Genomic DNA, 56512 nt, shown 5'->3' with positions numbered 1-56512 from the left:
ACTTGCCACGACCGAAGCGCCTGTGCAGATTCGCCTTGGCCGCACCGGCCTGGGCGCTGGCGCACGGCCCGAGCAAGGCCGCGCTGCGGCCGAAACTGCTCGTGAAGAAATTCGCGCAGCACTGACGGGCGCGCACATGGTGTTCATCACCGCGGGCATGGGGGGTGGCACGGGTACGGGCGCCGGTCCGGTGGTGGCGGAAGTTGCCAAGGAACTGGGCATTCTGACGGTTGGCGTGGTCACCAAGCCTTTTGGCTTTGAAGGCAACAAGCGCCTGAAGATGGCGGAAGAGGGCATTACCGAGCTGTCCAAGCACGTGCACTCGCTCATCGTCGTGCTGAACGAAAACCTCTACGATCTGATGGATGACGATGCCACACAGGAAGACTGCTTCAAGTCGGCCGACGACGTGTTGCATAACGCTTGCGCAGGCATTGCCGAGATCATCAACGTAGAAGGCAACGTCAACGTCGACTTCGAAGACGTCAAGACCATCATGGGCGAGCAGGGCCAGGCCATGATGGGCACCTCCATCGCAGCCGGGGCCGATCGCGCCCGTGTCGCGGCGGAACGCGCCATTGCTTGCCCGCTGCTCGAAGGCGTCGATTTGCACGGTGCGCGCGGCATGTTGGTCAACATCACCGCAAGCCGTACGCTCAAGATGCGCGAAACCCGCGAAATCATGGACACCATCCGCAGCTATGCCGCAGACGATGCCACGATCGTGTTCGGCACGGCCTACGACGAGTCCATGGGTGAAAACCTGCGTGTTACCGTTGTTGCCACCGGCCTGGGCCGTCCGAACGCTTCGCGTCCACAACTGGTATCCAACAACCAGGAAGCGCTGCGCACTGGCACGGACGACTACGCGGCTGCAGGTTACGATTTCAGCAACTCGGATGTGCCTGCCGTAATCCGCAATCCACGTGGCCAGGCTTCGGCCCAGGTGCGTGCATTGGAAACGGCTGGCATGGATCATTTCGATATCCCTGCCTTCCTGCGCAAGCAGGCTGACTGATCCAGGCTGTTTTGTAACGACGCAGACTCTCGCATGCCTGCCGGCTTGTCCGGCAGGATTCCTGGCTGCGCGCCTTGCCTACTCCCCCGGGGGCGAGGTGCGCTGCCGCGACTGAAGCGCGCTGAAACACTTGAGTCGCTGTCTGAAACAACAAAATTTAATGGTAAACCCTCAATTCGGCTACAATGACTGATCTATAAAGAGGCTAAAAACAAGGGCGTAAGCTCCTGATATCCCACACATGTTACGTCAACGCACCATACAAAGACCCATCAGCACCAAAGGTGTTGGCCTGCACTCAGGCCGACGGGTAGAGCTCACCCTACGTCCGGCGGCCCCCAATACCGGCATCGTCTTTCACCGCGTTGATCTGCCCGAAATCGTCGACCTCCCTGCCCAGGCGCACCAGGTCGGCAACACGCGCATGGCCTCAGTCTTGCAAAAAGGCGATGTACGCGTTTCCACGGTCGAGCACCTGATGTCTGCCCTGGCTGGGCTGGGCATCGACAACCTGCACGTCGATCTAACCGCTGAAGAAGTCCCCATCATGGATGGCAGCGCCGGTACCTTTGTGTATCTGTTGCGCTCGGCTGGCCTCGAAGAGCAGGCGGCCGCCAAGCAGTTTCTGCGCGTGCTTGAGCCCATCGAAGTGCGTGAAGGCGAGGGCGACGACCTCAAGTGGGCGCGCCTGGAGCCTTACGATGGCTTTGCGCTGTCTTTTGCAATCGATTTTCATCATCCCGCCATCGACTCCACGGCCAACTTTGCCGAAGTCGATTTCGCCAAAGATTCCTACGTCAAGACCATTGCCCGTGCGCGCACGTTTGGCTTTGTCAACGAGGTCGAAGCCTTGCGCGCCGCAGGGCTGGCGCGGGGCGGCAGTCTTGATAATGCCATCGTCATGGACGAATACCGCGTGCTCAACGCCGACGGCCTGCGCTATGACGATGAATTCGTAAAACACAAGATACTGGACGCCATTGGCGATCTTTATCTTATTGGCAAGCCTCTTGTTGCGCGCTATGTGGCGTGCAAGTCGGGGCACGGTCTGAACAACCAGCTTGCGCGGGCGCTGCTGGCCCGCCAGGAAAGCTGGGAAATCATCACCTACGCGTCCACCGCGACGGCGCCCAAGGCGTTTACGCACGAATGGAAGCTGGCCTAGGCCAGCATGATTCGCGGCGTACGGGCTCGGTAACGCGGCGCAACCGCACCCAGCGCGGCGCGCGCAAGCCTTTGCTATTGGCTTGCGCGCGCCGTGCGCATTATTGCCGGTGGTGTTTCAGCAGACGGGTGATTGCATCGGCCAGAGGCCCTGGTCTCAGACCGCTGCGAAGCTCATCGAAGGCCTGTAGGGCGCCGCTGTCCAGTGGCGTTACAGTACGCTCCACTGTTTTGGTGGGTGCTCTGAGCAGTCCAGCCTGCACCTTCACGCTGACCTCCTGTACGTCCCATCCGCGGCTGGCCAGCAGGTGTACGATGCGTGGCGCAAGCTGCCGAAGCTTGGAGGCATAGGCTGCGCTGGGAACTGCCAGTGTTATGCGCTGTCTCTCTATACGGGCCACCTGGCAGGCATCGGCCAGCGCCGCGGGCAAAGCCTGACGCGCGGCTTCCTGCACGGCAAGCATATTGCGCGCGGCCGCCAGCACGCTGGCGCCATGTTGGTCATTGCCCAGCCAGTTAACGGCCAGGGTTGCCGGTTGCGCCTTGTCGTGAGGGCGAGTTGTAGAAGATCGGTGCGTACGCGCCATGGCTAGCCAAAGTTAAGGAAACGAGAAGTAAGTTTATGCAGTCTATCCATAGTCATCATGTTGATTCTAACCGCAAGGGCCTCAGGGTCGTTGCGATCGTGCTTCTCTGCGTGGCCGCCCTGGGCGCGTCGGCTGCCGCAGGCGCCTGGATGCAGTCGCGTCTGACCCCACGCCCGGTGCTCAGCGCCGATCAGGAACGGATCATTGCAGACCAGTTGTCGCGCGATTCCGCGTATGTCCGCGAGAACGTGGGGCAATTGGCCGCGCGTGTGGGCGACATGCAGGCCCGGCTGATCGCCATGGGGGGCCTGAGCAAGCGTGTGGCCGAGGCGGCTGGCGTGTCGTATACAAATCCCGAAGTTCCAGCCAGCCTGGCGCAACCCGCTTATGCGATCATGGACGATATTCATGCAGGAGCTACCGGTATTTCCGATACGGCGTCGCCCCGAAGCGATGCGCAATGGACGGCCGAGGGCGTTGGCCGCCAGCTGGACTTGCTGGCGCGGCAGCTCTCAGAACAAAAAGACTGGCTTGGCATGCTGGATCTGGTCATGACCAAGCGGGCAGGAGCCGAGACCGGCCTGCCGTCTTTCCAGCCAGTCGATTACCCGTATCTCAGTTCCTCCTTCGGATGGCGTCGCCACCCCATCACAGGCCGGCATGTCATGCACGAAGGGCTGGACTTTGCGGCGCCCAAGGGTACGCCCATCCACGCGGCATCGGGCGGCGTTGTCACCGAAGCCCGTTACGTGACAGGATATGGCAAGCTGGTCGAGGTCAACCACGGCAATGGCATTATTACGCGGTACGCTCATGCGTCGTCCATCAACGTCAAGCTGGGCGATCTCGTCGAAAAAGGTCAGATGATCGCCCGGGTAGGGACCACCGGCCGATCCACCGGGCCTCATCTGCACTTCGAGGTACGCATGGCTGGCCATCCTCTGGATCCTACTTTATTCCTGCCGCACCAGCAGCCTTCCGACAAGCTGGTCGCAGACGCGTCGCAGGATACTGGCGTCCTCATTCCCAGCCTGCGCTAAGCCATAGTTCCCTGGCTGCGTTAAACTGTAGCGTTTTCTGCGGAGATTTTCCGCCAACCCAAACAACAGGCATGCGGGTTCGCGCCGGTACAGGGCGTATCCCACCGACGACACACGAATGGTTTCCTTGCTAAAAAAGCTGATTGGCAGTCGTAACGACCGCATACTTAAACAGTACCGAAAGCAGGTTGCGCAGATTAACGCGCTCGAACCCGCTCTCGCCGCACTTTCCGACGAGGAGCTGACTGCAAAAACCGCTGTTTTCCGTCAAAGGTTGGCAGAAGGCGCCACACTGGACGACCTGCTGCCCGAGGCATTTGCTGTGGTGCGAGAGGGCAGCAAGCGGGTTTTTGGCATGCGTCACTTCGATGTGCAACTGCTTGGCGCGATTGCCCTGCATAACGGCAAGATCGCCGAAATGCGTACGGGCGAAGGTAAAACGCTCATGGCAACGCTGGCGGTGTACCTGAACGCGCTGGCGGGGCGTGGCGTGCACGTGGTCACGGTCAACGACTACCTGGCCCGGCGCGATGCAGAATGGATGGGCCGCCTGTACAACTTTTTGGGAATGACGGTGGGCGTTGTTGTTCCGCAGCAAGACAACGAAGAAAAGCGCGCCGCCTACATTGCCGACATTACATACGGCACCAACAACGAATACGGCTTCGATTACCTGCGCGACAACATGGAATACCGCGCCGAGGATCGTCGCCAGAGGCCCCTGTACTACGCCATCGTCGACGAAGTCGACTCCATTCTGATCGACGAGGCCCGCACGCCGCTCATTATCTCCGGCCAGGCCGAAGACAATACCGAACTCTATATCCGCCTCAATGTAGTGCCGCCTATGCTGGTGCGTATGAAAGAGGAACCCAAGCCGCACGAGCCTGAGCCCGAGGGCGATTACTGGGTGGATGAAAAGGCGCAACAGGTGTACCTGTCCGAAGCCGGGCAGATCCGGGTTGAGGAAATCCTGACCGAGATCGGCATCCTGCCCGAGGGCGAATCGCTTTACGATCCTCGCCATATCTCGCTGGTGCACCATCTCATGGTTGCCCTGCGCGCGCACAATCTGTTTTTCCGCGATCAGCAGTATGTGGTGCAAGATGGCGAAATCGTTATCGTCGACGAGTTTACCGGGCGATTGATGGCCGGCCGGCGCTGGTCCGACGGCTTGCACCAGGCTGTCGAGGCCAAGGAAGGCGTCAAGATCCAGAACGAAAACCAGACGCTGGCTTCCATTACGTTCCAGAACTACTTCCGGATGTACGAGAAGCTGGCCGGTATGACAGGCACGGCCGATACCGAAGCATACGAATTCCAGGAGATATATTCCCTGGAAACCGTCATCATCCCCACCAATCGTCCGATGGCCCGGCAGGACCAGAACGACCAGGTCTTCAAGACCGATGTCGAAAAATACAACGCCATTCTGGCCGATATCAAAGACTGCCACGAACGCGGCCAGCCAGTACTGGTGGGCACGACCAGCATCGAAAACTCCGAGTTGCTGGCGGGCCTGCTCAACAAGGCCAAACTGCCGCACGAAGTCCTGAATGCCAAGCAACATGCCCGCGAAGCCGAGATCGTTGCCGAAGCCGGTAAGCCCGGCCATATCACTATTGCGACCAATATGGCAGGTCGAGGCACAGACATCGTGCTGGGCGGCAGCGTCGAGAAACAGGTCGACCTGATCCGGGCCGATGAATCCCTTGCCCCGGAAGAAAAAGAAGCCCGGATCGCCAAGATCAAGGCCGAATGGCAGCCGGCCAACGAGGCGGTCAAGGCGGCGGGAGGCTTGCGCATTATCGGCACCGAGCGCCACGAATCGCGCCGTATCGATAATCAGCTGCGTGGCCGTGCCGGCCGCCAGGGCGATCCCGGTTCTTCCCGTTTTTATCTCTCGCTCGAAGATTCGCTGATGCGTATTTTTGCAGGCGACCGCGTCCGCGCCATCATGGAGCGGCTGCGACTGCCAGAGGGCGAGCCCATCGAAGCCAAGATGGTGTCGCGGTCGATTGAATCCGCGCAGCGCAAGGTCGAGGGACGCAACTTCGACATTCGCAAGCAGTTGCTGCAGTACGACGATGTCGCCAACGATCAGCGCAAGGTGCTTTATTCGCAGCGCAATGAAGTACTCGAATCCGAGGACGTGTCCGAGACCATTGCCAACCTGCGTCATGCCGCCATTTCCGAGCAGTTCCGTGCCTTCGTTCCTGAAGAATCCATGGAAGAGCAATGGGATACAACCGGCCTGCAGAACGTGCTTGAATCCGAATGGCAGATCTCCCTGCCCTTGGTCGAGATGCTCGAGAAGGAACCCAACCTGACCGACGACGACCTGCTTGAGCGTGTACTGGCTGAGGCAGACCGTCTGTACGAGGAGAAGGTCGAATTGGTGAGCAAGGCGGGCTGGGCGCCTTTCGAGCGCTCGATGCTGCTGCAGTCGATCGATACCAATTGGCGCAGCCATTTGTCGGCGCTCGATCACTTGCGCCAGGGGATTCATCTACGGGGCTATGCCCAGAAAGATCCCAAGCAGGAATACAAGCGCGAAGCCTTTGAACTGTTCTCAGCCATGCTTGACCGCATCCGCAATGAAGTCGTCCGTACGCTGATGACGGTGCGTGTGCAGTCCCGCGAACAGGTCGAGGTCGATGAGCCCGAACCCACGCTCGAGAACGTTACTTATCACCACTCCGATTACGACGCTGCGCTCAGCGGCGAAGATCCTGGCCTGGGTGAAACCTCGCCGGTCGCTCCGCAGTCTGGGGCGCGCGCAGCAGGTTTGGCGGGTGGGCAGAAGATAGGCCGCAACGATCCTTGCCCGTGCGGCAGCGGCAAGAAGTACAAACACTGTCACGGTCGTCTGGCCTGATCCTGCCGGCCATGGCTGGCGCGCACCAGCCAGCCATGCGCTGCGGGCCTGCTTGTACACCACATGTTGGCGAGCTCTGCTGTACCTGAAGCAGAAGCCTGAAGCCTACAGCAGAAGCCTGAAGCAGAAGCCTGAAGCAGAAGCCTAAAGCAGAAAGATTGTCGCCAGGCCCAGAAAAATAAAAAATCCCAATGAATCCGTGGCAAAGGTGAGCAGCACGGACGAGCCCACCGCGGGATCCTTGCCAAAGCGTTCACGCAGCATGGGGATCATCACCCCCAGCCCTGCGCCGATCAGCATATTGAAGATCATGGCGGCCATCATCACGCCTGCAATGGCGGGCGAGCCTGAGATCGCCCATGCAAAGCCCGCTGCCACGAAGCTGCCGCACAAGCCCACAAAAAACGTTACAGTCAGCTCGCGCCGCACGAGTTGCCACGCATTCGATTCCGTAACACGCCCAACCGCCAGCGCGCGGATAATCATTGTCATGGTCTGATTGCCCGAGTTGCCGCCTATCCCCGCCACGATGGACATCAGAAACGCCAGAATCACGATGTGACTGACGGTATTCTCAAAGCGCGATGCCACCAATGATGCCGTGGATGCTGTGCAAAGATTCACAAACAACCAAGGCGCACGGTTGCGCAAGGCATCCATGACAGGCGCAAAGATGTCTTCTTCCTGCAGACCGGCCCGCGACAATGCCTGCTCTTGAGAGTCTTCCTGGATCACATCCACGACATCGGCAATGGTGACGCGGCCGATCAATCGCCCCTGATCGTCGACGACTGGCGCGGACACAAGATCGTATCGTTCGAAAGCGCCTGCCGCGTCTGCATCGGAATCCAGGGGGTTGAGCGTGAGGTAGTCGGTGGACATGGCCTCAGACACCAGCACCTCGGGTTCGCGCACCAGTAATTTGGACAGACTGAGGATACCTTGTAGTTTGTCCTGACGGTCTACAACGAAGATCTGGTCGGTATGGTCGGGCAGCTCCTGCAGGCGGCGCAAATAGCGCAGTACGACTTCCAGCGAGATGTCCTCGCGCACCCGCACCATTTCGAAGTCCATAATGGCGCCCACCGTGTCTTCGGGGTAGCCCATGGCTTCGATCAGTTGGGCGCGCTCGGCGTCGGTCAGGCCCTTCTGAACTTCGGCAATGACATCCGGTGGCAGATCGGCGGCAAGGTCGGCGATCTCGTCCGCGTCCATGGTGCCAGTGGCGTTGACCAGATCCTGGTGGTCCATGGACTTGATGAGGGATTCGCGTGCCCAGTCATCCACTTCGAGCAGCACGTCGGCGTCATGTTCCGCCGACACCAGCTGCCACACGGCCTGTCGCTCCTGCACCGGGAGGGACTCCAGGATAAAGGCAATATCCGCCGGGTGCAGCTTGTTGACAATCGCCTGGATCTCGGCCTCGTGCTGGCGCTGCAACAGGCCCTCAAGCAGGTGAGAGCGGTCGTCTGCCTCGTATTGACGCTGTGCCAAACCCTCCACGACCTCCTGACGCCGGAGTATGGATTGAAGCTCTTGCAAGGCGAGCTGGGCATCTTCCGGGTCGAGGCGACGCGGGATGTTGATCGGCACGCTTTCTTCCTGCGCGTGGAGATCCGTCATAGGCAAACCTTGGTGTTATACGGGTGGCAGGGGGCGACGCTGGCGCTTATCGTCGGTGGCGACGTAGGTGAGTATAGCCTCGGTAACCTTGACGACCTCGACTTCCAGGCGCTGGCGTTCAGCGTAGACCTCGACCGAGATGGTAATTGACGTGGTGCCAACCTTGATGATCTCGGCATAAAAGCTGAGCAAATCCCCGACAAACACCGGTTGCTTGAAGGTAAAAGAATTGACGGCGACCGTTGCCACGCGGCCTGCCGCGCGGCGCGTGGCGGGGATGGAACCGGCGATGTCGACCTGCGCCATGATCCAGCCGCCGAACACATCGCCATGGATGTTGGCATCTGAGGGCTGGGGCATCACGCGCAGGACGGCGTGCCGTTCAGGTGGAGGCAGGATGTTGCTGGAAGTTTGGTTAGCCAAAATTGTGGTTCCGGATGTTGCCAAGGGAGTCAGGCCGCCTGCGCGGCCAGCCATTGTCGGGCGAGCTCCACCCAATAGGTGGCGCCCAGCGGGATGAGCTCATCGTTGAAATCGTAACTGCCGTTGTGCAGCATGCAAGGGCCTGCGCCATGCCCCAGGCTGCGATGGTCGCCGTCGCCGTTGCCTATCCAGACGTAGGCGCCTGGGAGCGCTTTGACCATGAAAGCGAAGTCTTCGGCGCCCATGGACGGCCGCACATTGTCCTGGACTTTTTCGCTCCCGACGATGCTTTTCATGACCTGGGCGCAAAAGGCGGCCTCGGCCTCATGATTGATGGTCGGCGGATACTTGCGCTCGAAATGGAACTCGGCCTTGCAGTTCAGGGCCTGGGCTGTATGCTCGGTGGCCTCGGCCATGCGTTGCTCGATCAGATCAAGAATTTCTTCTGTCAGCGTGCGTACGGTGCCCCGCAATACGGCGTCGTTGGGAATCACGTTGTCGGCAGAGCCGGTATGGATCTGGGTGACGCTGAGCACAGCTGGATCCAGCGGGTTGATATTGCGCGACACGATGGTTTGCAGGGTTTGCGCAAGTTGCACGGCCGCCATGACCGGATCTGTGCCCAAGTGTGGCATGCCGCCATGTGCGCCTTTGCCTTCGAGGCGAATTTCGAAGGTATTGCTGGATGCCATCATGGGGCCGGCTCTCACGCCAAAACTGCCGACAGGCATGCCAGGCCAATTGTGCATCCCGAACACAGCCTGCATGGGAAAGCGTTCGAACAGGCCGTCGTCTATCATGGCCTTTGCGCCCTTGAACCCTTCTTCGGCAGGCTGGAAGATGACATAGACTGTGCCGTTGAAGTCCCGGTGCTCGGCCAGGTAGCGGGCCGCCGCCAGAAGCATGGCGGTATGGCCGTCGTGGCCACAGGCGTGCATCTTGCCCGGGTTGCGGCTGGCGTGTTCAAAGGTGTTCAGTTCCTGCATGGGCAGCGCATCCATGTCGGCGCGCAGGCCAAGCGCGGGTCCGTTCTGCGTGGTGCCGTGTATGGTGCCCACTACGCCGGTCTTGCCCAGCCCCTTTTGCACGGGAATCCCCCAGGACTCCAGTTTTTGCGCGACCAGATCGGACGTGCGGTTCTCTTCGTAAGCGAGCTCGGGGTGGGCGTGTATATCCCGGCGTATGTCGGCGATTTCCGAGTGCCATCCGACGATTGCATCTGTGAGTTTCATATCCGGGTGTCCTGTAAGAGGTTCAGGAAATATCGCGTGCGAATGCTTCTCCGTATTCTAGTCTTTCTTCAGGTGCGGCTGAATCATTGCGTCGAGGGCCGGGGCGGTTTGTGGGTTGCCGGCATAGACATACCCCTTGATGGGCCAGGGATCGCGATGATGGATATCTTCGCAGATGCCGCCAGCCTCGCGGACAATGACCGTGCCTGCCGCTACGTCCCAGGGGGCCAGGCCCATTTCCCAGTAGCCGTCGTAGCGGCCACAGGCAACCCAGGCCAGATCGAGCGCAGCCGCGCCCAGCCGGCGCACGCCCCGCGTATTGCTGATGGCATGATTCAGGGTTGGCATGTACTGATCCGCAAAGGAAAAATCGCGGAAGGGGAAGCCGGTGCCGATTACCGATTCGGCCAGGTTCGGGGCGGATGATACATTGATACGGCGCTCGTTGAGCCACGCCCCGACGCCGTACATGGCGGTGAACAGTTCTTCGCGGCACGGGTCGTACACAACGCCGATCACGGGCGTGTCGCGCTCTAGCGGCGTGTCGCCATCGACGATGCTGCCGGCATGGGCAATAAGCGCGATGGAAACCGCATACTGGGGTATGCCATGCAGAAAGTTGGTGGTGCCGTCGAGCGGGTCGATATACCAGGAAGCCGCCCCCGACGTTTGGCCGCCGCTTTCTTCGGCGACAATGCCGTAGTCTGGCGTGCGTTCACGCAGGATGTTGATGACGGCTTCTTCGGATTCGCGATCCGCCTGCGAGACCAAGTCGTTGCGGGTCTTGGTGTCTATGACCAGCTCGGCCCGGTTACGGGAGTAGGCTTGTAAAATAGCGGCAGCGGCGTGGGCAGCGGTGACGGCTGCGTCCAGGCAGTCGCTGAGTGGAAGACGGGTTGATTGCATAACTGGTAAAGGCCCCTCCATGAGCTTGCGGGCTCTGAGCATTGCGCTCGTTCACGTGCATTGTACGTGATGGTTTTTCAATTTGCGTTACCGAGCCATGTCTTGCAATTACGAACCTCTTGTCCCCGCAGAACCCGCCCTGGATGCGCATGGCATTCCAATGAGCCGTCATTATGGGGATATCTATCATCCGCAGGCGGGTGCAATACAGCAGGCGCGCAATATCTTCATCGGCGGCAACCGTCTGCACGAACGCTGGCGTGGCCTTGCGTCGTTTACTGTTTGCGAGACGGGGTTTGGCCTGGGCAACAATTTTCTGGCGCTGTGGCAGGCATGGCGCAGCGACGCCAACCGGCCCGCCCGGCTCCACATGGTGTCGATCGAGGCGCACCCTTTCGAGCGCGAGGACCTGCACCGGTTGTTGTTGCGGCAGCACGACGGCGCGATGCGGCAACTCGCGCTGGCGTTGGTGGATGCCTGGCCACCGCTGTTGCCGGGCATGCACAGGCTGGAGTTTGAGGGTGGGGCGCTCACGCTGACACTGGCTTTCGGGCCGGTTTCCCGCGTGCTGCGCCAGGTGCAGGCACAGGTTGACGCCTTTTTTCTCGACGGCTTTGCCCCGCGGGTCAACCCGGACATGTGGACGCCTGCGGTGTTTGGGCAATTGACGCGCTTGGCCGCGAAAGACGCGACCGTCGCAACATGGTGCTGTGTCGGGCAGATGCGTCGCGATTTGCGTGACGCCGGCTTTCTGGTTCAAAAGGCGCCGGGCTTTAACGGAAAACGCGAAATCACCATCGCGCGGCTCAGGCCCGAGCTGGGGCGGCGGCGTGAGCCGCCGGGGGTGGCCGCGCCGCAACCGGTATTGATTGTTGGGGGAGGGCTTGCCGGGGCAGGCGTGGCCCATTCGCTGGCCTTGCGGGGGCACGAGGCCCATGTCTTCGATCCCGTCTTTGAACTTGGATTGGCGGCCAGCCATCGTGGTCATCATGCCGCCGCGCTGTCGCCGGTCATCAGCCGGGACGACGACATACGGGCCCGTTTGAGTCGTGCGGGCGTGCTGCGCGCCCTGCAGCGCTGGGGGAGCCTGCCCGGTCAGCCACTGCTGTCCTGCGGTACCCTGGACTTGGCCCTGGATGAGGATGATGCGCGAGCTCGGCGTGAAGCGCTGGCGTTTTTGCGGTTTCCTGAAACCTGGGTGCGCTGGCTCGACGCCGACCAGGCGTCACGGCAGGCAGGTTTGCCGCTGCGCAAGGGGGGCTTGTTTTTTCCTCACGGCCAATGTGTGCGACTGGCCCCGTTGCTCGAGGCGTTGCTGGGACGACCGGGGGTGCAGTGCCATGCGGCGACCATCGCAGCCTTGCGGCGTGATGAACATGGTCAGTGGGCCGCCATGGACGAAAATGGGTGTGTGCTGGGTCAGGCGCCGCAGGTCGTGCTGGCCAACGCTCGTCATGCAGCCCAACTGATGGGTTCGGTTTCGGGCATGCCAGCCATGCCGGACCTGCCGGGTCTGCGCGGTATATACGGCATGGCTGGCCAGGTTAGCTATTATTGCGAGGGCGATGTGCCGAATTCCCGCACTATTCTGGCCGGCGCAGGTTACATCTTGCCCGCTCTGGAAGGCCGCCAGCTTGCAGGAAGCACTTATGTGCTGGATGATAAGGGGGCCGATGTAACAGAATCGGGCCGTCGCCAAATATGCGATAAGCTGGAGGCCTTGCTGGGCATGCCGGTGGGTGCGCTGGCCGATGTGCCGACCCAGGGAGGTTGGGCAGGTTGGCGTGCGGCAGTGAACGACAGGCTGCCGCTGATCGGCCCCGTTGGCGGGCGTACCGGGCTGTGGCTGGCCTGTGCTTACGGTTCCCGAGGGCTGAGCTGGTCTGGCCTGGCGGGTGATGTGATTGGTGCCACGCTGAATCGCGAACCTCTTCCCCTGGAACGGGAATTGCTAGCAAAAATCGCTGCCCGTTGATCGCTTTTTCACTTTCTGAAAAAGCCGAAAAACTAGCGCGATTTTATTTTGTGGCTCAAATCCGTCAAAATAATGACTTTTGAACGTTTTTGGGCGTTAGCCCCTAAGGATTGCGCTGTGCCGCCCAAGTCTGATCTTGCTCACGTGACGCAACTTGTTTCGCTGGACTTTGTAACGTCCAAATCGACGCGCGCCGAGTTCTCCCTGTCTGAAATGGGGCTGCAACTTGAGGTTGAAACTCATGCTCCCGGTGTCTACCGCCTGCGTTGCGGTCGACCAGGTGCCTTGCATCCCGAAAAACCCAGCCAACGGGCACGTGCTCAGGCAGAGATGCTGCTGGCCCGCCAGGAGGCGGTCGGCGAGCTCTCCCTCAGCTCCGACCCTGGCGCGCCGGGCCAGGGGTGGCGGCTGGAGCAGGGTGATGTACTGCTCGAAATCTTTTGCGACCCCTTCCGATTCTCTGTATCGCGCGGGGATGAACTGCTTTTTTCGACCAGCGACGACGCTACCCTGGCGTGTGCCCTGGACGGCGACGCGCCGGTTTGGCACTTCTGTGCAGAACTGGACGGCGATGACGCCCTGCACGGCGCCGGGGAATCCGGCGGCGACCTCGACCGACGCGGCGTACGCCTGGTCTCAGACGACCCTGCATGCCGCGTGCTGCCACTGGTCTGGAGCACCAAGGGCTGGGGGCTGTACTTCAACACCCTGGCTCGCGTTGAACATGATCTGGGCCACGCAGATGCCGATCTCTATCAGGTCACGCTGCACGATGCCGTGCTGGATATGTTTCTTTTCGTGGGCGAGCCGGCCGAGATCCTCAATCAGTACACCGCGCTCACCGGCCGCGCGGGCCAGCCGGGTCTGGCGCCCATGGGGGTGTGGCTGGATCAGGCGCCGGGGCAGTCTACCCAGGACATCCTGCAGGTGGCCCAGTCCTTCCGTGAACAGCAGTGGGGCCTGGATGTTGTCAATCTGGCGCCGCCTGCGCCATTTGGGTTTCTGGCAGACAAGCCCGCGTTCGAGTGGGAGCCATCCCGGGTGCCAGACGTGCGCGACCTTGTCAGCCGATGCGAGGCCAGCAATCTGCAGCTGGCCGTGTCAACCTATCCGGGCGTGCCTGCCGATACCGAGCTGTTCTCAGAATGGGAGGACAGGGGCTGGCTGCTGATCAACGACAATGGTGATGCCCACATATTTGACGGCAACGAAGTTACAGGCGGGCGGCGCTTCGGCCTGCTGGATCTCACCAACAAGGACGTCTACAAATTATGGGCAGAGCGTCAACGCCAGTGCGTGGATGAAGGGCTGACAGCGCCCGTGTGCAATGCGCAGTTTGATATACCCGACGGGATTACCGCGCGTGGCGGGGAAAGCGGCGCGGTGCTGCGCACCATCTATCCGCTGCTGGCCCGCCGCGCACTGTTCGAGGCGGTCGCTGGCCACAAGACGCCCCAAGAGGGTGTGATCTGCAGCCGGGATCTTTTCCCGTCGGCGCAACGTTTTGCCTGGCAAAGTGGCCCCCGTACCGGCAACAACTGGGAAGCGCTCGAACATACGCTGCGCACCTCGCTCTCGCTGGGTGACAGCGGCATTTCTGTGCAAACGCATACCTTGGGCTCGGCCCTGCACCCCGTGGGGGACATGACGCCAGAGCTTTATATCCGCTGGCTGGCCATGTGCGTATTCTCGGCCAATTTCAGCTTCCAGGCTTCACCGCAATTGCTGCCCTCGGCCTTCGATGCAAGCACTCAGGAGCTCGTCCGCCACTGGCTGCAGTGGCGCTACCGCCTGGTGCCTTATGTTCTGGGGATCATCGAAGATGCGGTGCGCTCTGGGCTGCCTGTCCAGCGCTCCATGGCGCTGGCCTTCCCCGGAGATCCCGTCGCTCAGGCCTGGGACACCCAGTATCTGCTGGGCCCTGCCTTGCTCGTGGCGCCCGTTCTGCAGCCAGGCAAGCAGGTCAAGGTCTATCTGCCCAAGGGCGATGCCTGGTGGGATCTGAACACCGGTTGGCGCTACGAAGGCGGAACAACCTGGACCGTCGAAGCTGGCCTGGACACGCTGCCGCTCTTTGGCCGCGAGGGGCATATGCTTTGCCTGGGGCCTAACGCGCAGCATGCTGGCGAGTTCAATTCGGCCCGCATCCTCGACGAGGTCTGGATGTTCGGTATGCCCGAGAACAGCCCGGTGGTGATGCGTAACAAGATTCGTGTCATGCAAATGCAGGGCTCCAGCTACATTAAGGGCCTTGAAGGGCTGCGGATCCTGCCCTCCGAAGGCCTGGAGGTCAAGCGCCGCGGGGCAGAAGTCCGGATTTCACGCGCACGCTAGCCCGTTGTCGCTGGCCGTTGACCGCCCTGCGATGGGCGGCCGCTGAATATTGGCCATGCGTCAGGCGATGGATATTTTTGTCTGACGGATGGCCACCCTTGGGGCGACAGTCATCCGCGGTCGCCAGGCCGTTCATTTCGCTGGCGCCGCATAGCGGCTTCGGGCGCCGGGTTGCGATGCGCCGGTGCGGCGACATCTACCGTCAAGACGGGGTTGAACCGGGCATTTTCCAGCACGCCATCACGTATGTAGCCCCTGGGATTGCAGATCACGCGGGTTCCTTTTACGTTGTAATCGAAACTGTCGTGTGTGTGCCCGTGTATCCACAGGGCCGCGCGTTCACTGCCCATCAGGGGTTCGCAGTCTGACACAAAACAGGCATTGATCGGCGATCCTGCAAAGCGCGGGTGAATACTGCGCTTAGAGGGGGCGTGATGGGTAATGACGACCGTGGGCATGTCGTTCGCTGAGGGGCCTTCTTCGAGCTGTTGGCTGAGCCAGGCCAGGTTGCGGGCGAAGAGCGCTTCCATATCGGCAGGCGAGAATGGTGTGCCAGGCGTGACATCGGACTCGATGCGGCTGAAATCGCGGATCAGCGCCTGGGCCTGATGGATGGCCAGCTCGCGTTCCGTCGGGCCCTGCAGGTCAAAATTGCTCCATAGGGTGCTGCCCAGGAACCGCACACCATGCAGCGTGATCTCGTTGTTATCCAGCAGATGGACATGCGTGCCTTCGGTGAGGCGCCGCAGCGCATCCAGCGTGCGGCCGATCGCATTGCCGTAGAACTCGTGATTGCCGGGCACATAGAGCACCGGTATGTCGAAGGATGAAAGCGCCCAGTCGACCGCCGCTTGTGGGCGGCTGATGTCCCCGGCCAGCACCACAACGTCTGCCTGTGCCGGGGGCAGCGCCAGCCCGGCCTGGCCTAAATGCAGGTCAGACAATATGCGTAGCCGCACGACGTTTGGGTTGCGGATATCTGCAACGGACTGTGCTGGTTTGACAGGGTTTTTCAAACACGTCATAATCTCGCCCTTCGGTTGGGTCGTTAGCTCAGTTGGTAGAGCACCGGACTTTTAATCCGTTGGTCGCGCGTTCGAGCCGCGCACGACCCACCACTGATACCGGAGGGCTGCATATCATGCAGCCCTTTTTTTTGTATCTTGGTTTGCTCATGCAAAGCCTGCCTGGCGCCAGCGGGTGGGGTATCCAATTTGGATCGGTTGTCATGCCTGCCGGCTATAAGCAAGTTCCAGAATACAACAAGTGCTTATGTTAAATTAAGCGGCTTCACAGTGCGGTTGCTGTGCCAAATTGCCACCGCCACTGGACTTCCCGATTTTTCACCGTCTTCCATCTTGATCCGTCTAGAAAATATTCACAAGACCTATGCATCGCCGGGCCGTGTTTCCCACGCGCTTGCTGGGGTGGACCTGCATATAGCCCAAGGCGAGGTGTTTGGCATTATTGGTCGCTCGGGGGCCGGCAAGAGCACGCTCATACGCATGCTGAATCTGCTGGAACGCCCTTCCGAAGGGCGAGTACTGGTGCGCGGCCAGGACATTACCCAGTATAGCGACGCGCAATTGAGGGAATACCGGCAGCGCGTTGGCATGGTGTTCCAGCATTTCAACTTGCTGCGATCACGCACGGTGCTCGATAACGTGCGCTTCCCCTTGCGGCTGGCGGGGCTGGACCGTGCCGCGCAAACCGCCCGCGCCAACGAAGTCCTGGACCTCGTGGGGCTTTCCGAGCATACGACCAAGTATCCCCGGCAGTTGTCGGGTGGCCAGCAACAGCGGGTAGGCATTGCCCGTGCATTGGCCAATCGTCCCGAACTGCTGTTATGCGATGAGGCCACCTCTGCGCTGGATCCCGAAACCACGCAGTCCATTCTGCGCCTGCTGCTGGACATCAACAAGCGTCTGGGGCTCACGATTGTGCTGATCACTCACGGTATGGATGTGATCCGCACGGTGTGCGACAAGGTGGCAGTGATCGAGGCCGGCCGTATTGTCGAAGAGGGCGACGTGCTGGATGTTTTTCTGCATCCTCAACATGCCGTGACCCAGTCCTTGCTGTCCGAAAGCGGCATGGACGCCGATGGCTGGCGCGATATGGCGCAAGGAATTGGTGGCCGATTGTTCAGACTGAGTTTTCGTGGCGACGCCACCATACAGCCTATGATGAGCCGTGTCAGCAGGGAGCTGGGTGTAGACCTCAGTATTCTCCAGGGCTCGGTAGGCAGCATCAAGGGTACGCCCTATGGACAACTGGTCGTCTCCGCACAGGGAAGGGCGGAGGGGCTGCAGCGCCTCGCCGCGATGCTGGCGGCAGAGGGCATAGAGTGCGAGGTGCTTCGGCCATGATGCTTGCAAACATAGACTGGCCGCTCATGCTCGAGGCCACAGTAGATACGCTATTGATGACAGGGTTCTCGCTGCTGTTCACGGTTGTGATTGGCCTTCCGCTGGGCGTGCTGCTATTCTTGACCAGCAAAGGCCAGATGATAGAGAATGCGCCCATCTACCACGTGATGTCCTTCGTGGTCAACGTGCTGCGTTCCGTCCCCTTTCTGATCTTGCTGATTGTCATGATTCCCATGACGCGGATTCTGGCAGGCACCTCGCTGGGCGTGCAGGGGGCCGTGCCCCCGCTGGTGGTCAGTGCGGCGCCGTTCTTTGCGCGCCTGGTGGAAAACGTATTGCGGGAACTGGATCCGGGTGTCTCGGAAGCTTGTCGCGCGATGGGCGCCAATTCCCGTCAGACCGTCCTGATGGCGCTTGTACCCGAAGCCACCACCGGCATCGTTGCGGCCATCATCGTCACGGCGATCGCGCTGGTCGGCTATTCGGCCATGTCGGGCGTGATCGGGGGCGGGGGGCTGGGTGACTTGGCGCTGCGCTTCGGATACCAACGCTACCAGACCGATGTCATGGTCGTAACCGTGGTTATCCTTGTCGTGCTGGTCCAACTGCTACAAGTATTTGGCGACAAGCTCGTTGCCAAGTTGAATCGAAAATAAACCTTGGGCAAGCCGGCATGCCGGCCAGCCTTTTCCAATGCATTTATTTGGTAGATAAACAGTCTCTTTCAGGAGTCGCTCATGTTTCTCAAGCATTTTGTTCCTGCCCTGGCACTGGGCGTTGCGGTACTGGTGGCGGCGCCCGCACAGGCCGAAAAGCTCAGCGTGGCCGCTACGCCGGTTCCGCACGCCGAACTGCTCGAACGCGTCAAGCCCGTGCTGGCCAAAGAAGGTGTCGATCTGGATATCAAGGTATTCACCGACTATGTGCAACCCAATCAGCAAGTGGCCGAAGGCCAGATTGATGTCAATTTTTTCCAGCATCAGCCTTATCTGGACTCATTCAACAAAGAGCACGGCTCCAAGCTGGTGACGGTGGGCCAGGTGCATGTAGAGCCTTTCGGCGCATACTCCGACAAGATCAAAGACATCAAAGACCTGAAGGAAGGCGCGCAAGTTGCCTTGCCTAACGACCCTTCCAATGGTGCACGCGCACTGTTGCTGCTGCAAAAGCAGGGCCTGATCAAGCTCAAGGATCCCAGCAACATCCTGGCCACGTCACGTGATGTGGTCGACAACCCCAAAAAGCTGAAATTCCGTGAGCTGGAAGCCGCGACGCTGCCGCGCGTATTGCCAGACGTAGACCTGGCACTTATCAATACCAACTATGCCCTGGAAGCCGGCCTGAACCCCACTCAGGATGCGCTGTTCATTGAAGGGTCCGATTCGCCCTATGCCAACATTATTGTGACCACAGAAGCCAAAAAGGACGATCCTGCCGTCAAGAAACTGGTGGCCGCGCTGAATAGCGACGATATCAAGACCTACATTCTGGAGCACTACAAGGGAGCCATCGTTCCCGCCTTCTAAGGCTGTTTTCCTCCCCGTAGACTAGCGCCCACGCAACGGGTGGGCGCCTGCGGTGACGCAACTGCACGAAATTCGACTAGTCGGATTTCGGGGCTTTGGTGGCCATGGCCAAACCGGTTTTGTTTGGGGATTTCCCTTAAAACCCGTCTGTTTTAGTGCCTGTCAGGGCGGGTTTTCAGCGGTGTTGAAGCTGGTATCGGTTACCATTGCGCTTTTAAAGGAGTCGTTATGCTCAAAAATAAAGTTAAAGCAATCCTCGCCGGGCTGACGCTTGCGCTGGCACTGCCCGCCACGAACGCGATGGCCCAGGACAAGACCCTGCTGGTCGCCACCGATACCGCATTCGTGCCTTTCGAGTTCAAGCAAGACGGCAAATACACGGGTTTCGATATCGAATTGTGGGAAGCGATCGCCCAGGAAGCCAACCTGAAGTACGAGCTTCGTCCGATGGATTTCAATGGCATTATTCCCGGCCTGCAAACGGGTAACCTGGATGCGGCGCTGGCCGGCATCACGATCCGTGATGATCGCAAGAAAGTCATCGATTTTTCCGACCCTTACTACGAAAGCGGCCTGGCCATTCTGGTCAACAACGATAACAGCGATATCAAGACCGCCGACGATCTCAAGGGCAAGACGGTGGCGGTGAAGATCGGCACGGCAACGGTTGATTTCCTCAAAGAAAACGTCCCCGAGGCCAAGCTCAAGCTATTTCCCAACATTGACAACGCGTTTCTTGAACTGGCAACTGGCCGTGTGGATGCCGTCGTGCACGATACGCCCAATGTCCAGTACTTTGCCAACACGGGCGGTAAAGGTCGGGTGAAGGTGGTTGGCGCGCTCAAGAGCGGCGACTACTACGGTATCGCATTCCCCAAGGGCAGCGACCTGGTGCCAACCGTGAACAAGGCGCTCAAGGCTTTGCAGGACAACGGCAAGTACGACGAACTCTACACAAAGTGGTTCGGCGAAAAAGCCGCAAAGGTTCAGTAACTCAAGACTGACGCGATACGGCGACCGGGTGCCAGCACTGGGTCGCCGTTTTTTGTTTGCGAACGTCCGCTCTTGTTCGGCGTTCAACTTTAGAGGCGATCAACGTGACTTTCGACTGGTCTGTCATCTGGGCGGCGATGCCCAGCCTCATGGAAGGCGCAAAGCTGACAATACAAATCACCTTGCTGGGTTTGATTGGCGGCACGATCATTGGATTCTTGACGGGGGTTGTGACCACGTACGTGCGCGTACAGGTAACCCTGAAGACGGTACTGGCCGCCGTGGCGACCATTGTCGTGCTGTATCTGTTGGCAAGGCTGGCGTCATGGATAGGCAGTACCGTCCTGTCCGGTGTGCCGGATTGGGCCTGGACGGCGCTGCAGGCGGCGATCGCCATTGCATTGCTGGTGCGCTTTGCCGCCTACATTCCGATTGCGCTGTCGTTCTTGTCGCAGCTTTATATCCTGGTGATACGCGGCACGCCTATTGTTGTGCAGGTCATGTTCATCTATTTTGCCGTTCCGCTGATTTTCGGCTGGCGTATCGAAGCGGTTCCCGCCGCCATCTTTACGCTGATCATCAATTCGGGCGCCTACATCGCAGAAATTGTGCGCGGCGCCCTGCAGTCCGTCCCCAAAGGCTTGAAAGAAGCAGGTCAGGCCATGGGGCTGCCGTTCTACAAGATACTGCTGTACATCATTGGTCCGGTGGCGTTGCGTCGCATGATTCCTGCGATGGGCAACCAGTGCATCATCAGCCTGAAGGATTCATCGCTGTTTATCGTGATTGGCGTGGCTGAGCTGACGCGCCAGGGGCAGGAAATCATTGCCAGCAATTTTCGGTCGGTCGAAATATGGGGCGCTGTCGCAGTCATCTACTTGCTGCTTACCGGCTTCATTGCCGCGACGCTCAAGTTTGTTGAACACAGGACACAGATCGTATGAGCATTGTCGAATTCAAGAACGTGACCAAGCGGTTCGGCCCCAACACCGTGCTGGACGGCATCGATCTCACCATTGAAAAAGGCGAGGTTGTCGTGATTGTGGGCCCGTCAGGGTCGGGTAAGTCCACATTGCTGCGCTGTATCAATGTGCTGGAGACGATCCAGGAAGGCGATATTGTCGTCAACGGCCTGAGCGTTCGGGGCAAAGGCGCGCAGGTGCGCGAGTTGCGGCGCGAAGCGGGCATGGTGTTCCAGCAGTTCAATCTGTTTCCGCAACTGACTGCGCTCGAAAATGTGATGTTTGGCCCTATCCACACGCGTGGCGCCGCCAGAAAGAAGGCCCGCGAAGAGGCGGTAGCCCTGCTCGAGAAAGTGGGGCTGGGCGCCCGGGTCGATCATTATCCCGGGCAGCTTTCGGGCGGCCAGCAGCAGCGTGTGGCCATTGCACGCGCGCTGGCGATCAAACCCATTCTGATGCTATTCGATGAGCCTACTTCTGCGCTGGATCCCGAGCTGCGGCATGAAGTTCTGCGCGTGATGCAGGATGTGGCCGAAGAAGGCATGACCATGGTGGTGGTCACGCACGAAATGGAATTCGCGCGCAAAGTGGGTACGCGGCTGATTTTTATCGATGAAGGCAAGATCGCGGAAGACGGGCCGCCGGCAGAGCTGCTGACCAACCCGCCCAGCCAGCGGCTGAAGGATTTCCTTCAGCACGTGGCGTGATCTGGCAAGGGCGAACTTAGCGCTGAACGATCAGAGTGCGCGTGGCGACCACTTTGGGTGAGCCTTCGCTCCGGATTTTGATGGCGACCTGCCTGGGCCTGAACCCTTGGGGCATATCGGCCTGCCCCGAGAGCTGGGTATACCGTTCGAGCGACAGATCGATGGGCGGCAAATTGATATTGCCGGCGCGCCCATTGGAATATGTGCCTGCCACGATCATTTCGGCATTGCCTGCAAAGCGCGATGCCTTTTTCTCGTCTTGCATGAGCAGTACGTCGTAGACCAGCTGGCCGTCCTGGTTGTGGAACGATGCGGCACGGATGCCCGGCGATGTCCCGCGGGGATCTGGCGGCATGGCGGCGGCAAACATCAGGATGTCTTTCTTTTGGGTTTCGACGGTTTCCCTGGCCTGGGCCAACTGCTTTTCCTGTGACGCCAGCCTGGCCTTGGCATCGGCCAGTTCCCGGGTTTGATGGTTCAGCTCGGATTGCAGGCGTTGCTTGTCCATGTTCAGGCTGTTGAGATCGTAATGCAACTGCTCGGACTGCTCAACGGTAAGCCGTTGCGGGCCGTAGCTTTTTTGCAGGAACAGCAGGCCGCCCGCGCCCAGCACGACGCCAGTGAGCATCAGCACCAGCCAGCGCGGAATGCGCCGGGAGCGGCGCGTTGTTCCATAAGCCGTAGGCTTGAATACATGGCGTTTGGAGGAACCGAACATAGGTATTTTTCCTGGATGACACGCGACGGGGCGGGGTAAGCGCCTCGCGAAAAACTGCAAAGGATAGACTGGATTGTGGACAGGCGACAGTAGCAGGAAACACTGGTTGCGATTTGGCAAATGTTGAAACATAACTTTGCCCGTTGACGCTGCTGCCCGTCTCGACGCCTGAAGATCTGCTTAAACGGACAGCACAGTGTAAGCGCACGTTAAAGTGTAACGTGCCTGCCGTGCTGCTGCCAAGGGCAGCGGCATCAGCCAGCCAGGCGCTGATTCAGCAACGCAAGCCGCTCGGGTGTGCCGATATCTTCCCATTGGCCGGCATGATGGCTGCCCGTCACTTTGCCGGCCGCCATTGCGTGTCGCAACAAGGGGGCGAGGGGCGCCGAGACGCCGGGCTGCAGGCCGCTGAAGAGGTCAGGCCGGTAAATGCCTATGCCGGCGAAGGTAAGTGTGCGTGACGCGCCATCAGGAACGCCAACAGTTTGGTTGGGATGCAATATAAAGTCGCCCTTGGGATGCTGCGCGGGGTTATCCACCAGCAGTAACCAGGCGTGCAGGCCTGGATCCGGCCGCGCCTGGGCGATCCCTCGCGCCAGCGCGGGATCCCAGTCGCACCAGACGTCGCCGTTGATGACCAGGAAAGGTTGGGCGTTGAAAAAAGGTAAGGCCTGGACAATGCCGCCTGCGGTTTCCAGCCCGCCCGCCGGTTCGGGAGAATAGCGAATGCGTACGCCCCACCTTGCGCCATTGCCCAGCAGGGCTTCAATTTGATCCCCAAGCCAAGCGTGATTGATGATGATGTCGCGTATGCCCGCGGCAGCCAGCCTTTCTATGTGCCATACGATAAGCGGCTTGCCGCCCGCCTCGAGTAAAGGCTTGGGCGTCGCGTCGGTGAGCGGGCGCATGCGCTGGCCGCGTCCCGCCGCCAGAATCATGGCACGCATCAGAATGTAAACCCTGTTGCGGTCTGCCGGCCTTCGAGCTTGTCCAGCAGGCGCATCAGGGGGCGGAACACCCCATAACGGGAAGCGACCTGGCGCACATAGGCGCTGACACGCGGAATGTGGTCCAGATAATGGTGTTTGCTATCGCGGTGAGACAAGCGGGCAAACACGCCCAGAATTCGCAGGTTGCGCTGCAGGCTCATCCACTCGTAGGCGCGGTGGAACGCCGCAAAATCCGGAGAAACGGGCAAACCTTGCGCGCGGGCGGTTTCCCAATAGCGTATGGCCCAGTCAAGTTGCTGCGGTTCTTCCCAACTGGTGCGGGCGTCCATGACGAGCGAGGCAATATCGTAGGTAATGGGGCCGATCAGGGCATCCTGGTAATCAATGATGCCGGGCTGCTCTGTGTTTTGATCCACCAGCAAATTGGGCGAATGAAAATCGCGATGCACCAGGACACTGGGCTGGCCGATGTTATCGGCGACCAGCATGGCAAAGGTGTCGCGCAACATGGTCTGCTCGGCATCAGTGAGTGCTGCATTGCAGTGCGTCTGGGCATACCATTCAGGAAACACCGAAAGTTCTTCCATCAGCCGGGTGGCGTCGAAGGCATGCAGGCCCTGGGTGCTCGCCTGCTGCATGCGCACCAGTGCGCCCAGCGCGCCGCGATACAGCGTTTGCAGGCTGGCGTCATCCAGGCCCGCCTGGACAGCCTGATAAAACGTAACGCGGCCAAGGTCAGACAGGAGCAAAAAACCGTCGGACTGATTCTGAGCAAGGACAGTGGGCACATTCAGGCCGGCTTCGGCCAACAGGCGGGTAACATGAACGAAAGGTCCGCAGTCTTCATGCGGCGGTGGCGCATCCATGACGATGACCGTGCCGTGGCCGGCCTGTAACCGAAAATATCGGCGAAAGCTGGCGTCGCTGGATGCAGGTTCCAGAGTGGACATGTCTAGTTCATGCTGGCCGGCGAGGCCGTTCAGCCATTGTTGCAGCGCTAGAAGGCGTGTGTCGGTACTTAGGTTGGTAACAGGATTCATGTTTGGGGCGAGTGACTGGGACGAAAACCGGCGGAGCATGCTTTAATCACGCTTACCGAGCCTTCTCTATAATACCGGGTTGCCAATCCCCGTGTGGGGGGCTGTGCCAAAATATGGTTTGTTTTCTGGAGACCTTTTCCTCGTGCGTTCGGTCTGGTGGGCAGTATTAATCGCTATCGGCGGGTTGCCGGCGGCGCAGGCACAGCAGCCTGCCTCGTCGGAGCTATCGCGGCCTGCCGGGCTCACCATTGCCCCCAAGCTTCAACTGCACGACAGGCTCAACGATAACGACATGTCTGCCTTTACCGTGGCCGACAAAATGGAAACCGACGAAGACGGCCGCATTATTCTTACCGGTTCCGCCGAGGTGCGCCGCAACGATGCGGTGGTCAAGGGCGATTACATCGATTACGACCGCGCTACCGGGCAAACGCGTGTTCGGGGCAATGGCCTCATCATGCGCGAAGGCAGCATAGTTCGAGGATCCTCGCTGGACTTCAACGTCGACAAAGACTCCGGCGAAATCAACGATCCGAACTTCTGGCTCGGGGGCACGGGGGGGAGCGGCGTGGCAAGCCATGCCGACATTTTCAGCAAAAGCCGTATGCGGCTTACCGATGTCACCTATGCGGGTTGTCCGTGCCCGGATCCTGCCTGGTACATATCGTCGCCGCAAGTGGATCTGGATTTCGACGAAAACGAAGGCATCGCGCGGCACGGCGTGCTGTATTTCAAGAACGTACCCATTCTGTATTCGCCTTATCTGACATTCCCGGTCAAGAAAGAGCGCAAATCGGGGTTGCTGGTGCCCACCTATGGCACCACATCCAATAGCGGGTTCGAGTTTTCGCTGCCTTATTACTTCAACCTTGCGCCCAATTACGATGCCACTTTGACGCCACGCTATCTGAGCAAGCGCGGGCTGATGATGGGCGGCCAGTTCCGCTATCTGGGCAGGGGCTACAGTGGGCAACTGGATGGCACCTACTTGCCCAGCGACAGCAAAACTGGCGAGAAACGCTGGCTTTTCATGGCTCAGCACAAACAGAACCTGGGCGGTGGCTTCCGGGCGGCGTTCGACGTGCGCCGTGTATCCGATGATGACTATTTCCGGGATTTTTCGTCTTTTGGCCTCGCCGAATCAACATTCAATTATCTGCCCAGCTCGGCAAGGGTTAGCTGGAGCGGGCTGAAGTATTTCAGCGCTTCGCTTTCCGCGTACAAATACCAGACGCTGCAGGATTCCACAGCGGGTTATTACGCGACACCCCAGTACGACAAACTGCCCGAGCTCTATGTTCGTGGCGCCCGCTACAACTGGGGCGGTTTCGACCTGGTGTCCGAGAACTATGTAACCAAGTTCAGCATGCCGTTTTATACCGGTCGGTATTCGGGGCCGATTTTCGACAAGTGGCGCGACACTCATCGCGGGCCGGACGGCACGCGGTTTTCGTCCTACACAACGTTCGCCTATCCTATCGTGCGCGCTGGCTGGTATGTAACGCCCAAGGTCGGCTTGCACATGAGCCAGTACAACACTGACTGGTATCCCGGCGATCTTCCCCGCTACGCGGGTTTTCCGCATACGCAATCGCGCGTGCTGCCTATCATGTCGCTGGATGCGGGCATGACTTTCGAGCGCAAGACCACGTTGTTTGGCAATAACGCCATCCAGACCCTTGAGCCGCGTGTTTATTACCTGAATGTGCCTTATCGCGACCAATCCGAGATTCCCGTGTACGACACGAGTATTGCGTCGTTCAATTTTGCCCAGGCATTCAGCGAGAACATATTCTCGGGGGGCTGGGATCGCATCGCCAACGCCAACCAGGTCACGATCGGCCTGACCTCGCGCTGGCTCGACGAAGAAAGCGGCTTTGAGCGCCTGTCGCTGTCCGCGGCGCAGCGCCTGTATTTTGAAGACCAGAAAGTAGCGCTGGGTGCTGAAAAACTGCGCACCAATCACAAGTCTGATTATTTGTTCGGCGCCTCGGCGGCGCTTACCGATACACTGAATGTCCGCTTCGATGCACAATGGAATCCGGACTCCAAGGACCGCAACCGCATGTCCGCAGGGCTGCGCTGGAACCCGCAACGGCTCACGTCCGTGTCGCTGGCCTATCGCTACGAGCGCGACCCGCGCCTGATCGCAGATCCCATGCTGGTTATCGATCCGGAAAACGACCGCACGCGCGAGCAGGTTAGTTTGGGAGGCCAGTGGCCGCTCACCCGCAAGCTTTATGCCATGGGGCGTTTTGATTATTCTTTACAGGAAAAGCGTGGCACGCAATCCATCCTGGGCCTGGAGTACAAAGGCGAATGCTGCTGGACAGCCCGTATGGTGATGCAGCGTTATGCCGTGTCGAAAGAAGACGTCAACACGGCGCTGTTCTTCCAGCTTGAGCTTGCCGGCCTCGGCTCGCTTGGGTCAGATCCCATGAGCCTGCTGCGCGACCGGATCATCGGTTATGAATCCGTCACTCCCCCAACATCAGAAAAAACCACCTTCGAGAGGTATGAATAATGCGTAGTCTGCATGTCAATCGCTGGCTAGCGTCCATACTGGTTAGCCTGGTGGGCGCGATCCTGCCGGCCACCATGGTGGCGGCACAGCCCACCAACGCGGCCGGCACCGCCAGGCCTGTGGCCCCGCCGACGGAACCCTCGTCATCGGGGCAATTCGTCGACGGCATTGCCGCGGTCGTGAACAAGCAAGTCATCACATTGCGGCAGCTCGACACGCAGGCCCAGGTGGCCCGCCAGCAGATGCAGCAGCAGAACGTCCCCATCCCCCCGGATGACGTACTGCAAAAGCAGGTGCTGCAGCGGATGATCACCCAGGAGCTCGAACGCCAGGAAGCGGATCGCCTCGGTATACGCGTTACGGATGTCCAGGCCCAGCGCGCGGTGCAGACTATCGCGCAGCGCAACAAACTCACCGAAGCGCAGTTGCGCGCCGAGATCGAGAAATCCGGCGTTACGTGGGACGCTTATCTGGATAACCTGCGTCAAGAAGTTCGCATGGATATGCTGCGCCAGCGCGCTGTCGACAGCAGCATTCAGATTTCCGATGCGGAGATCGACGCCTATTTGCGCAATCAAAAAAACCAGGGCAGCCGTGGCCCGCTGCTAGGCTCGACGCCTGCGCAGACCCAGGCGCCTGCTGCGTCGGCAGGCCCCGACGTGCTCGGTATCGCGCAGATTCTGGTCGCTGTGCCCGAAGGCGCTTCGTCCGCGCAAGTCCAGCAACTCAGGCAGAAGGCGGAAGCGCTGCTCGCCAAGGTGCGTGGCGGTGCGGATTTTGCAGGCGTGGCCGCGGCCTCGTCGGATGGTCCGCAAGCGCTTGAAGGCGGCGTACTTGGCGTGCGGCCAACGCAAGGCTGGCCTGATCTCTTTATCAACGCCACGCGCAATCTGGCTGCCGGACAGATCAGCGACATCGTTCAAAGTGGCAACGGCTTTCATATTCTCAAGGTGCTCACGCGCGGCGAGCCTTCCGCTGCCCCCGCGCCCGCGCAGGCCAGGCCTGCAGGGCCGCCGACACTGGCAGGCCAGCAGGCGCCGGCGCAGCATGATGGTCCCATGATGGTGACCCAAACACATGCGCGACATATCCTGATCAAGGTGTCCCAGGTGATGTCGGACGAACAGGCGCGCACACGTCTGGAGCAACTGCGCCAGCGCATTCTCAATGGCGAGGATTTTGCTGATTTGGCCAAGCGCTACTCCGAAGACGCCAGCGCGCCGCAGGGCGGAGATCTGGGCTGGCTGTCTCCAGGAGAAACCGTGCCTGCGTTCGAGCAGGTCATGAATTCGCTGCAGCCCAATCAGATCAGCGAGCCGATACGCTCGCAATTCGGGTGGCACCTGATCCAGGTGCTGGAGCGTCGCAATAAAGATATGGGCGATGAGTACAAGCGCATGCAAGCGCGGCAGGCGCTGTTCGAGCGCCGTCTGGAGCCTGCATTCGACGATTGGCTCAGCCAGCTTCGCGGACAGGCCTATATCGACAACCGCCTCGACCCGTCGTCGAACAGCGGAAGGCGCTGAGGCCATGCCGCATCAGGCCCGCAAGCGCTTTGGCCAGCATTTTCTTGTTGACGAGGGCGTTGTCGAATCCATCGTGCGTGCCATTGCGCCTGCCCGAGGCGATACTGTTGTGGAGATCGGCCCAGGCTTGTCCGCCCTGACCGAACCATTGCTGAATGCACTCGACCACCTGACCGTGGTCGAGATCGACCGGGATCTGGCCGCGCGCCTGCGGCGCGCCTATCCGGCGGATCAGCTCACGGTGGTGGAGGGCGACGCGCTCAAGGTGGATTTTGCCGAGCTTGGTGCGAAGCTGCGCATCGTCGGCAATTTGCCATACAACATTTCCAGCCCGTTGCTATTTCATCTGGTGGCCTGTGCAGATCAGGTGCTGGATCAGCATTTCATGCTGCAACGTGAAGTGATCGATCGCATGGTGGCGCAGCCCCGCACGGGCGACTACGGGCGTTTGTCGGTCATGCTCCAGGCGCGTTACGACATGGAAAAACTGTTCGATGTTCCGCCCGAAGCATTCGATCCGCCGCCCCGGGTGGTGTCTGCGGTGGTACGCATGATCCCTCTGCCCGCATCACGGCTGCGGCCACGCAGTGACAAGGTCTTTGAACTGGTAGTGGCCAGGTCGTTTGCACAGCGTCGCAAGATGCTGCGACGCGGACTGGCCGACTGGGCGCCGCATATCGATTGGGAAGGGCTGGGCATACCGCCTACCGCGCGCGCCGAGGAACTATCTGTCGCGCAGTTTGTTGCCCTTGCCGACGGGCTGGTCGACGCGGGTTTGCTGCAGCCTTAGCGCAAGGTGGCGGCCCGCGGCTATCGGCGGGCGCCGTACTTAATGTGGACGATGCCGGCTTGCTGATTAGCTTAGCCAGTGCTTGAGGTCGTAGTAACGCACCACGGCACCGCCTTGGACAGTTGTGTTCGCCGGAATCCGCGCAAGCCCGGTAGCCCAAGGCAATGAACTAATGATGCCCGAGCCTTGTTGCCCGTAGGGGGTCAAGTGCGGCAGGCCTTCGTCATTGAATTGCGTCTGAACGCGCAGGAACTCCTCGCGTGTTTCATTGAAAGGCGTGACGGTCTGCAACCTGCCATACTGCACCGGCGGCAGGACCACGGCCCGGCCTTGCATATTGCGTATCAAAGGCGTGACCAGCATGGTGAACACGGCATAGGCTGAGACGGGGTTGCCGGGCAGGCACACCACAGGCTTGCCCTGGATACGCGCCAATGCGACCGGCTTGCCTGGCTTCATCCGCACACGCCATAAATCCATCGTACCGCCAAGCTGCTCGATCGCGGGCTTGACCAGATCCTTCTCGCCCACCGAGACACCTCCCACGGTCAGCACCAGGTCACAGTCCTGCAACAGCGTTTTGAAAGCGCTATCCAGCGCTTCGGCAGTGTCCGCCGCATGAAGCACATGCACGACTTCAGCGCTCATGTTGGAGGCCAACGCGGCCAGCATGGGGGCATTGGAATTGAAAATGTGCTCGTCCTGGCGTGGCTGGCCTGGCGTGACGAGTTCGTCGCCTGTCGTGAGCAGGCCCACTTTCAGGCGTGGGTAAACCGTCAGTTCGGCATAGCCCTGCGAGGCCAGAAGGGCCAGTTCGGCGGCTCCCAGCAAGGTACCCATGGGAAATAGCTGGTCGCCTTTGGTGACGTCTTCGCCCTGATAGCGAATGTGCGACCCTTTGGCTGGCAATTGGTTAATGAGAAGCGCGTTGTCCGTTTCCGTACCGTCTTCCTGCATGACCACCGTGTCGGCACCCGGGGGGATCAGGCTGCCTGTGAACAGGCGAATGGTTTTGCCGGTTTGCAGTGCCTCGGGGGCGACACCGGCGTAGCAGCGCTGCTGCACGGGTAGCGCCTGGCCTGCTGTGTAGTCGGCGTGGCGAATGGCGTAGCCATCCATGGCGCTATTGTCTGCCGGCGGAAGATCCAGTGTGGCATACAGGGTTTGCGCGAGCACGCGACCGTGCGCTTGGTGCAGCGGACAGGTTTCAGTAATGTTGGGGGGCGTACCGGCGGCAGCAAGCCGGGATTGGGCGTCGTCAAATTCAAGCATGGAAGCCAGCTCCAAAGTTGCAGGGGCGGTGTGTGCTGTCGAGCTGGTCGCGAATAATGCCTTCCCAGGCTGTCTTGCAGGCATTCGTGGAACCCGGCATGCAGAGCACCAGCGTGTTGTTGGCGACGCCGGCAAAGGCGTCAGATTGCAGCATGGAACTGCCGATATCCTGATAAGAAAGGTATCTGAACAGTTCACCAAAGCCTGTAATGGTCTGATCCATCAACGGGGTGACGGCTGCCACCGTGGATTTTTGATGGGAAAACCCGGTACCGCCATTGGCGAGTATCACCTGCACGTCCGGATCCACAATCCAGTCGCTGAATACCTTGCGGATCTGATACATATCGCCCGCGCAAATCGTGCGCTGCACACAGCGATGGCCCGCCGCCTGCAGGCTGTCGGCCAGGTAATCGCCAGAGGTATCGTTATCGGGGCGCCGTGTATCGGAAATCGTGATGACTGCGCATTTGAGCGAGATGGGGGTTGGGGTGGTGCTTGTTTTGTTCATGATATGTGTCTGCTTGTCGTCCGTGCGCGGGCCGCGATGTATCCCGCAAGCTTCAGCAGTTTAAGCTGGGAGGCGCTGCTTGTGTAAGGGATCAATCAGGCTTGATCGCGCGGCGCGGCCCATTGGTCGGTTTTTTCGGCATCTTCGTCGCGCTGCTGCACCCAGAAGCGGTCGCCGCTGGCCAGTGTTTCGCGCTTCCAGAACGGTGCGCGCGTCTTGAGGGCGTCGATCAGGAACTCGCAGGCGCGAAAAGAATCACCGCGATGCGCGCTGGCCACCGCCACGAACACAATCTGATCTGCGTTGTGCAGTTCGCCGACGCGGTGCACCACGAGGCAGTCTTGAACATCCCAGCGCTCTTTGGCCGTTGCGCACAGGGCTTCGATTTCGCGTTCGCACATGCCTGGGTAATGTTCAAGGAACAAGGTGCGCGTTTGCGCGTTTTCTGCGTAATCGCGGACATAGCCGGTAAAGCTGACCAGCGCGCCGGCTTTGCCGGCCGTGCGCTGGCGCATGGCCGCGATGAGCGCGGCGCTGTCGAAGTCGGCCTCCTGCACCAGCACCATGTCAGCCTCCGGTGACAGGTTCGAAGACAGCAACTTCGTCACCCGGCTGAATAAGCGTATGGTGTGGCGCATGTTGCTGATTGATCGCCAGTTTGAGGCGCGCTGCGGGCGCCAACTGAGGGTGCCGGATCTCGAGCCCCGACAGCCATTCGGTGCCGCTGATGGGCGAGGCCAGGGTCTGGGTTTCTTCGCGCAGCCCGGCCAGCTCCGCTACTTGAGCGAAATACAGAACTTTGATTGAGGGGGTGGTCGCCATACTGGCCTCCTTATACAGCGTTCGGTGCTAGCGCTTGCTCCCCTGCGAAGAATTTGCGCCGAGGGCTTCGCGCTGGGCTTCAAGCGCCTTGATCTGATCCTGCAACGCACGCAACTGGTCGCGCGCCTGTTTTTCCTGCTCGGCCAATTGCTCGGCTTCGCGCTTGGCCTGCGCTTGCTGGGCCGTAACCAGCGCCTGCTGTTGACGCTGTACTTCGAGGTCGTTGCGCAAGGTGCTGAGCTCGTCGGTGCGCTGATTGAGCTGCTGCGCCGTGTGAGCGTAGTCTGCCTCGAGGCGGATGCGCTTCAGGTCGACCTCGGCCAGTTTGTTGGTTTCGTCGACAAACTGCTTGTACTGACGCTCTGCCTGAACGTGATCCTGGGTTTTGACGACCCGCCAGAAGTTCTGGCGCTGAAACAGGGCAACATAATAGGTGAGCGTATCGCGCTTGAACAACAGACTGGCACCATAATTGCCATTGTAGCTGGTGCGCAGCTCATTGACACCCTTGGTTTGGATAAGCTGCTGCAGTTCAGTCATGGTGCTCGAAGGCGTAGGCTGGGCCGCGACCGTTTCTCCATTGACGGGTGAAACTTCGGCCGCCATCTCGGACTGATTGGGCTCTGCCTGCGAGACAATGGGTTTGTCTGCATTTGACTTGAGCGTGGAGCAGCCTGCCAGGCCTATGCAGGCCAAGACTACAAAAAGGGTCTTGAATTCTACGCTTATACGGTTCATTGGTTTATCCACATTCCTTGTCTGTTCTGTCTTTTGTGTGATATGGCCGCGCCATTTTAGCCGACGCTTATCCTTCAATATTCTCACTTTGTGTGGATATCTGAAGTTTGCGCATTTTTTCCCACAACGCTTTGCGGCTGATGCCCAGCTCCGACGCCGTATCCTGGCGCCGCCATCCGTTCAGGTTAAGGGCGTCGATGATGCGGGAGCGTTCCTGGCGTTCGGCATCGGTCAGTTCCTGCTCCTGGCTGCCTTCGGGTGTGTCCTGGTCGTCTGATCGGGCCGCGTGGCCCGTCGTTCCCGCGGATAGTGCGCGCTTGGGAATGGCGCTCATGCGCTCGAAAATCTTGTCCAACCGGCCGTTGTCCCAGATGCCCTGCTGACGCACCAATATCGCCACGCGTTCCACCAGATTGGCCAGTTGGCGGATGTTGCCGGGGAAGGCCGTTGCGCCTACGCGGTCGAGCAGCCATTGGGGCGGCGGCAGGAGTTTTTCGGGTAGATGCGGTGCGACCAGCGCCTGGAAGATGGCCTGTTTTTCTTCTGCGCCGCGCTGCTCCAGATTGGGAATATCCAGCTCGACCACGGCAAGCCGATAATAAAGGTCGGCCCGAAAACGGCCATCGGCCACTAATTGCGGCAAATCACGGTGGCTTGCGGATACCAGGCGGAAGTTAACCGGAATTTCTACCGTGGTGCCCAATCGCGTAATACTGTGCTGCTCCAGCACGCGCAATAATTTGACCTGCTGATAAAGCGGCAGATCGCCAATCTCATCCAGAAACAGCGTGCCGCCATTAGCCTGCTCGAAATACCCCTTGTGTGCGCCGACAGCGCCCGTAAACGCGCCTTTGGCATGCCCAAAGAAGTGTGCTTCGAAGAGCCCCTCGGGCACAGCGCCGCAGTTGACCGCCACAAACGGCCCGCGCGCATAGGCCGAGCGCTCATGCAGCAACTGCGCCACGCGCTCCTTGCCGACCCCGGTTTCGCCATGGATCAGCACGCTGGCGTCGCAATCCGCGTACATCTCGGCATCGACCAGCACGCGCCGCATGATGGCCGATACGGCGATCATGGGCTGCGGCGTCGTACGCGCATCGGCCTTGCCCTGTACGCCCGAGGTATGGCCTGCAACGCGCAGAATCATGGCCCGCAGTGCCGCAGCACTAAAGGAGAGCGGCAGCGTAAAGGAATAGGCCGGCGGATAGAAGCGCGAATCGTGCCCACGCTCCTCCGACGCCACCCAGATGACGGGAATGGCCTGTGATTTGAGCCAGTCCTGCCCCATGAAGCGTGCATCACCCATCACCGTCACCGACACCAGCGCAATCGCCTGCCGGGTGACATCCCGCTGCGGCGGGAAACTCATCGAGGGATCGGTGCGGATCACCGCGATATCGCTACTGGCCAGGGCACGCTCGACACGCAGGGCTATGTCGGAAGTGCCTTCCCAGATGTAGAGGTCGATATCTTCGGGGTTTGGGGTGGTGGTCATTGGGTTTCCTGCCGGCTGTTGGGCGCGGGGCTGGAGAGGCCTTTTAACGGGTTATTGGACAAGGCGGGGGACGCCGCATTGGACGGAGTGGAGGGTGATGTCGGTTTCGCCCAACTTTATCCCAAGGGTTTCAAGCAAATTCTTTAGTACGTCCCCAATTAAATTGTTTAGGGGGATGAGCAAATACGAATTGGCAATGCTAACGACATCTCCAATTAGGGCCAATACCGTGTTTTGCAACAATTTAGGAACAGTATCTAGCAACGGTATGTTCAGATCCGTATAGGTCGTATCGCTTAACCCGTTCACAATCTTGCCTACTGCCGTGCCTAAACCAATATCCAAGCTAGTGGACATGGCAAGGGTGTTACCTACCTTTAGCGGAGGGGCGGTGAACTTTGGATCCTTAGATGTGAGAAGAGAAATAGGTAAGTTACTGTCCAGGACAACAGTTAATGGAGGGACGAGAGGTAACTTTAAATCAATACCGACACTCAGGATTTGTACTTTTGGACCAGGAGGTTTGGAGCAAGAGCCTTGACTGATGCACAGATCTACTATGGAGTTTTCAGCGGAAAATACCGCTTCATTATTGGCTACTGAAGATGAGCAAAGGTCTTCAAGTTTACCTATAGATTTCGCGATGCTTAGGGTAAATGGAAGGTGCACCTTTGCAAGGCCGAGATCAATAGGCCCAAGCTCGACAAAAACTTCAATTTGAGCGCTGCGTGCCTCTGTTTCCTTACCTCCTATAGCAAGGGTTGGGGGAGACACAATGCGTACGCTCGCATTAGCGAGGCCTAACACATTAGCGTCTAGAGCAATTGCGTTGGAGCCGTTCGCAAACAGGAGTGATGTGACGATTAGATCTCGAACGTTAATGCGGGAATCTAGTGCTGCCGTGGTGTCATTTGTGGCTACGCTGATCACTCCTTGATTACTTACGTCATCACCAAATAGCCTCACCATGAGCGGGTGAACTGTTAGTTCAGAGACAATGTTACTTAGCAGTGTCACTTCGGCGGCAGTGAGTTCAGATCTGTCGATGAGAGAAATAGAGGCCTCAGCAATATCCGCTAAATTTATAGGTTGCAGCTCAGCCATTTTTTGCGGATTAAGTGCGACTAGATCAATATCTGAATCTATTATTTTGAGAAGGCCTCTGGGTGTAACGCTTGCATTTATGATGCCGTTGTGATCCAGTATGGTAAGCAAATTGGGGCTTAATCCTAGTGAATCCAGGGTGACTCCTACCAACCCAGTAGGATCTAGACGAAGAAGTCGGGACCCAACGGAAAAAACAGCAACAGGCTGTGTGCTTACTGCTGTTGCCGTTGCTGAAACGAGAGTATTGCCGCCAAGAAATTCATTTTGGGTTACTTTGACATTGGCGCGTACGGCGTTTTCTTTGTGTTCTGTGTTGGGCCATTTCAAGCATTCTGGCTCCACGTCATCTCTTTCTAAACCAATACTCGATCCGTTGATTACGGCAATGTCCTGCGTGTGCATACTTGCTGCGGGGCAATCTCTATTGCTATTAATCAATTCTTGCACGCCGCTTAGTGCAGCCATATCCGCAGTTTTCTGCAACTCCCGCTTCTGATAAGCCGTATACCCCACCTGAATCGACCCCAGCAATGCAATCAACATCACCATGGCGATGGCCAGGATGACGACGATGGAGCCCTGCTGCGGGGAGCGGGGGGTGGGGCTTGGCTGGGTGTTCATGGCGGGGCCTTTATCCTTATTTACTACTGTCCTCAACCTTCTCCTTGAACCATTCGGGCAATGGGTGGGAGAAGCTGTCGACGTAGCGTTTCCAGGCTGGGCCGGCGGTGGCGCCCAGGGTGGGCAGGCTTGCGCCGGCGTAGTCGCCTTGTGCTTGCATGGCCAGTAGTGCGTTGGTGGTGTCACCGACCAATTCGGGTACGCGTAGTGTGGTGGGGGCCGCAGGTGTATAGCTGTCTGGGGTGGCTGCAGGTGTCGACGTCGCTGGAGTAGCTTGCGCTGCCGGAGCGGGCTGTGGTGCCGGCGCGGTGGTGGCGGTGGGCGTGACGGCGTAGCGCGTGGCCGGGACTTGGCTGACGACGGAGGAGTTGGCGCTGCGGGTGGCCGTGCCTGCGGATTGGGCCGCGCTGGGCGCTGTGTAGCTGGCGGTGTTTTGGTTGACCGGGTAGGCGACGGCGGGTGTGAAGCCCGGCACGCTGCTTGGCCCGCTTGTCAGGCGGGTGTTGTTTTGGGCCACGGCTAGTATCGGCAGCAATGCGATCGCGGCGCAGAGAGATGTCAGGAGTCGGGGCATGGTAAGGGTGGCCTTATAAGTAGTGTTCAACATGGCTATCGCACCAGGGGTGAATAGCGTTCCATCAAGGGCGCTTGATGGAAACCGACGGGGCTGCTGGGAGTTATTGCGGGTGCGGCTTGTTCCGGTGCCGTGCTGACCGCGGTAACAATGGGTCTGCTGAGCGGCGCTGGCCTGCTGCCCGCTGCCTGTGTTGGGTTGGTGGTAACAGGCTCATCCGAGGCGGCAGATACGGCGGCAACGGCAGGCGCAGGAGATACGCTTGACGCAGCCGAGGCAGGCGGCATGGCGGATACGACAGGAATAGGGGCAGGAGGCACGGCAGAAACAGCAGGGGCGGAGGCGGCGACAACTACAGCAGATGCAGCAGGTGCTACTGCGCTGCTGGTAGCTACGCTAACGGTGTCGTCCTGTGCGACAGGCGTCTCATCCAGGCTGGCAGTTTGCCTTGGCCGGCTGTGTAATTCCGCCGCCAGCTTTAGCACCAGGTCTCGTGCCTGTTGCGAGAGGCGAGCTTTATCCATCACGGCGTGTGCCTGTTGGGGCTCGCCCTGAACCAGGAGCAGGAGGGCGAGGTTGGCCAGCACTTTGTTGTTGGCGGGGTCGAGTTCGGCGGCCTGCCCGAGGGGAAGGCGGGCGCCGTTGATGTCGCCCGCTTGCAGTCTGGCAAAGCCCAGGTCGTTGAGGTATTCGGCGTTGGTGGGGCGCAGTTTGGCGGCTTTGGCGAGATGGTCTGCAGCCTGTGCAAAGTTTCCTTTGCTCGCAGCAAGCAGCCCCAGGCCATGCCATCCGGTGGCGGCCTCGCTGGTTTTAAGCAGCGCTTGATAGGCGGCTTCGCTTTGCGCGGTCTGGTCCGTCATGCGGAGTGCATTGGCGCGCAGGGCGGAAAGTTCAACATTGTTGCCGAACTGCTGGGCGTAGGCGTCGATATAGGCAAGCGAGGCAAAGTAGCGTTGCTGGTCCTGCGACTCGCGGATCATGGCCATCACCACGGTGGGTTCGCTGGGCGCGTTCTTCTTGGCGACATCGGCTTCATGCTGGCGCAGCATGGACTGCTGTTCCTGTTGATGCTGTATCACTTGCATCGCTGTTTCGGTGCGATTGCTTGAGCAGGCGGTCAGCGCCGAGGCGCAGATCAGCAGCACGGCGGAGCGCAGCAGCAAAGCAGGTGCATCGCTTGGCTGTCGGCCTGATGTCTGTGCAAACTTCATGCCGCCACCGCGATGTGCGCCGTCGTCATGCGATAAGGAATGGATGGAAGGGAGAGGAATAGGGTATTGCATTAGCCGCCTCCAATGCGGGACAGGCCGCGTATGATCGCCAGGAATCCGGCGCCGCCTGTGATGATGAGCAGGGCGGGCATGAGTGTCAGTACCATGACGCCGGTCATCTTCACGGTGAGCTTGCCGATTTTTTCCTTGAGGTCGAGCTTGCGCTGTTCGCGCAGCCGCTCGCTAAACTGATGCAGCGGTTGCTGTACCGCGCCGCCGTGTTGATCCACTTGCGCAATCAGGCGGCAGATGGCCGCCAGGTCGTCGTTATCAAAACCATTGGCAATGCGCGCCAGGGATTGCTCGCGGGTGCGACCACGTGTGTATTGATCCACCGCGATGCGCAGCTCCGACGCCAGTACCGGCATCACTTCGTAAAATTCGTGCACCACCACATGCAGGCTTTGGTCTATGGACAGGCCAACGCCTTGCAGCAGGCGTAATAGATCTATGAATAGCGGCAACTCTTCGGATGCAGCCAGTTTGCGTTGCTTGGCGCGGCGCTTGACTGCCCATTTGGGCAGCATCCAGCCTATCGCAAAGCCAGCGAATATCAGCACCATCATGCCTACCGTCTCGCTGCCAGCGATACGGAATTTACCCAGCAATAGCAGACTGAGTACGGGCAAGCCTATGCCCAGTACGGCGCGTGCAAACAGAAAGAGGGCGCGCGCGCGTACCTGGTCGACATAGCCGGCGGATTCGATCAACTGACGATCCTCGTCGGCCAGCAGCACGTCGCCATAACGGCCTGTGCCCCACCGTGCGCCCAGCGCGGCGGCCGTGCCGATGGCATTGGACATGGGGCCTTTTTGTTCAGGTGGGTTGGCGTTCGCGGCGGCGCGGCCATCGCGTTTGGCTCGCGTGGCGAGGGCGCGCTCAATCGTCGTCTGGCTTTTGCCCTGGCGAAAGGCGCGGCCCAGCGTGGCCATGCCCACAATCAGCAAGGCAAGGGCGAGCAGGGCGACAGAGCCGGCGATGAGCTGTTGTGCACTGAGCGTATCTATCCAGGTCATGGTCGCATCTCCTTCAGGCCAGCCTGGCCATGCGATAGAGCCAGTAGGAGCCGATGATTTGCAGCGCGGCAGCGCCCACCAGCATCTTCCACCCGACGGGGTCGTGCCACATGCTCATAAAGAGCGCGTTGTTGAACATCACGATGAATGCGCCTATGCCCAGCGGCAACAGCGCGAGCACCCAGGCGGACAGCCTGACCTCTGCCGAAAGGGCCACGAGTTCCCGTCTTGCCTGAGTGAGGTCGCGCATAAAGGCGGCCATGCGCTCCAGTACATGATCACTGCGTCCACCAAATCGTATCGTCACACCCACAATCGCCGCCACCAGATACAGCTCGTGCAGGCCATAGAGGCGTGCCGTCTGGCGCAACGCAACATCCAGCTCCTGGCCGCCACGATGGTTGCTGTTGGCGCGTTCAACCATTTCCAGCAAGGGTTCGCCGATCTTGCCCGTGGCGTTCTGGAAGGATGCGGAGAGGCTATTGCCGATCGTCATCATGCGTACAACGGCGTCCAGAAATTCCGGCAGTTGCTCGACGGCCTTGTGATGACGCTTGTCGGCCTTGAGCCAAAGCCGAAAAAAACCCAGCACCAGCGCCATCACCAGAATGGCGCCCGCCGCCAGCGGACCGAGCATCACGCCACCGACAATGGCCAGCACGAGAGGCAGGCCTAGCAGGCGGATATAGAAGCCGGGCGTAGGCACAACGCCTGCGCGCAGGAGCAGGCTGCTCCAGTTGGCGGGCCCGCCGCGCCACACATGTGCGTCGCGCTGCGAGTTCGCCAGGCTGGGCGCGTTCAGGTGCGCGGCCGTACGCGCATCGATATGTTGATTGACAAAGCGTTCAGTGGTATCGCGCCGGGCACGGCGGTTGGCCTGATGCCAGAGCAGTATTCCGCCTAGCAAAAGCAGCAGCGCGACTGCGATGAGCGCGAGAACAATAGGCATCATCGCCTCCTGCCCCAGAAGCCGCCGCCGGAGTCGGGGGGCAGGTCGTTGTGTTGCGGATTTGCCGTGCCATGCCATTCTTCGCGAAAGCGGGCCAGCTTGGGTGTGTGGGGATGGATGCCCAGGCTCTTCCAGTGGTCCTGTTCCTGGCCTGCCGGATCGACAAAGCTTTCGTAGCGATAAAGTTCTTGGGTGGAGATGACGTTGTCGCCCATACCCGTGACTTCGGTCACGGACAGGATGCGGCGCTTGCCGTTGGAGAGGCGGCCGATTTGCACAATGAAGTCCAGGGCGCTGGCAATCTGCCGGCGCAGGCTGTCTTCACTGCCCTGGTAGCCGGCAAAGCCGGCCAGCATTTCGATGCGATACAGGCATTCCCGCGGCGAGTTCGCGTGGATGGTCGTCATCGAGCCTTCGTGCCCGGTATTCATGGCCTGCAGCATGTCCATGACCTCGGCGCTGCGCACTTCTCCCACGACCACGCGGTCTGGCCGCATGCGAAGGCTGTTCCGGATCAGATCGCGTATGGACACCTGACCCGTGCCCTCGTAGCCGCCTTGGCGCGACTCCAACCGTACGACGTGAGGGTGGTTGAGTGAGAGCTCGGCGGTATCTTCCACCGTGACAATGCGTTCGTTTTCTGGAATGAAGAAAGCGAGGGCATTGAGCAGCGAGGTCTTGCCAGAACTGGTGCCGCCGGAAATCAGGATGTTGCAGCGCTGGCGCACGGCGGCGTCGAGCAAGCGGAAAATATCTTCGTTATAGGTGCCCAGATTGAGCAGGTCCGAAGGCTTGAGCGGATCCTGCCGGAATTTACGGATGGAGACCATGGGGCCGTCTACGGCCAATGGCTCGATGATCACGTTCAGGCGTCCGCCATCCGGCAAGCGCGCATCAACCATGGGCGTGGATTCATCCAGCCTGCGGCCCAGTGGCGCGAGAATGCGGCGAACGATGCGCAGGATATGCTGGTTGTCCGAGAAACGTATAGGCTCGCGCGATAGCACACCGCGGCGCGAGACGAACACATTGTCGTAGCCATTGATCAGGATGTCTTCCACGCTGCCGTCTGCCAGCAGATCCTCCAGCGGGCCAAGGCCCGCCAGTTCCTTGGTCAAGCTCAGAGAGACTTGTTGGACTTCGAATTCGTTGATGGGGATGCGCTGATGCCGCACAAAGCCGGCCACTTCAATTTCCACGAACTCCTGGATGGCCTCGCGGGACCAACGACCGAACTCCGCGCCCAGTTCTTCGATGCGGGACAGCAGGTGTTCATACGCGGCGCTTTTGATGTCCTGAAAGCGTTGCGTTCCGGCGAAGCCATCGTCGCCAAACTGAACGGAACCGGTCATGATCATGATGGGTAATCCTTGACGCTAAGGTCAGCCTTTAATGCGTCGCGTGAAACTTTCCAGCCATTGCAATGGCTGGAGGCGTCCACGTGGCGTCTGATTGTCGGAGTTCAGCGCACGTGCGAGCACGTCGAGCGCTTTGATATAGGGGTCGTTGGGTGTCTGCTCGAACAGCAGCTTGCCCAGGTTCATACTTTGATGCAGCGCCAGGCTGCGATCCGGCAGCGTGCCTAACAGCTTGAGATCGAAACGTTCGGCAATTTGTGCCGCATTCATGCCGTAACGGGGGTCGTAGCGGTTAACCACCAGCCTTAATTTCTTGCGGTCTATCTTTTGCTCATCCAGCGCATGCAGCAGATCGGCCAGCGACACCAGCCCGCCCAGGCTTTGGTCAGTGACCACCCAGACGTGCGCGCTGTTTTGCGCAAGCCCAGCAATAAATCCCGGATTCGACAAACCACCGGTATCGGTAATCAACAGGGCGAAATAACTGCGCAGACGCTCAAACAGCGCGAGCGAATCCGCATGCGACGCATCTCTCACCTGCTCGACACTGCGCGGCAGCGCCAGCACCGATACGCCTTCATCGTTGTGCGGCAGCGCCGAGCTGAGCAGTGTATCGTCCAGCCGGCGCAGATTCTGAACCGCGTCCACAAAATGGAAGCCGTGACGTATATTCAGATACAGCAGGTTGTCGCCGATCGGCATGCCCAGATCGAGCAGGCAGATGCGTTCTGACAGCGGACGAGCTTCTCGCGGCTTGCTGCGCGGCGATTTTTTCTTTGAGCCTGTTGCGTGTTCGGCGGTTTCAATAATGCGCTGCTGCAAGAGGCCCGCCATATGTGCGGCCAAGGTGCTGACGCCCATGCCCGCGCGCGCGCCCAACAACAGCAGGCTGCCGGGGGGCTGGGAGGCGGTTGGCGCGTCTGTGGTTCTGGCCCTGTGCAGCAAACGCCGGACCGTGCCGGCAAAGTCTCCCTCGTTATCCAGATCCACAAAATCCCGGGCGCCGGCCCGAAAGGCAGCGATCGCCACGTTGGGATCAGACATCATGCCAATCGCCACCGTCGGCGTGTGCGGAAAGCGGCGGGCAAGCACTTCGGCCTGCTGGCAGGCAAGCTCGCGCGTCGCGTCTGCCTCGTTGCCCAGAAAATCCAGAAAAACGAGGCTGGGCTGCTGTGCCGCCACATATTCAGGCAGTTCCGACACTTGCAGGGCGGCGGGAACAACCGGCCCCACGCCCGCCAGGACAGCCTCCAACCTTGCGGCTAGGGTCTGTCTGTCTGAGCACAACAGAAAGCGGGGTTCTTCCTTAACTACATCCATAATTCCCTACTGCATCTTGTTGTTCTGCCATCCCTGCCAAGGTCAGCGCGAGAAGCCCGGCATTTGCTCGCCGCTTGCCGGCCCCATCAGGTAATAACCCCAGGCGTTGCTGGCGGTGTTGCGTTTTTCCAGTGCCGCGCCTGGTAGTGGAATAACCGCATCCCGGCCCAGCGGTTTGACCAGGCGCGGTGTCACCACAATGACCAGTTCGCGTTCTTCCTGCGAGTACTGCATGCTGCGAAAGAAGGTGCCGATAATGGGAAGGTCACCTAAAAAGGGCACCTTGCTGACATTGGCAATCGTTTGGCGCGAGACCAGGCCGCTGATGACAAAGCTCTCGCCATCGCCAAGTTCGATCATGGTGTCCGAACGGCGTGTCCGTATCGCCGGCATCAGCGTCGTCTGGTCGCCGTTGATGACGGGAATGGCATTGGCGTAATCCAGCTCGCTCGCTTCGGGCGCCACTTTAAGCGCGATGCGGTTGGCGGACAGCACCGTTGGGGCCACGGTCAGGCCTATGCCGAAGGGTTTGTATTCAATGGTTTGCGTGCCCAGTCCGCCGGACTGCGGAACGGGGATCTCGCCGCCCGCCAGAAAGCTGGCGCTTTGGCCGGACATGGCCACCAGGGTAGGCTCGGCCAGAATGCGGCCCATGCCTGTGCTTTCGATCAAGGCCAGCGTTGCATTGAAGTCACTGGAGGTATAGCCCAGTGAAAAACCATTGCTGCCCAGCGGCGTCAACGATGAGGGAATCATGTTCAGGCCGGCACTGAAGCGGCCTGAGCCGCCGGCACCCCATCTGATCCCGACATCCTTCATGGCATTGCGCGACAGCTCGACCACCTTGACCTCGACCTGCACCATGCTGCCAGGGGCTGCGGTGGCGGCATTGACGGGGCGGTCATCGCCCAGCACCGTAATCCGCCATTGCTGTGGTGAAGCCTGGCCTTGGGCCCAGACTTGCACTTCAGTCGTGCCAGGCTGGTTGGCAAACAGCATGACGCCGCCATTGCGGCTACCGCTTCCCGACAGGATTTGCACATCGGCCACACCGGGGTCGCTGACGGCGACACGTGTGGCGTGCCCTGTGACGGGCAGCATACGCTGACCATGTAGAGGCAGCGTCAAGGTTTGTGTGACCGCATAGCTGGCCGCATGTGAGGATTGGGCAAACGCCGAGTTCACAGGCAGGGCGCAGAATGCCATACCGGCGGCGGCCAGGGCCAGTGTGATGTGTCGCCGTGCTGCAGTGATAGTTTTCATTATCCTGTACCGTGTTGCGTTGTCTTGCTGGGGATGTTGATCAGTAAGGCACTTGCTGCGATTTGCCCGCCCGAATCACCTCGATCGAGCGTGGCCGGGCCGGCGCGCTGGATCGCGTCTTGGTGACGGGTTTCTTTTTGGTTTCGTTGAGGTCGGCACCCGACACTTCGCTCAGGCTTTCGCCGGCATAGGCGCGGTTGTCGGCATCAGCAAGCAGAATGCGCTGTTCAGGGGTCAGATCCTTGCGGCCTTTCAGTAGCGGATCGCGTACGGGGAAGAGCGCCAGATCCGGCTGCGAGGCATCCTTGGGCGAGCGCAGGGCTAGCTGCAGCTTGCCACTGCGGACGGCCAGCAGCAGCTCGTTTACACGCTCAAGCGGTACCGCCAGCATGGCGCTGCTGGCTTTGGACTCACGAGGCGCCGAGCGGTTGTTGCCAATATCCTTGGAAGTGCCGGGCGGCGGGCCGTCCACCGAGTCCATGCCATAGGCCAGCACACGCAACTGCGGCAATAACAAACGAGATTGCGTGTTAGTGATTTCACTATCGTCGCCGCTGCTACTGCGATTCATCGTAAAGAAGACATCCACGGTATCGCCGGGCTGCACACGGTTAGAGGCGCCAGAAATCTCATCCACCGGAATACTGACAGCGCGCTCACCTTCTTTCAGATAGGTGGCCAGGCCTTGCATCAGCATGGCTTGCGTTACTGGCTCGCCGGCGGGTACATCAAAACGCAGATGCTTGCCGATCAGCTCATCCGCGCTGGCAAATGCCTGCGAGGGCGACACAGGCCACTGCACTATCTTGAAGTCATCGCTTGTGAGCTCCGCGCCCGCTGCAATATCTTTGGCTGCCATCACGACGGGATAGGTGATGACTGGCTCGGCCGGCTTGGTTGCCGCGGCAGGCTCGCTGGTGGCGACCACCGGCGGGGGCGGGGCAGGTTTGCTGGCGATGCGATAGGCCACAACACCCAGCGCCACGGCGATGATAACCAGCAAAGCAGCCAGGAATTTCAGCACGGGATTCATGAAACAGGACTCCGGGGTTTACATTATTTGGACGACGGCTGTCGAGGTCAGCTCGGTGCTTGAGGGTTTGTTTACTTGGTTGGCATTTGGGACAAGGCCTATAAGCTTGTCCATCATTTGCAGCAGAGGCCAACCCGACACATTTGCAGAAACTGCGATGGTGGCGCAGGTAGCACTGACGCACTGGGCTGTCGTTTGTGCACATGTGACATTAATGCTGTTGCTGGTTGCGTTGAGTAGCAGATCCTGTTCAGCGATCTTTTTGACGTGAATGCATGCGCTGTCTGCTGCTGCCGTTGGGTTGCTGAAGCTTTGGGCGACGGCATAGCGCCCGCCTTCTGCCGCCAGATAGGAAACCTTTTGTTGTGCCCAGAACAGCGCACCGTAGGAGACGATACCGAACAGAAACATCAGCACGATGACAATGGAGATGCCGAACTCTATGGCTGCAACGCCTTGCTGTCGGGCATCTTGATCTGCAGAAGGACGCTGCCAATAGGCGTTTCTCATGCTATTCACCTGTCGCGGCTGGTTGTTGCGACGCGATCTGCAGATTGGCTGTCGCGCTGGCTTGCAATACTGCAGGCACGATCAAACTAACAATGCTGCTGGGCCCAATCAGCGGGATCAGACGCCCTTGCTCGCTGTTGTAGTGATAACAAAGTGCGACGGTGATTTCGCCAGCTTCCAGGTCATCAGCCGCAGGCAACGCTGGGCAGACATCTGTTTTGCAGCTGGGGCCACCCTGATAGCAGCTCACAACCTTGAGTGCATCACCGTGACTCAGATCAACCAGCCATGAGGTGACGCTCGTTGCTTCGCTTTCAGCATTCGTAGCGCGGGCCGGAGTATCGGGTGCCCATTTCAATGCAGCGCGGGCGCCGTTTTCGGCGGCGCTATTCAATGATTGCTGGAGAGCAAAGATCAGCCCGTAGGTCAACACACCATACAGGACGACAAAGAATATAAAGAAAACGAAGGCGAACTCCACTGCGTAGGCGCCACGCTGGCCGGACACTTGTTTGTAGGCCCTCATGCTGGCAGTGGACTGCCGTAATCGCGAAACAACGCTCTCTTTCATCTAAATACCTAGCATAGACGGTAGCCACGGGCGAGGGTTAGAGAACAGCCATACGAGCCCTAACAGACAACCAATGGCGACATAAGCCGCATACGGAATTCCACGCCTGATATCAGGCGCTTGCCGCCAGATAGCATGAGCACCGGCCCATCCATTTAAAATCACCGCAGCCAGCGCATGTATTCCAGCCAAAAAACTGCCAATGATGATTGCGGAAAATAATGCAGCGGGGCCGAGGCAGAAACCCAACACGGCAATAAATTTCACGTCTCCTGCACCCATGGCGCGAAAACGCCACAGAGGGAAAAAAACGATTAATCCGATAAAAAGCCCCGAAAGTGCGTTACGCCAATTCGTGGTTAGATAAGTGGTTTGGGGCGGCCAATACACTTGCGCGAGAAGTACAAGTGCTTGTATTGCTAAAAGTGTGACAAGCGCCATATTAGGAATACGGCGATGCCGAAAATCACATGCAGCTATGATTACATTTAGAAGAATGAATATTGCAAACCAAGCCGAAGAGATCATAGATATTAATAGGGCTCATTAGGACGAAACCATGCGTGCGCAAATTAATGTAATGGTCTGACTGGCTTGGCTGCATCGGTTGTGTTGCGGTACTAGGGCATTAGCTGCCAGCTGTACCAACTTCTGTGGCTGTGCCCTCTAGTTTTGTTTGGATGGCTGTAAATAAGTCATCAAGCCCATCCGAGACTAGAGCTAGGCCTGCAATGACTACGACGGCCATCAACCCCGCAATCAGCCCATACTCAATCGCCGTTGCACCCTCTTCATCCTTCCAGAACTTGATAAGTAGTTCTTTCATGTCCATCCCCTTACAAATAAACATAAAACTAAATTATTGAAATACTGCTACGTTCGCACTAGCCCATCTGTAGTAGTTTTTCGACCATCCAACTACATGTCGTAACTGGATATGGCAATTCTACATATTTAGTATAGTTAGAGTTCAAATGAACTCAAATATATGTGGTTTTTAAAACACAATGTAACGATTTTGTTATTTGATTGGTGTAGAGACTAACCCTTATAAACACCTAATTTAGCCAATGGTACTAAGGTGTTAGGAGTATTTACCAATATTTTGTAGCAACTGGCGAACTGGTTTATCATCTGCGCCTAGTTGCCTGGCTTCGGTAAAAAGCCTCTCTTTGTGCGCTTTTGCGGCCGGCATATTGCTGTTATTTGTATTCAAGGCCGCCTGCGATGTCTTCTTTTTTTTGCCGCAAAATAAATACTATTTTCAATAATTTGCGTCATATGCCTTTATCTGTGGCAGGCCGAACTGCACTGCCGATGCGTGCCCTGTCAACGGGCGCGCTGGCTTGGGCAGTGGTCTATGCGCCTGTTTCGTTCGCAGATGGAATCGTGCGTGGCAATCCGCTGGATAGCCTACCCAAAATGGAGGTGCCAGCAGCGCGACAGCAGCCAGCGCCACAATTGCAGATGCGGCAGGCGGATGCGCAAGCTGAGGTTCAACGTCGTTTGCAACAAACCGTAACGCCAAGCCATTTCGAAGTGGCGGGAAATTCGGTGATTCCCATAGGCGATATTGCGCCGATACTGGAGCCGCTGGCAGGCAAGGCAATGACCGTGGCGCAGTTGGTGCAAGAGGTGAATAAGATCACGCTGCTGTATCAGTCGCGCGGTTATGCCCTGTCATTTGCGCTGTTGCAGAACCAGGATTTTTCCCAAGGCAATGTGCGTGTCACGGTGGTGGAAGGCCATGTGTCCGGGCTGCGCATTGAGGGCGACGTGGGCAACGCTGGCGAACGTCTGCAGGCGCTGGCTAAACCTGTTATTGAAGAAAAACCGCTTACCCGCAAGACGTTTGAACGTCAGTTGAATTTAATGCGTATGGTGCCTGGCGTTCGGTTCACCCCAACGCTGGATATGCCCAAACGCGCGGATGGCGCGACGGAATTTGTGCTTGACGCGACACGCCAGCGGTTTGGGTTGACGGCAGGGGTATCCGATATGGGTACGGGTATGCAGGGTATTGTCGGTATTACCGCCAACAGTCTCACGCCGCTGGGAGAGCAAACGCGTTTGACGGCGTCTGTGCCGCTGGAAAAGGGTGATGTGCAATATTTCGCTGGCAAGATGGCGATACCCGTGGGCAATAAAGGATTTGCGGTGGAGCTGGATGGTTACCATTATGAAGCCGAGCCGCAGGATGCCTTGCTGAAATCCCAGGGTTGGGACCGCGAAGTAGTGAATCACCGCATTGGGGTGGGCGTGAGCTATCCATTCATTCTCGACAACAAACGGATGCTCAAAGGATCGCTGGGGGTTTATGCGGCAGAAACCAATGATCAGTATCACCGCGAGCTGGACAACGCCTGGCTGCTGCAAAAGGCTAAGTTGCGGGTTGCCCGGGCGGAGTTACATTACCGCGATGTGGGCTTGATTCAATCGCGCGATATAAAGCTTGGGGTTTATAAGGGCGTGGACGGTATGGGTGCGTCCAAGAGTTTGACTAGTAACTATGCAACGTTTCAAGACCCTAACTACGATCTGGACTTTACCCGCTTTACCGCTGACATGAAGCAGACATTGAAGTTGCCCGCAGGTTTTGGGGCGACCCTGTCCGCCACGGGGCAGTACACGTCGAATATTCTGCCGAATATGGAGCAGGTATCGTTTGGTTCGTGGCGATATGGCCTGGGATATGAGCAGGGCGAGTTGGCTGGCGACAAAGGCTATGGCATGTCGATCGAAGTAAATCGTCGCATTCCCACAGGTTGGCGCTATCTTGCGGCAGTGCAGCCCTATGTGATGTTTGATCACGCGCGCGCTTGGTATAACGACAGTAATTTTTCATCGTATAACGATCGCAAATTGGCTTCGGCTGCGTTAGGGCTGCGCGTGACCGATGACCGCAATTACATTTTTGACTTCAATATGGCCAAGCCGGTGGGTGACAGACCCCTGAACGACGATAGCCGCGACTGGCGTTTCAATGCCAATTACTCCCTGATTTACGACGGTTTTTGAGCGCGTGCCTTGTTACGTAACGTTCTGGTTTAAATCCGCCCATTTGTAACTTTCGCAGATTTGATGTTTGTCGATATTTAGTATTAAACCGATTTGAGAGATATCGGTTTTCTCATACCTGATTGATTTTTAATGAGAAAACAAAAGCAGCGCGTGAGCGCTGCTTTTTTATTGGCTGCGAGTTTTATTGTTGGCCCGGTTTTTGCGTAGACAACTCCATGCGTTGACACACAAACACGACATTAGGAGAAGTCATGGAGACCACAACCAGGAAGCGCCGTCGGATATCGGCCAGAGCACTGCGGCTGGCCTTGCTTGCCAGCATATTCAGCAGCACGCTGGCATTGCATGGCTGCGGCGCCACCGGCAATGGCGTACTGACCCCGCCGACCGACCCAACTAACCCGACCGATCCGAACAATCCAGGTGGCCCGGGCGATCCAAACAATCCAGGCGATCCAAACAATCCAGGTGACCCGGGCGATCCAGGTGATCCAGGCGACCCAGGCGACCCAGGCGACCCAGGCGACCCAGGCGACCCAGGCGACCCAGGCGACCCAGGCGATCCAGGCGATCCAGGCGATCCAGGCGATCCAGGCGATCCAGGCGATCCAGGCGACCCAGGCGACCCAGGCGACCCAGGCGATCCAGGCGATCCAGGCGATCCAGGCGATCCAGGCGATCCAGGCGATCCAGGCGATCCAGGCGACCCAGGCGATCCAGGCGACCCAGGCGATCCAGGCGATCCAGGCGATCCAGGCGATCCAGGCGATCCAGGCGATCCAGGCGATCCAGGCGATCCAGGCGATCCAGGCGATCCAGGCGATCCAGGCGATCCAGGCGACCCAGGCGACCCAGGCGACCCAGGCGACCCAGGCGACCCAGGTGATCCAGGCGACCCAGGCGACCCAGGCGACCCAGGCGACCCAGGCGACCCAGGCGATCCAGGCGATCCAGGCGATCCAGGCGATCCAGGTGACCCAGGCAAGCCAGCGGGCGCGCTCGAAACGACGCTGGGTGGAACCGGGAATGCTGTGGACAACGTGCTGCCCATCAACGCCGGAGAAACACTGGGCAACGTCGGCAAGCAGGTCGATGGTATAGCGCAGCCGATAGTGGATACGGCTACGAATCTGACTCAAAAGGTTGGTGAAGCGACTGGCTTGGGCGCCCCGGTGGATGGTCTGTTGATCAAAGTCGGCGACGTGGTTGTTAATCTGGGCGACACGATTTCAGGTACGGGCTTGCCAGGCAATCTGAGCGAAGGCCTGGGCGGGTTGGTGTCCGGCCTGGGCACTACCGTGGCCAGCGTTGGCGGCGTGCTTAACGCCAGGGGCGGTGATGCCAACCCATTGGTGATTGTGCTGGGGAATGCAACCGGTGCCGTGGATACATTGACGGGCGCGTTGACTGACGAAGGCGGATTGCTGCAGCCGGTCAGCAGCTTGTTGACGCCGGTAACCGATCTGGTCAATGGCTTGACCGGTGGTCTGACAGGCGGAGAGGGCGGCGATGGTTTGTTGTCTCCGGTAACCAGTCTGGTGGGAGGCCTGACGGGCGGGGAAGGTAATGGCGGATTATTGTCGCCAGTTACTGATCTCGTCAGCGGCCTGACCGGAGGCCAAGCCGATGGCGGCTTGTTGTCGCCAGTCACTGATCTGGTCGCGGGCCTGACGGGTAATGAAGGCAATGGCGGACTGCTTTCACCGGTGACCAATCTGGTGGGAAGCCTGACGGGCGGCCAGGAGGGCGGCGGTCTGCTGTCGCCAGTGACCAACCTGGTTGGTGGCTTGACTGGAGGGCAGCAGGGCGGATTGTTGGCCCCGGTGACTGACCTGGTCAGTGGCTTGACCGGCGGTGCTGCCGGCGGCGACGGCGGTGGTGGTGGCCTGTTGGCACCGGTAACCGGTGTCGTGGGCGGGCTGACGGGAGGCTTGACCGGCAATACTGGCGGCGGAAGCGGCGGCAATGCGACCGGCGGCCTGCTGGCGCCAGTCACTGGGCTGTTGGGTAGTTTGACGGGCGGTGCTGCCGGGGGCGACAACGCCGGTGGTGGCTTGCTCGGCGGACTGCTCGGCGGGCGGCGTTAACTGAGTGCGAGCTATGTGGCGGTCTGAAAACAGCCTCCCGCTCAGTGTCCTGGCGCAAGACGGCAGTGCCGTCGCTGCGTCAGGCGCGCCCGGCGTGCCGGATGAAGCGATGTTGCGTGAACTTGCCATGGTGCTGAGTCGCAAACTGCCGCTTTATTATGAAGCTTCGCTGGCACGGCTGGCGGTCGAAGTCGATTTGCCGCAAGCCGACTTGCGGGCGCTGGCATTCGTAATGGAGTTTGGCTCATTGTCCACGGGGCATCTGGCCCAGCTGATTGGTATCAGCCACGGTGGCACGACGGCCATGATCGATCGCTTGGAATCCGGTGGTTTTCTGCAACGGGATCGCGATGAAAACGACCGTAGGGTGGTGGTCTTGCGCGCGGTTCCAGAGCGGTGCGAAGCCTTGCTGGAACCCGAGCTGTACGTGCTGGGCCGTTTGAGCAGTATTGCGCGACAGGTTGCCGCAGGCGATGTGGTAGACACCTACGATTTTTTGATGCGTTGCGCAGCCTTTTTCAAGAAAGACACGGCGAAATGGCTCGATGAAGGGCTCCCGGCCAGGTGAGCCCATACGGAGGCGCGTGTTGCGGTAGGTGCCAGTTTCGTTACGGAGCCTGCCTTCCCATTTGTAACATTCATAGGCCTAAAAATAGAAGACGTTGAACTTGGTGGTAATCCGGAGTCCTGTTCAAAGCTGGTCAATGCATTGATTTAAAAGCGGAATCAACAGATAAGCCGGAGACCGAGCGGGATGCTTGGCAATCCATTTTAAAGTTGGCATGCATATTGCTTTGATCTACATAACTCGAAGAAATCCGTCTCCGATATTTTCAGAACTTTCTGCCTTTAGGAGTGCGCTATGGGTGCCCAGAACAAAAATACCCTGACAAATCACCCATTCAGATTTGCATTGATGTCTGCGTTGGTCGCCAGTACGCTGGCGCTGGCCGGCTGTGGCGCAACGGGCAACGAGGTGCTGACACCACCAACCGATCCTGGGACAACAAATCCAATAGATCCTAATAAGCCCGGCGATCCCAATAATCCTGGTGATCCCAATAACCCCGGTGATCCCAATAACCCTGGTGATCCGAACACGCCAGCCGGTCAATCAGGCCCGCTGGAAACAACCCTGGGCAATACCGGAGACGCCGTTGACAAACTGCTGCCACTGGATTCCGGAAAGACGCTTGGCGATGTAGGCAAGCAGCTCGATACCGTCGTTGCTCCCGTCGCGGATACCGTTACCGATTTGACGCAGACAATAGGCGAGACCACCGGGCTGGCTGAGCCCATTGACGGATTGCTGGTTGAAGCGGGCGGAGTGGTCTCTGAGCTGGGCGATGCCGTTGCCAGTACCGGCCTTCCAGGAAATCTGGACAAAGGTGTAGGTGGGCTGGTAAGCGGCGTGGGCGACACGGTTGCAAACGTTGGCGGTCTGTTGCACACCCCTGCTGACGGCAGCGCTGCGTTAACCAATGTGCTGGATAGCGCCACCGGCGCGGTGGGTGGGTTGACCGGTGCGCTTGGCGGCGAAGGCGGTTTGCTGGAACCCGTCGTGAGTGTGTTGGGTGGGGTAACAGGTGGCGTGGGCGGCTCAGGCAGTTTGCTCGCTCCGGTGACTGACCTGCTGGCGGGGGTGACAGGGGGAGCGGGCGGCGATGCCGCGGGCGGGCCTCTTTCTCCAGTGACGGATTTATTAGGTGGGCTTACGGGTGATCTGGGCAGTGGTAACGGTGGCCTGCTTGCGCCAGTGACTGATCTGGTCAATGGGCTTACGGGTGGTCTCGCGGGCGGCAGTGAGGGTGGCTTGCTCACTCCGGTCACTGATCTGGTCGGCGGCCTGACGGGCGGCTCGTCCGGCACCAGCCAGGGTAACAATGGCCTGCTCGCCCCGGTGACAGATCTTGTCAGCAGCTTGACCGGTGGCAACGATGGCGCCAAAGGTGGCGGCTTGCTTGGTGGTCTGCTGAGTGGGCTTTGATAACAGAAAGAAGGGGTAATCATGACGCTGCAGCTCTTGACAGAATCCCCCAGTGCGCAAAGGGGGCGGTACCAGACGGTCCCTACTGCTCAGTCGGCGGATCATATGTTGGATGAGATGGCAATGGTGGTCAGTCGCCGGCTGTCGGTGTATACGGAGGCGCTGCTGTCCGCTCAGGCTGACGCAGTGCAGATGTCTCAGCAGGACTTGAGGGCGCTCGCGTTCATTATCGAGTTTGAATCGCTGTCGACGGGGCATCTCGGGCAGTTGATGGGTTTAAGCCATGGCGGTGCAACGTCATTGATCAATCGGCTCGAATCAGCGGGATTTATACAGCGGGACAGATGTGAACGTGACAGGCGGGTCGTCATGCTGCGTCCGGTGGCGGAACGCTGCGAACCTCTCATGCGTCCTGAGCCTTATGTCGTTAACCATATTACTGAATTAGCCCAGCGTTCCAGCGCGTCGGAACTCACGGGCATGTGCGATTTCCTTACGCGCTGTGTCAAGGTGCTTAGACAAGACACCTTGCAATGGCTGGCGACCAGGGAGCTGGTCAAGTAAACGCAGTTAGCCAAAGGATTTAGGGCAGGCCATGGGCCTGCTTTTTTTTATTGATCCTACGTTTCGTTACGTAACACCCCATCAGAAGCCGCCCCATTTGTAACATTCGCAAATTTGACGCTATGGCAAATATGAAAAATACACTGAATCAGTAAGAATGCTTGGATCGGTAATTAATTGATTTAAAACAAAATAATATCGAATCGGCGAGGGTTTTCAAGGGTGCCTGAATCGTTTTTCCACAAGTTGGCACAGATGTTGCTTTATCAAAACCACACAGGGCGTAAAACAAAAGTACATCTTGATTCAGGAGAATGAAATGAGCATCATCCAACGCAAAATCGGGCCGTCAACATTGCGGGCCTTCAAATTGACTGTGCTGGCTGGCATGTTGGCCGGGAGTCTGGCACTTGCAGGTTGCGGCGCGACGGGCTACGGTGAGCTTACGCCTCCGACCGATCCTACCAATCCAAATAATCCAAATAACCCTAACGACCCCAATAACCCCAATAATCCCAATAATCCGGATGATCCTAATAACCCGAATAATCCGGATGATCCGAACAACCCGAACAACCCGGACGATCCCAATAATCCGAACAATCCGGACGATCCCAATAATCCGAATAACCCCGACGATCCGAATAATCCGTCGGGTCAGGCCGGACCATTGGAAACAACATTGGGCAATACGGGGCAGGTCGTGGACAATGTGCTGCCCGTGGGTGTGTCCGACACGCTCGGTAATCTAGGCGGGCAGCTGGATAACGTCGTTGAGCCCGTCATAGGCACAGTAACGGGGTTGACACAGCAAGTGGGCGCAACAACTGGCTTGGGCGTGCCCGTCGATGGTCTGCTGGTTCAGGTGGGTGGCACCGTGTCGAATCTGGGCCAGACGATTTCCGGCGTTGGTCTGCCTGGCGGTCTGGGTGTAGGCGTGGGCGGTCTGGTGGATGGGCTGGGCAATTCAGTCGCCAGCCTTGGCGGTCTGCTCAATGCGCCTGCCGATGGCAGCAACCCGCTGACAAACGTCCTGGACAATGCGACGGGTGCGCTGGGTAGCCTGACGCTGGCACTGGGCGCCGATGGCGGCCTGCTGCAGCCATTGACGGACGTTCTCGGTGGCGCCCTTGGGGGCGGCAATGGCGACAACGCGGCACCGGTTCTGGAGCCAACACTGGCAAACGCTGGCCAGGCTGTCGATAATGTGCTGCCAGTCGGCTTGTCCGAGCCGCTGGGTGGCGTCGGCAACACCCTCGACGGTATTGTTTCTCCCATCGCCACCACGCTGACAGGCACAACTCAGCAAATCGGTGACGGCCTCGGTGTCGGCGAACCCGTCAACAATCTCTTGACCAGCATCGGCACTTCGCTCGGTGGTGTGGGTGGCGATGCGCCACTAGGCTTGGGAGCCGTTGCGGCAGATCTCGGCAATACGCTGATCAATGCCGGCGGCCTGGTGCACGGCAATGCCGCCAACCCTCTGGGTGCAACATTGACCAGCGCGAGCAGCGTCTTGACAGACCTGACTCAGGGCTTGGGCGGTGACGGTTTATTGGCGCCGGTGACGGGTTTGCTGGGTGGCGCAACGGGCGGCGGTGACGCCGGTGGCCTGCTGGCCCCGGTGACTGGCTTGCTGGGCGGCGTGACAGGCGGCGCGACAGGTGGCCAAGCCGGTGGTCTCTTGGCTCCCGTGACCGGTCTGCTGGGTAGTGTGACGGGCGGTGCAACGGGCGGCGACAATGCAGGTGGCTTGTTGGCCCCTGTGACTGGGCTGCTGGGTGGTGTGACGGGCGGTGCAACGGGCGGCGATAATACAGGCGGCTTGTTGGCCCCTGTAACCGGGCTGCTGGGTGGTGTGACAGGTGGTGCTGCGGACGGCGGCAAGGCTGGCGGCGTGCTGGCACCTGTCACCGGCCTGGTGGGCGGCTTGACGGGCGGCGCAACCGGCGGCTCCGGTAACGGCGGCGCAGCGGGTGGGCTGCTTGCTCCCGTCACCGGTTTGCTCGGCAGCGTGACCGGCGGCGATAGCGCAGGTGGCTCAAACGGTGGCTTGCTGGGCGGCCTGCTGGGTGGCCGTCGTTAAATTCCTGCAGCAAGTCTGGTGAATGAGGGGGGCCAGAGGCCCCCCCAATCGCTTAACCTGCTGCCAACAGCACGAACAACCCCGCGCCGGCCAGAAACGGCCCGAAGGGATAGGCGCCTGTCGGGCGCAACGTGCGTTGGTGCCACATACTGAACAGTACCCCTGCCAGGCTGGCCAAAAAGAGGACGATCAGCAGGTTGTAGGCGCCACACCAGGCGCCCAGCGCAGCAGCTAGTTTGAAGTCTCCCTGCCCCATGCCGTCTACTTGTCTGATCAGCCGGAACATCCAGGTCAGCAGCCAAAGAAACCCAAAACCCAGCGCGGCGCCAAGAATGGCCGAGTACAGTACCAGATGCGTAGTCGGCCATGCGGCGACCAGCAGCCCCGCCGCCAGCAGCGGGTAGTTCAGGGCGTCTGGCAGCAGGCCGGTACGCCAGTCGATCAGGGCAAGGCTGCACAGCACAAAAGCCGCAAATGACAGCGCCAGGAAGTACAGCGACCAGCCATGCTGCAAGCACGCCCAGAAAAGTACGGCAGCGAGGATAAGCGCACTGGGTGCAGCGGCGCGGGCCGATTGGCGCAGCGACGCCTTGAATGCCTGCTTTAAGGTCGCGGCATCGGCGGGATGCCCATTGGCCAAAGCCTGCTCGTAAGCCTGCGCCAGACGTGCGCTCCAGACGCCGAGCAGCACGCCCAGCAGGGCGGCCATCGCAGCAGGAAATACATCGGTTGTGTCGAAAGTGCCCGAAAACATGCGCGGTCAGAAGTCCGCAGCCTGCCAGTCGCCACTTTTGCCGCCGGTCTTGGATCTTAGCCTTATCTGGTCGATCACAATGCCTTTGTCGGCAGCCTTGCACATATCGTAAATTGTCAACGCAGCGATGCTGCAGGCCGTCATGGCCTCCATCTCGACGCCGGTCTTGTAGTCGCTGCGACACGTGGCGAGCACCGTGATGCTGTGGGACTGCGGATCGGTTTCGAAATCAATGCCGACATAGCTGAGCGGCAGGCTGTGACACATAGGGATCAGATCGGCACAGCGCTTGGCTGC

Annotated in this window: 53 protein-coding genes and 1 tRNA gene (2 of these 54 only partly in view); 23 read left to right on the top strand and 31 right to left on the bottom strand. The window is 59.3% G+C overall.

Going from position 1 to position 56512, the window contains the following annotated elements:
* Together ftsZ and lpxC are read left to right on the top strand one after the other, a co-directional pair.
* Positions 1-1018: the 3' portion of a cell division protein FtsZ gene (gene ftsZ / locus ERE07_RS04765; RefSeq protein ID WP_130007625.1), read on the top strand. The gene continues 152 nt to the left of window position 1, outside the view; 1018 of the gene's 1170 nt are visible here — the last part of the coding sequence; its start codon lies off the left edge, out of view; it ends in the stop codon at positions 1016-1018.
* A gap of 241 nt (positions 1019-1259) precedes the next feature.
* Entirely contained in the window at positions 1260-2183 is a 924-nt protein-coding gene (gene lpxC / locus ERE07_RS04760) for a UDP-3-O-acyl-N-acetylglucosamine deacetylase (RefSeq protein WP_130007624.1), read from the top strand.
* 100 nt (positions 2184-2283) lie between these two features.
* Here lpxC and ERE07_RS04755 read toward each other — a convergent pair whose 3' ends face one another.
* Positions 2284-2769 (bottom strand): DciA family protein, encoded by a 486-nt coding sequence (locus ERE07_RS04755; protein WP_130007623.1) that lies wholly within the window; start codon positions 2767-2769, stop codon positions 2284-2286.
* 35 nt (positions 2770-2804) lie between these two features.
* Between ERE07_RS04755 and ERE07_RS04750 the strand changes: the two genes are divergently transcribed.
* Together ERE07_RS04750 and secA are read left to right on the top strand one after the other, a co-directional pair.
* Positions 2805-3809 (top strand): M23 family metallopeptidase, encoded by a 1005-nt coding sequence (locus ERE07_RS04750; RefSeq protein WP_130007622.1) that lies wholly within the window; start codon positions 2805-2807, stop codon positions 3807-3809.
* Positions 3810-3927: 118 nt separating this feature from the next.
* Positions 3928-6687, top strand: coding sequence for a preprotein translocase subunit SecA (gene secA, locus ERE07_RS04745; RefSeq protein ID WP_130007621.1), 2760 nt, complete (start codon positions 3928-3930; stop codon positions 6685-6687).
* A 144-nt stretch (positions 6688-6831) separates the two neighbouring features.
* On the opposite strand, the gene mgtE is transcribed toward secA, so the two are convergent.
* The 4 genes from mgtE to ERE07_RS04725 form a co-directional block, all read right to left on the bottom strand.
* Positions 6832-8310 (bottom strand): magnesium transporter, encoded by a 1479-nt coding sequence (mgtE, locus tag ERE07_RS04740; RefSeq protein WP_130007620.1) that lies wholly within the window; start codon positions 8308-8310, stop codon positions 6832-6834.
* Positions 8311-8325: 15 nt separating this feature from the next.
* Positions 8326-8670: an acyl-CoA thioesterase gene (locus ERE07_RS04735; protein WP_245153450.1), complete on the bottom strand. Its 345-nt coding sequence runs from the start codon at positions 8668-8670 to the stop codon at positions 8326-8328.
* 92 nt (positions 8671-8762) lie between these two features.
* The gene (locus ERE07_RS04730; RefSeq protein WP_130007619.1) at positions 8763-9965 is read right to left on the bottom strand and encodes a M20 aminoacylase family protein; all 1203 of its coding nucleotides are present in this window, start codon (positions 9963-9965) and stop codon (positions 8763-8765) included.
* Positions 9966-10022: 57 nt separating this feature from the next.
* The gene (locus ERE07_RS04725) at positions 10023-10871 is read right to left on the bottom strand and encodes an inositol monophosphatase family protein (protein ID WP_130007618.1); all 849 of its coding nucleotides are present in this window, start codon (positions 10869-10871) and stop codon (positions 10023-10025) included.
* Positions 10872-10968: 97 nt separating this feature from the next.
* Between ERE07_RS04725 and mnmC the strand changes: the two genes are divergently transcribed.
* Positions 10969-12846, top strand: coding sequence for a bifunctional tRNA (5-methylaminomethyl-2-thiouridine)(34)-methyltransferase MnmC2/FAD-dependent 5-carboxymethylaminomethyl-2-thiouridine(34) oxidoreductase MnmC1 (mnmC, locus tag ERE07_RS04720; protein WP_130007617.1), 1878 nt, complete (start codon positions 10969-10971; stop codon positions 12844-12846).
* Positions 12847-12963: 117 nt separating this feature from the next.
* Positions 12964-15180 (top strand): glycoside hydrolase family 31 protein, encoded by a 2217-nt coding sequence (locus tag ERE07_RS04715; protein WP_130007616.1) that lies wholly within the window; start codon positions 12964-12966, stop codon positions 15178-15180.
* A gap of 110 nt (positions 15181-15290) precedes the next feature.
* Here the strand turns inward: ERE07_RS04715 and ERE07_RS04710 are convergent, their stop codons facing one another.
* Positions 15291-16205 carry a metallophosphoesterase gene (locus tag ERE07_RS04710; RefSeq protein WP_342366233.1) on the bottom strand — a complete coding sequence of 305 codons (915 nt, stop codon included), beginning with the start codon at positions 16203-16205 and terminating at the stop codon, positions 15291-15293.
* 17 nt (positions 16206-16222) lie between these two features.
* On the opposite strand from ERE07_RS04710, the gene ERE07_RS04705 reads away from it, so the two are divergent.
* From ERE07_RS04705 to glnQ, 7 genes are all read left to right on the top strand, one after another.
* Positions 16223-16298: transfer RNA gene (locus tag ERE07_RS04705), tRNA-Lys, on the top strand.
* A 240-nt stretch (positions 16299-16538) separates the two neighbouring features.
* Complete coding sequence (locus tag ERE07_RS04700) at positions 16539-17549, top strand: methionine ABC transporter ATP-binding protein (RefSeq protein WP_130007615.1); 1011 nt, start codon at positions 16539-16541, stop codon at positions 17547-17549.
* Positions 17546-18205, top strand: coding sequence for a methionine ABC transporter permease (locus tag ERE07_RS04695; protein ID WP_130007614.1), 660 nt, complete (start codon positions 17546-17548; stop codon positions 18203-18205). The genes ERE07_RS04700 and ERE07_RS04695 overlap by 4 nt, the downstream gene beginning before the upstream one ends.
* 81 nt (positions 18206-18286) lie before the next feature.
* Entirely contained in the window at positions 18287-19075 is a 789-nt protein-coding gene (locus ERE07_RS04690) for a MetQ/NlpA family ABC transporter substrate-binding protein (RefSeq protein WP_130007613.1), read from the top strand.
* A 228-nt stretch (positions 19076-19303) separates the two neighbouring features.
* Positions 19304-20068: a glutamine ABC transporter substrate-binding protein GlnH gene (gene glnH, locus ERE07_RS04685; RefSeq protein ID WP_130007612.1), complete on the top strand. Its 765-nt coding sequence runs from the start codon at positions 19304-19306 to the stop codon at positions 20066-20068.
* A gap of 164 nt (positions 20069-20232) precedes the next feature.
* A complete protein-coding gene (locus tag ERE07_RS04680) occupies positions 20233-21012 on the top strand; it encodes an ABC transporter permease subunit (protein ID WP_425330955.1) in 780 nt (259 codons plus the stop codon).
* Positions 21009-21737, top strand: coding sequence for a glutamine ABC transporter ATP-binding protein GlnQ (glnQ, locus tag ERE07_RS04675; RefSeq protein WP_130007611.1), 729 nt, complete (start codon positions 21009-21011; stop codon positions 21735-21737). Before ERE07_RS04680 ends, glnQ begins: the two co-directional genes overlap by 4 nt.
* Positions 21738-21753: 16 nt before the next feature.
* Here glnQ and ERE07_RS04670 read toward each other — a convergent pair whose 3' ends face one another.
* The 3 genes from ERE07_RS04670 to ERE07_RS04660 all read right to left on the bottom strand — a co-directional run bounded on the left by ERE07_RS04670 (position 21754) and on the right by ERE07_RS04660 (position 24445).
* A complete protein-coding gene (locus ERE07_RS04670) occupies positions 21754-22455 on the bottom strand; it encodes a DUF6776 family protein (protein ID WP_130007610.1) in 702 nt (233 codons plus the stop codon).
* Positions 22456-22709: 254 nt separating this feature from the next.
* Positions 22710-23402, bottom strand: a complete 693-nt coding sequence (gene murU / locus ERE07_RS04665; RefSeq protein ID WP_130007609.1) for an N-acetylmuramate alpha-1-phosphate uridylyltransferase MurU — start codon at positions 23400-23402, stop codon at positions 22710-22712.
* Positions 23402-24445, bottom strand: coding sequence for an aminoglycoside phosphotransferase family protein (locus tag ERE07_RS04660; protein ID WP_130007608.1), 1044 nt, complete (start codon positions 24443-24445; stop codon positions 23402-23404). The genes murU and ERE07_RS04660 overlap by 1 nt, the downstream gene beginning before the upstream one ends.
* A gap of 142 nt (positions 24446-24587) precedes the next feature.
* Here ERE07_RS04660 and ERE07_RS04655 point away from each other — a divergent pair, with 142 nt between their 5' ends.
* The 3 genes from ERE07_RS04655 to rsmA are packed head-to-tail and all read left to right on the top strand — an operon-like array spanning position 24588 to position 29285.
* Entirely contained in the window at positions 24588-26969 is a 2382-nt protein-coding gene (locus ERE07_RS04655; protein ID WP_130007607.1) for an LPS-assembly protein LptD, read from the top strand.
* Positions 26966-28495: a peptidylprolyl isomerase gene (locus ERE07_RS04650; RefSeq protein WP_209021090.1), complete on the top strand. Its 1530-nt coding sequence runs from the start codon at positions 26966-26968 to the stop codon at positions 28493-28495. Before ERE07_RS04655 ends, ERE07_RS04650 begins: the two co-directional genes overlap by 4 nt.
* 4 nt (positions 28496-28499) lie before the next feature.
* Positions 28500-29285, top strand: coding sequence for a 16S rRNA (adenine(1518)-N(6)/adenine(1519)-N(6))-dimethyltransferase RsmA (gene rsmA, locus ERE07_RS04645; protein ID WP_130007605.1), 786 nt, complete (start codon positions 28500-28502; stop codon positions 29283-29285).
* A 66-nt stretch (positions 29286-29351) separates the two neighbouring features.
* On the opposite strand, the gene ERE07_RS04640 is transcribed toward rsmA, so the two are convergent.
* From ERE07_RS04640 to ERE07_RS04550, 19 genes are all read right to left on the bottom strand, one after another.
* Positions 29352-30557 carry a molybdopterin molybdotransferase MoeA gene (locus tag ERE07_RS04640; protein WP_130007604.1) on the bottom strand — a complete coding sequence of 402 codons (1206 nt, stop codon included), beginning with the start codon at positions 30555-30557 and terminating at the stop codon, positions 29352-29354.
* Entirely contained in the window at positions 30550-31068 is a 519-nt protein-coding gene (gene moaB, locus ERE07_RS04635; RefSeq protein WP_130007603.1) for a molybdenum cofactor biosynthesis protein B, read from the bottom strand. The genes ERE07_RS04640 and moaB overlap by 8 nt, the downstream gene beginning before the upstream one ends.
* Before the next feature lie 95 nt (positions 31069-31163).
* Positions 31164-31634: a molybdenum cofactor biosynthesis protein MoaE gene (locus ERE07_RS04630; protein WP_130007602.1), complete on the bottom strand. Its 471-nt coding sequence runs from the start codon at positions 31632-31634 to the stop codon at positions 31164-31166.
* A 1-nt stretch (position 31635) separates the two neighbouring features.
* The gene (locus ERE07_RS04625) at positions 31636-31890 is read right to left on the bottom strand and encodes a MoaD/ThiS family protein (protein ID WP_130007601.1); all 255 of its coding nucleotides are present in this window, start codon (positions 31888-31890) and stop codon (positions 31636-31638) included.
* Positions 31891-31917: 27 nt separating this feature from the next.
* On the bottom strand, positions 31918-32628 hold the full coding sequence (locus ERE07_RS04620) for a DUF2968 domain-containing protein (protein WP_130007600.1): 711 nt from the start codon (positions 32626-32628) through the stop codon (positions 31918-31920).
* A gap of 67 nt (positions 32629-32695) precedes the next feature.
* Positions 32696-34123: a sigma 54-interacting transcriptional regulator gene (locus tag ERE07_RS04615; protein WP_130007599.1), complete on the bottom strand. Its 1428-nt coding sequence runs from the start codon at positions 34121-34123 to the stop codon at positions 32696-32698.
* Positions 34124-34174: 51 nt separating this feature from the next.
* Positions 34175-35851, bottom strand: coding sequence for a pilus assembly protein TadG-related protein (locus tag ERE07_RS04610; RefSeq protein WP_130007598.1), 1677 nt, complete (start codon positions 35849-35851; stop codon positions 34175-34177).
* A 16-nt stretch (positions 35852-35867) separates the two neighbouring features.
* Positions 35868-36458, bottom strand: coding sequence for a DUF3613 domain-containing protein (locus ERE07_RS04605; RefSeq protein WP_130007597.1), 591 nt, complete (start codon positions 36456-36458; stop codon positions 35868-35870).
* Between the two features lie 2 nt (positions 36459-36460).
* On the bottom strand, positions 36461-37708 hold the full coding sequence (locus tag ERE07_RS04600) for a tetratricopeptide repeat protein (protein ID WP_209021081.1): 1248 nt from the start codon (positions 37706-37708) through the stop codon (positions 36461-36463).
* Entirely contained in the window at positions 37708-38712 is a 1005-nt protein-coding gene (locus tag ERE07_RS04595; protein ID WP_130007596.1) for a type II secretion system F family protein, read from the bottom strand. Before ERE07_RS04595 ends, ERE07_RS04600 begins: the two co-directional genes overlap by 1 nt.
* Before the next feature lie 13 nt (positions 38713-38725).
* Positions 38726-39661, bottom strand: a complete 936-nt coding sequence (locus tag ERE07_RS04590) for a type II secretion system F family protein (RefSeq protein ID WP_130007712.1) — start codon at positions 39659-39661, stop codon at positions 38726-38728.
* The gene (locus tag ERE07_RS04585; RefSeq protein ID WP_130007595.1) at positions 39661-41019 is read right to left on the bottom strand and encodes a TadA family conjugal transfer-associated ATPase; all 1359 of its coding nucleotides are present in this window, start codon (positions 41017-41019) and stop codon (positions 39661-39663) included. Before ERE07_RS04585 ends, ERE07_RS04590 begins: the two co-directional genes overlap by 1 nt.
* A gap of 24 nt (positions 41020-41043) precedes the next feature.
* Positions 41044-42339: a pilus assembly protein CpaE gene (locus tag ERE07_RS04580; protein WP_130007594.1), complete on the bottom strand. Its 1296-nt coding sequence runs from the start codon at positions 42337-42339 to the stop codon at positions 41044-41046.
* 42 nt (positions 42340-42381) lie between these two features.
* Entirely contained in the window at positions 42382-43545 is a 1164-nt protein-coding gene (locus ERE07_RS04575) for a type II and III secretion system protein family protein (RefSeq protein ID WP_130007711.1), read from the bottom strand.
* Between the two features lie 97 nt (positions 43546-43642).
* Positions 43643-44635: a Flp pilus assembly protein CpaB gene (gene cpaB, locus ERE07_RS04570; protein ID WP_130007593.1), complete on the bottom strand. Its 993-nt coding sequence runs from the start codon at positions 44633-44635 to the stop codon at positions 43643-43645.
* A gap of 18 nt (positions 44636-44653) precedes the next feature.
* The gene (locus ERE07_RS04565) at positions 44654-45145 is read right to left on the bottom strand and encodes a TadE/TadG family type IV pilus assembly protein (RefSeq protein WP_130007592.1); all 492 of its coding nucleotides are present in this window, start codon (positions 45143-45145) and stop codon (positions 44654-44656) included.
* A 1-nt stretch (position 45146) separates the two neighbouring features.
* A complete protein-coding gene (locus tag ERE07_RS04560) occupies positions 45147-45626 on the bottom strand; it encodes a TadE/TadG family type IV pilus assembly protein (RefSeq protein ID WP_245153410.1) in 480 nt (159 codons plus the stop codon).
* Between the two features lie 90 nt (positions 45627-45716).
* Positions 45717-46244 (bottom strand): A24 family peptidase, encoded by a 528-nt coding sequence (locus ERE07_RS04555; protein WP_130007591.1) that lies wholly within the window; start codon positions 46242-46244, stop codon positions 45717-45719.
* Between the two features lie 100 nt (positions 46245-46344).
* Positions 46345-46542: a Flp family type IVb pilin gene (locus tag ERE07_RS04550; protein ID WP_130007590.1), complete on the bottom strand. Its 198-nt coding sequence runs from the start codon at positions 46540-46542 to the stop codon at positions 46345-46347.
* A gap of 491 nt (positions 46543-47033) precedes the next feature.
* On the opposite strand from ERE07_RS04550, the gene ERE07_RS04545 reads away from it, so the two are divergent.
* Positions 47034-48734 (top strand): ShlB/FhaC/HecB family hemolysin secretion/activation protein, encoded by a 1701-nt coding sequence (locus tag ERE07_RS04545; RefSeq protein WP_130007589.1) that lies wholly within the window; start codon positions 47034-47036, stop codon positions 48732-48734.
* A 184-nt stretch (positions 48735-48918) separates the two neighbouring features.
* Here the strand turns inward: ERE07_RS04545 and ERE07_RS21980 are convergent, their stop codons facing one another.
* Positions 48919-49182 carry a hypothetical protein gene (locus tag ERE07_RS21980; RefSeq protein ID WP_245153409.1) on the bottom strand — a complete coding sequence of 88 codons (264 nt, stop codon included), beginning with the start codon at positions 49180-49182 and terminating at the stop codon, positions 48919-48921.
* Positions 49183-49205: 23 nt separating this feature from the next.
* Between ERE07_RS21980 and ERE07_RS21975 the strand changes: the two genes are divergently transcribed.
* From ERE07_RS21975 to ERE07_RS04510, 6 genes are all read left to right on the top strand, one after another.
* A complete protein-coding gene (locus tag ERE07_RS21975; protein WP_245153407.1) occupies positions 49206-49838 on the top strand; it encodes a hypothetical protein in 633 nt (210 codons plus the stop codon).
* A complete protein-coding gene (locus tag ERE07_RS21970; protein WP_245153405.1) occupies positions 49769-50824 on the top strand; it encodes a collagen-like triple helix repeat-containing protein in 1056 nt (351 codons plus the stop codon). Before ERE07_RS21975 ends, ERE07_RS21970 begins: the two co-directional genes overlap by 70 nt.
* 13 nt (positions 50825-50837) lie before the next feature.
* The gene (locus ERE07_RS04525) at positions 50838-51392 is read left to right on the top strand and encodes a MarR family winged helix-turn-helix transcriptional regulator (RefSeq protein WP_130007588.1); all 555 of its coding nucleotides are present in this window, start codon (positions 50838-50840) and stop codon (positions 51390-51392) included.
* A 294-nt stretch (positions 51393-51686) separates the two neighbouring features.
* Positions 51687-52811 carry a collagen-like triple helix repeat-containing protein gene (locus ERE07_RS04520; protein WP_130007587.1) on the top strand — a complete coding sequence of 375 codons (1125 nt, stop codon included), beginning with the start codon at positions 51687-51689 and terminating at the stop codon, positions 52809-52811.
* 123 nt (positions 52812-52934) lie between these two features.
* On the top strand, positions 52935-53375 hold the full coding sequence (locus ERE07_RS04515) for a MarR family winged helix-turn-helix transcriptional regulator (RefSeq protein WP_167670722.1): 441 nt from the start codon (positions 52935-52937) through the stop codon (positions 53373-53375).
* Positions 53376-53694: 319 nt separating this feature from the next.
* A complete protein-coding gene (locus ERE07_RS04510; protein ID WP_245153403.1) occupies positions 53695-55461 on the top strand; it encodes a collagen-like triple helix repeat-containing protein in 1767 nt (588 codons plus the stop codon).
* 52 nt (positions 55462-55513) lie between these two features.
* Here ERE07_RS04510 and ERE07_RS04505 read toward each other — a convergent pair whose 3' ends face one another.
* Positions 55514-56215, bottom strand: coding sequence for a prepilin peptidase (locus tag ERE07_RS04505; protein ID WP_130007584.1), 702 nt, complete (start codon positions 56213-56215; stop codon positions 55514-55516).
* A gap of 6 nt (positions 56216-56221) precedes the next feature.
* Positions 56222-56512, bottom strand: the 3' portion of a protein-coding gene (gene moaC / locus ERE07_RS04500; RefSeq protein WP_130007582.1) for a cyclic pyranopterin monophosphate synthase MoaC. It continues 243 nt past the right edge of the window; the window shows 291 of its 534 coding nt (coding positions 244-534); its start codon lies off the right edge, out of view; it ends in the stop codon at positions 56222-56224.

The organism is Allopusillimonas ginsengisoli (assembly GCF_004153455.1).
In the GTDB taxonomy this organism is placed as follows: Bacteria; Pseudomonadota; Gammaproteobacteria; order Burkholderiales; family Burkholderiaceae_B; genus Allopusillimonas; species Allopusillimonas ginsengisoli.
This window is presented reverse-complemented; position numbering and strand designations above follow the sequence as displayed.

What these genes read in the sequence shown, in the direction of transcription:
- ERE07_RS04505 (WP_130007584.1), bottom strand. Translation starts at nt 56,215, where the DNA reads ATGTTTTCGGGCACTTTCGACACAACCGATGTATTTCCTGCTGCGATG.
- ERE07_RS04730 (WP_130007619.1), bottom strand. Translation starts at nt 9,965, where the DNA reads ATGAAACTCACAGATGCAATCGTCGGATGGCACTCGGAAATCGCCGAC.
- rsmA (WP_130007605.1), top strand. Translation starts at nt 28,500, where the DNA reads ATGCCGCATCAGGCCCGCAAGCGCTTTGGCCAGCATTTTCTTGTTGAC.
- ERE07_RS04555 (WP_130007591.1), bottom strand. Translation starts at nt 46,244, where the DNA reads ATGATCTCTTCGGCTTGGTTTGCAATATTCATTCTTCTAAATGTAATC.
- murU (WP_130007609.1), bottom strand. Translation starts at nt 23,402, where the DNA reads ATGCGTGCCATGATTCTGGCGGCGGGACGCGGCCAGCGCATGCGCCCG.
- lpxC (WP_130007624.1), top strand. Translation starts at nt 1,260, where the DNA reads ATGTTACGTCAACGCACCATACAAAGACCCATCAGCACCAAAGGTGTT.
- ERE07_RS04550 (WP_130007590.1), bottom strand. Translation starts at nt 46,542, where the DNA reads ATGAAAGAACTACTTATCAAGTTCTGGAAGGATGAAGAGGGTGCAACG.
- ERE07_RS04525 (WP_130007588.1), top strand. Translation starts at nt 50,838, where the DNA reads ATGTGGCGGTCTGAAAACAGCCTCCCGCTCAGTGTCCTGGCGCAAGAC.
- ERE07_RS04580 (WP_130007594.1), bottom strand. Translation starts at nt 42,339, where the DNA reads ATGGATGTAGTTAAGGAAGAACCCCGCTTTCTGTTGTGCTCAGACAGA.
- ERE07_RS04640 (WP_130007604.1), bottom strand. Translation starts at nt 30,557, where the DNA reads ATGCTTGAATTTGACGACGCCCAATCCCGGCTTGCTGCCGCCGGTACG.
- ERE07_RS04755 (WP_130007623.1), bottom strand. Translation starts at nt 2,769, where the DNA reads ATGGCGCGTACGCACCGATCTTCTACAACTCGCCCTCACGACAAGGCG.
- mgtE (WP_130007620.1), bottom strand. Translation starts at nt 8,310, where the DNA reads ATGACGGATCTCCACGCGCAGGAAGAAAGCGTGCCGATCAACATCCCG.
- moaB (WP_130007603.1), bottom strand. Translation starts at nt 31,068, where the DNA reads ATGAACAAAACAAGCACCACCCCAACCCCCATCTCGCTCAAATGCGCA.
- ERE07_RS04695 (WP_130007614.1), top strand. Translation starts at nt 17,546, where the DNA reads ATGATGCTTGCAAACATAGACTGGCCGCTCATGCTCGAGGCCACAGTA.
- ERE07_RS04615 (WP_130007599.1), bottom strand. Translation starts at nt 34,123, where the DNA reads ATGACCACCACCCCAAACCCCGAAGATATCGACCTCTACATCTGGGAA.
- ERE07_RS04565 (WP_130007592.1), bottom strand. Translation starts at nt 45,145, where the DNA reads ATGAGAAACGCCTATTGGCAGCGTCCTTCTGCAGATCAAGATGCCCGA.
- secA (WP_130007621.1), top strand. Translation starts at nt 3,928, where the DNA reads ATGGTTTCCTTGCTAAAAAAGCTGATTGGCAGTCGTAACGACCGCATA.
- ERE07_RS04585 (WP_130007595.1), bottom strand. Translation starts at nt 41,019, where the DNA reads ATGATCATGACCGGTTCCGTTCAGTTTGGCGACGATGGCTTCGCCGGA.
- ERE07_RS04545 (WP_130007589.1), top strand. Translation starts at nt 47,034, where the DNA reads ATGCGTGCCCTGTCAACGGGCGCGCTGGCTTGGGCAGTGGTCTATGCG.
- ERE07_RS04660 (WP_130007608.1), bottom strand. Translation starts at nt 24,445, where the DNA reads ATGAATCCTGTTACCAACCTAAGTACCGACACACGCCTTCTAGCGCTG.
- ERE07_RS04735 (WP_245153450.1), bottom strand. Translation starts at nt 8,670, where the DNA reads ATGCCCCAGCCCTCAGATGCCAACATCCATGGCGATGTGTTCGGCGGC.
- ERE07_RS04725 (WP_130007618.1), bottom strand. Translation starts at nt 10,871, where the DNA reads ATGCAATCAACCCGTCTTCCACTCAGCGACTGCCTGGACGCAGCCGTC.
- cpaB (WP_130007593.1), bottom strand. Translation starts at nt 44,635, where the DNA reads ATGAATCCCGTGCTGAAATTCCTGGCTGCTTTGCTGGTTATCATCGCC.
- ERE07_RS04575 (WP_130007711.1), bottom strand. Translation starts at nt 43,545, where the DNA reads ATGGCATTCTGCGCCCTGCCTGTGAACTCGGCGTTTGCCCAATCCTCA.
- ERE07_RS04600 (WP_209021081.1), bottom strand. Translation starts at nt 37,708, where the DNA reads ATGCAATACCCTATTCCTCTCCCTTCCATCCATTCCTTATCGCATGAC.
- ERE07_RS04610 (WP_130007598.1), bottom strand. Translation starts at nt 35,851, where the DNA reads ATGAACACCCAGCCAAGCCCCACCCCCCGCTCCCCGCAGCAGGGCTCC.
- ERE07_RS04710 (WP_342366233.1), bottom strand. Translation starts at nt 16,205, where the DNA reads ATGACGTGTTTGAAAAACCCTGTCAAACCAGCACAGTCCGTTGCAGAT.
- ERE07_RS04590 (WP_130007712.1), bottom strand. Translation starts at nt 39,661, where the DNA reads ATGCCTATTGTTCTCGCGCTCATCGCAGTCGCGCTGCTGCTTTTGCTA.
- ERE07_RS04520 (WP_130007587.1), top strand. Translation starts at nt 51,687, where the DNA reads ATGGGTGCCCAGAACAAAAATACCCTGACAAATCACCCATTCAGATTT.
- glnQ (WP_130007611.1), top strand. Translation starts at nt 21,009, where the DNA reads ATGAGCATTGTCGAATTCAAGAACGTGACCAAGCGGTTCGGCCCCAAC.
- mnmC (WP_130007617.1), top strand. Translation starts at nt 10,969, where the DNA reads ATGTCTTGCAATTACGAACCTCTTGTCCCCGCAGAACCCGCCCTGGAT.
- ERE07_RS04620 (WP_130007600.1), bottom strand. Translation starts at nt 32,628, where the DNA reads ATGAACCGTATAAGCGTAGAATTCAAGACCCTTTTTGTAGTCTTGGCC.
- ERE07_RS04605 (WP_130007597.1), bottom strand. Translation starts at nt 36,458, where the DNA reads ATGTTGAACACTACTTATAAGGCCACCCTTACCATGCCCCGACTCCTG.
- ERE07_RS04670 (WP_130007610.1), bottom strand. Translation starts at nt 22,455, where the DNA reads ATGTTCGGTTCCTCCAAACGCCATGTATTCAAGCCTACGGCTTATGGA.
- ERE07_RS04690 (WP_130007613.1), top strand. Translation starts at nt 18,287, where the DNA reads ATGTTTCTCAAGCATTTTGTTCCTGCCCTGGCACTGGGCGTTGCGGTA.
- ERE07_RS04750 (WP_130007622.1), top strand. Translation starts at nt 2,805, where the DNA reads ATGCAGTCTATCCATAGTCATCATGTTGATTCTAACCGCAAGGGCCTC.
- ERE07_RS04515 (WP_167670722.1), top strand. Translation starts at nt 52,935, where the DNA reads ATGGTGGTCAGTCGCCGGCTGTCGGTGTATACGGAGGCGCTGCTGTCC.
- ERE07_RS04595 (WP_130007596.1), bottom strand. Translation starts at nt 38,712, where the DNA reads ATGACCTGGATAGATACGCTCAGTGCACAACAGCTCATCGCCGGCTCT.
- glnH (WP_130007612.1), top strand. Translation starts at nt 19,304, where the DNA reads ATGCTCAAAAATAAAGTTAAAGCAATCCTCGCCGGGCTGACGCTTGCG.
- ERE07_RS04630 (WP_130007602.1), bottom strand. Translation starts at nt 31,634, where the DNA reads ATGGTGCTGGTGCAGGAGGCCGACTTCGACAGCGCCGCGCTCATCGCG.
- ERE07_RS04625 (WP_130007601.1), bottom strand. Translation starts at nt 31,890, where the DNA reads ATGGCGACCACCCCCTCAATCAAAGTTCTGTATTTCGCTCAAGTAGCG.
- ERE07_RS04510 (WP_245153403.1), top strand. Translation starts at nt 53,695, where the DNA reads ATGAGCATCATCCAACGCAAAATCGGGCCGTCAACATTGCGGGCCTTC.